The organism is Anaerolineales bacterium (assembly GCA_037382465.1).
Lineage (GTDB): Bacteria > Chloroflexota > Anaerolineae > Anaerolineales > E44-bin32 > WVZH01.
This window is the reverse complement of record JARRPX010000044.1, coordinates 1-52794: the sequence shown is the minus strand read 5'-3', so window position 1 is coordinate 52794 and position 52794 is coordinate 1. Positions and strand designations below refer to the sequence as shown.

The window sequence follows — 52794 nt, the reverse complement described above, 5'->3', positions numbered from 1 at the left end:
ACGAGAGCAGCAACATTATGTCAAAAACCGATGTTAAAAGATTTTTCTACGCAACGGAGCACTGGGTGGAATTGGCCACGGATTCCGAGATCACCGGTGAAGAATTCCGCGTGCTGCCGACCGAGACGCCCACGGAAGGCGTCGGTGAGGTCGAAGCGCCGCGCGGCACACTCACGCATCACTACTGGACCGATGAGCGGGGCGTGCTCACTAAGGTCAACCTGATCGTCGGAACGACCAACAACAACGCCGCCATCAACATGTCGGTCAAGAAAGCCGCCCAGGGGTTGATCACCAAAGGAGTTGAGATCAAGGAAGGCTTGTTGAACACGATCGAGATGGCTTACCGGGCCTACGATCCGTGCATGGCCTGCGCCACGCACACGCTTCCCGGCCAGATGCCGCTCGAAGTCGTCATTCGGGACAAAGACGGCGAGGTCATCGAACGCTTGACCCAAAATCTTTGATCCGTATAGAATTCCAAACGGGGATCAGGGCCGCTTTCGCTCCTGATCCCCCGATTTTTCCCGGTATAATAAAAAAGTGAAAACGCTTGTACTTGGACTCGGAAATCCGCTTCTCAAAGACGACAGTGTCGGATTGCGCGTCGCCAAAATGCTGCGCGAGATTCTTCCGCAGAACGAACAAATCGAAATCGACGAGGATTACTGGGGCGGCCTACGCCTGATGGAACGCATGATCGGTTTCGATCGCGCCGTGATCATCGACGCCATCCAGACCGGAGCTGCGCCCGGTACGATTCACGTTCTCTCACCGGACGACGTGCCCACGCAGCGCAGTGCCTCGGCACACGATATGAATCTACCCACTGCGCTTGCGCTCGGACGTCAGGCTGGTGCGTATCTTCCCGATTCGAAGGACATCCTGCTCATAGGCATCGAAGCGGCCGACGTGCAAACCTTTGACGAAAGTCTATCCCCCGAAGTCGAAGCTGCGCTTCCACACGCAGTGGACGCAGCCTTATTCGCTCTCGAAATGGAAAGGGAAATCCAATGATCTCACCTGAAATCCTACGACGTTATCCCCATTTTGCCGGCATCAGTGAAAGCTGCATCAAAGCCGTCGCCATGATCAGTGAAGAAAGGTCCTTCAAAGCCGGCGAGGAAATTTTCCACGAAAGTTCGGCCTTCAAAGCTACTGCGAGGATTTATGAAAAAGGCGAGGAAGCCACCCATCTGTATCTAGTAATCGAAGGTGAAGTCGATATCGCTTTCACGCTTGGCAGTGGGAAGAAAGTCGTCGTCGGCAGGGTCGTCGCCGGCGATCTGATGGCCTTGTCTGCGCTGCTGCCGCCCTATCAACTCAACGCCTCGGGAATCGCCCGCAGCGATGGTAAGCTGATTCAGATCGAGGCGGCTGGACTCCGCAAACTGTGCGAGGAAAACACGGATTTGGGCTACAGGCTGATGCTGGGCGTCGCTAAAGCGCTGCATAACCGCTTGCTGGACACGCGCGTCGAACTCGCCGGCCAGATCAGCCAATAACGCTTATACTATGGAAGGACAAACCCGAAAGGTTTATAGACCTTTCGGGTTTCTTTATTTGCCGCGCGGCGCGCTGACACTTAATGCGGGTCACCGTGCGCGTGTTCGACGCTTTCCCGGCAGGGTGCGGCTTCCTGAAGCTCACCACGCAGGTAGCTGTCCAACGTCGATTGCACCGTGCCGTGCGCCCCCGTCGCCGGCGAAATGCCATACTCCTGAAAAAAACCGATAGCCCGGCGGCCCATGCCGCCGCTGATCATCACCTGCACCCCCTGCTCGTTGATGAAACCTGGCACCATGCCCGGCTCGTGTCGGGCGAAAAACGGGTTTTCGATCACGTCGACTTTTTCCACTTTCTTATCCTCAAGATCGACGATCACGAAATAGGGGCAGCGTCCAAAATGGTGGCTTACCCTGCTCTCGAGACCTTTGTTCTCTTCCGTCGAAATTGCAATACGCATTGCTCAAACCTCCTGATTGGAATTCTCATGCATTACTCCGGACCCCACAATACCGCTTCGATTCGCCGCCACATTTCCCGGATTGCCAGGCTTGCCGGGCCATCCGGCCGGTAGGCAATCACGGTCTGCCCCTGGGCCATGGCACAAGGCACATCGATGTCGAACGGAATCGCGCCCACATGCTTCACGCCTTTGTCCCGGCAGTAGTCTTCTATCTCTCTCGAACCCTCGACCGACAAATCCGTTTTATTGACACAGACCACACAAGGCAGACCAAAATGATCGGCAGTGTCTACGATCCTGTGCATGTCGTGCACGCCGGCTTTGGATGGCTCAGCGACGATCAGGGCCACGTCTGCACCTGAGAGGGCTGAAATTACGGGACAACCGATTCCGGGCGGACCGTCGACGATCAATAGATCGCATTTTTCATCGAGTGCACGCTGTTTCGCGCGCTGCTTGAGCAACGTGACGAGTTTCCCGGAATTTTCCTGCGCCGGACGCAGCGCAGCATGATAGAGCAACCCATAGCGGCTGTCCGAGCGGAACCAGGCGCCGGCAAGCTGATCTTTCATCGTGACCGCTTCGGACGGACAGACGTAAAAACAAGCAGCGCATCCCTCACACGCAAACGGGTCGACAGAATAGCCATCACTCGCTTCGTTTATTGCATCGAAGCGGCACACTTGCACACATTCCCCGCACGACTCGCACAGTTCCTGGTCGATCGCGGCGATTTTGCCACTCCAGAAGTCCTCGCGCTGCGTGTACCTGGGTGACAGGATCAATTCCAGGTTCGCGGCGTCCACATCGGCGTCGGCAATCACGATCGACTTGCTTCCACCATTTTCGTTGGCCAGATGAGACAAGGCGCCAGCGATGCTGGTCTTGCCCGTGCCGCCCTTGCCGCTGAGGATCACGAGCTGCTTCATCTCATCCCTTCTCGTTCGATCAACCGGCTGCGGATGTCCACGTACAAGCCACGGAATAGCGGGAGATACTCGGGGAACGCTTCAACCAGGTTCTCGCCGCGCGCCAGGGCTCTACCGATTCGTTCGCTAAAGGGAATGCGCAGTAAAACAGGGATGTCCACCGACCGGCAATATTCATCCACACGCCCGTCGCCGATCCCCTCGCGATTCACTGCCACACCCACGGGCAGACCGAGCTCGCCTGCGAGCTGTACGGCAAGATGTAAATCGTGCAGTCCGAACGGCGTCGGCTCTGTGACCAGCAGAACGAAATCCGCACCCGACATCGTTTCGACCACCGGACACGAAACCCCCGGAGGCGCGTCGCGTATGACCGTATCTATGTCCCCGAACGGTCCCCAACGTTTGAGCGCCCGAATAATGGGCACGGCCATGGGCTGACCGATCTCCAATACGCCGCGAGCGAAACGAATTCCCTCCCGTGCAGTTCCGGCTTCCAGCAATCCCAGCACATTGGGAACCTCCTCGATTGCCCGCTGTGGACACTGCAGCGTGCAGCTTCCGCAGCCGTGACACAGTTCGGGAAAGACGAGCACCTTGTCTCCGAGCACGACGATGGCGTGATACTGGCACACTTCGGCGCAGCGTCCGCAGCCATCACAGCGGGTTTCGTCGATCGATGGGACGAGTTGATTCACCCTCTGGGTCTGAGTGAATTCCGGACTGAGAAAAATATGCGCGTTCGGCGCTTCTACATCGCAGTCCAGATAGAGTGGAAATTCATCGGCAATTGCCACCGCCAGGCTCGCAGCGATGGTCGTTTTCCCGGTGCCTCCCTTTCCACTGGCGACGGTGAGAATCATCGCCGCCTGCCGCGACCCCGTCCACCACGCGGCGTGGCACGCCGGAGGTTCCCGTCTTGAAAATCCGACAACAGGTTTTCTACCGGCTTCTCTGTCGCCGAATACATGCGCACGCCGGCCGCATCCAACACCGAATAAGCATTCGGACCAAAATCCCCGCTGATCACGGCTTCGACGCCTTCTTCGACGAGAAATTGCGCCGCCTGTGTACCGGCACCGTGCTGTGATTGCAGCGCCGGGTTTTCCATAATTCCCCGCTTGCCCGAATCTGTGTCGACGATCAGAAAGTACGGGCAGCGCCCAAAACGACGCTCGAGACTCGAATTATCCGCCCTTGTCTTCAATGTAAATGCCAATTTCATTTTATACGCCCCGCTTTCCAATTATTCTCATCACGTGTTTCCGGCACGGCGATGCGCATCATGAACAAAATCCAGCCGGTAACGTTACCCGGGAATCCGTCCGCTGATCGTCATCAGATGTTGTTGGCCGGAGAGCCCGGCATCTTGATCGTTGGACGCAAGGACCAACAGGACGACCGCCTTCTGCGATCCTGAATTGCGGCACATGTGCGCCTGATTCGCCAGGAAGAGAAGACTGTCGCCCGCTGTCAGACGGAGCCATTGCTCCCCGACTTGATACTCGATCTCCCCCTCGAGACAGTGCACGAATTCCTCGCCTTCGTGCTCACAGGGCTGTTCGACACCCAGCGCCCCAGGTTCGATGGTCATCAAGAACGGCTCCAGAATCTGGCCGGGTAAACCAGCGCCCAGACTCTCCATCCGCGCACCGTCGCCGAGCGAGCGAAGGCGTTTGTCCTTGCGAACGACGATCGTAGACTGCTCCGGACCCGTCTCGAAGAAATCCTTGATGTGAATCTTGAGTCCTGTTGCCAGTTGGAGCAGCGATGACACCGTCGGAGAACTCTCCCCGCGCTCGATGCGGCTGATGGCGTTGACCGACAATCCGCATCGTTCTGCCAGCGCCCGCAGCGACATTCGCCGTTCCTCACGGATCTCCCGGACACGAGTGCCTACGTCCAACGTCTCTTGATCATTCATGGTTGATTCCTTCTCCCAAGTCCGGCGATCAGACCAATGAATATACCTTATATCAGGTCAACCGGTCCCATAACGTGACATTTTCCTATTTTAGTTGTACGTTCGTCACATTTTAGTTGACGCTCACCCGATTCTTTGATACCGTTCAGCTGGATGCAGATACCTGTTGATCCGTCGTCTGCGTCGACGCGGAAGCTGACTTGAACCACATTTTTGGTCCTGTACCCTCGCGAAGATTAGGCCGGTCGCTCGGCATCGATCCGATTCCGTTGAAAACCTGCAACTGGAATTGTGTCTACTGCCAGCTCGGACGCAGCCGGCCGGTCGTCAATCTGCGAAAAGAATACATCGCTCCGGATTTGATTCTGGAGCAGGTAATGCGTTTTCTGGACGAACACGATCATACCGACATCGACTGGGTGACTTTCGTTGGTTCCGGCGAACCACTGTTGAACGCCGGACTGGGCTGGATGATCCGGGGATTGAAGGCACGCTGCGACATTCCCGTTGCCGTGATCACCAACGGTGCACTGCTGCACATTCCGGACGTACGACAGGAGATACTCGCGGCCGATGCGGTGCTTCCCAGCCTGGATGCGGGTACAGCGGAACTCTATCGCAAAATCAACCGTCCGCACGCACGAATTCCCTTCGAGCTCCATTTGCAGGGCCTGATCGATTTTAGCCTCGAATATCGAGGGAATTTGTGGCCCGAAGTCATGCTGATTCGCGGTATGAACGACTCCGAAGAAGCCTTATCTGATCTCGCCGCAGCATTCCGAAAAATCAAACCCGATTGCATCCACCTCAACCTCCCTTCGAGACCGCCTGCAGAAACCTGGGTGCGTCCTGCGGACGGAGAAGGCATCCTGCGCGCCATGGCTTTTCTGGGGGACGTCGGACAAGTGGTCCATCCGGCTGAAGGCAATTACGAGCGCGGCAGCGAGAGCGGACCGCTGAGTTCCATACTCGCCATCATCCAACGGCATCCAATGCGCGAGGACGAAGTCAAGCACACCCTGGCATATTGGCAGCCAGAAAGCGCTTCACAGACGTTCGAGCACATCGCGGCGAGCGGACGCGTTCAGATCGTCGAACGCAACGGTGTGCGATTCTGGTGCGACAAAGAGGCCTACTTCCCAGAAGACAGGAACTGCAAAACGGACAAACGACATTAAATCGAGGGCATCGAAGCACATCGACCATTTTCTAAACCACCCACCCTCTTTCAGCAAACACAAGGGAAAATGAAACGTTGGCAAGAAAAGAAATATTGAAATACCCAAAAAACGAAGCCGCATTACGCCGTAAGTGTGAACCTGTCGAAGTGATGGGCCGGAAAGCGAAACGGCTGATCCGGGATCTCAAGGACACACTGGCCGCGCACTCCAACGGCGTTGGACTGGCCGCACCCCAGATCGGCGCGCATCTTCGCGTCGTGATCGTCCAACTGGGATCCGCGGAACAATCCGTGGAGACTCAAAGAAGATTCACCGCCCTGTCAATCCGGTGATCCTGGAAGCGGATCAGGAAAGACGCGATTTCGACGGCTGCCTCAGCTTCCCGGGCTTGTTTGGGGAAACGATTCGCCCGCACTACTTACGCCTTTCGGGGCTGGACGAGCAAGGCAAACCGTTCGAACGGACTTTCGAAGGCTTCGACGCCGTCGTCGTCCACCACGAAATCGACCACCTGGATGGCGTGCTGTTCATCGATCGAATCGAACGCATGCAGGACTTGTATCGCCTCGAAAAAGATCCATCGGGAAAATCCATCCGCGTCCCGGTCTCTTCAATTTTGTCGAGGGAAATTCAACCGGGCCACACCGGAAAGCCGGGATTGGTGCGAAGCAGCGGGTCGAAAGATTTCAGCCGGGATGCAGCATCTTCGACTCCAATCAATCCTAATCGGGAGTGACAGTCTCATCTCGATGAAAACGGGACAGCTGGATCTAAAAATGAGAAGGCGTAATGCATGGTTGAATGGCTTCCTGATCCTGCTTCTCAGTAGCTGTAGCCGGGGCGCAGGAACGGCGCCTGATCATTCCTCGCCCGACGCGACCAAGCCATCCGTTGAAAGCGGAGTCAACCTGCCGGACGCAAATCAGGAACCAGAATCACAAGCCGGCACGATGGAAGGGTTTGCAATGGAAACGACCGGTGCTGCAACTTCCGATCGACTGACCATCACGATCGTATTCGACAACAGGCCCTTTAACCCGGATTTACAAACTGCATGGGGATTTGCTGCGCTTGTGGAATATCGCGGCAGCACTTCGCTGTTCGACACGGGCGGCGACGCGCCAATCCTGCTCGCCAACATGCGCAGTCTGGAAATCGATCCTACTCGGATCAAGCGGGTGATCCTGTCACACAATCACAACGACCATACAGGCGGTCTGCAGGGATTACTGGCCCTGAGCACACATCCGTTGGTGTATCTATTACCTTCGTTCCCGGAAAGCACGAAAGGACGGATTGCTCAAACCGCAGACGTACTCGAGGTCTCCCCCGGCCAACCACTTGCCGCCGGTGTCTTCACGACGGGTGAGATCGGCGGCAGTATTCCCGAGCAAGCCCTGGTCGTTCGCTCGACGAAAGGGTTGGTGATGATCACCGGCTGTGCGCACCCCGGCGTGGTGCAGGTGATCGAGCGCGCCAAGAACTTGTTCGGGGAAGATGTCTATTTGGTTATGGGAGGCTTTCACCTCGGCGACAAGAGCGCGGCAGAGATCGAGAAGATCCTGGCCGACTTTCGACGGTTGGGTGTAACCAAAGTGGCGCCGAGTCATTGCACGGGAGATCGAGCGATCGAAATGTTCGAAAAGGAATATAAGCAGGATTTCATTCGGGCTGGAGCCGGATGTGTGATTGAGGTCGAAAAAGACTAGAATTAGGGTTGCGCGACGCAATCTTACCTTTTCAACACACTTGGAATGAAGATGACAGTATCGAACCGTCAACCCAGGATAACAAGGAGCGTATCGCCACGATGATCGATCTTTCCCGGCTGCAAATGTTCCTACACGCAGCGGAAACGCTGAGTTTCTCCGAAGCCGCGCAGCGACTGCACCTCAGCCAGCCCACGGTCAGCCACCACATCAAGAAGCTGGAGGAAGAGTTCGGAAGCCCACTCTTCAAGCGATCCGGCAACGAAATCATGTTGACGGAAGCCGGGCGACTGCTCGTCCCGCAGGCCAGAAAACTGCTGCGCGATGCGATGGGGGTGCAGCAAATGATGCAGTCGATGGAAGATCGCGTGATCGGCACTCTGCGCATCACCTGCAGTACGACGACCGGGAAATACATCCTGCCGCAGTTCGCCGGCCGCTTCATCAAGCGCCACCCCGGCGTACGCGTGTTCATCCACCGCTGCGTGCGTACGAACGTCGTGCCGACGCTGCTCGAACACGAAGCCGACCTGGGCGTGGTCAGCTTCGATGCCTGCGGCGACGATCTTGATTGCCAGGAATTCTTCTCCGATCACATCATTCTCATCAGCCCCGCCGAACAACCATGGACGGCGATGGATTCCATCGACCCCTCCGATTTCCTCGGCGTGCCGTTCATCATGCGCGAGCCAGACTCTGGAACCCGCCGGGAATTGCTGACCGAACTCGGCCGGCACGACATCGATCCTGGAGAATTGAACGTCATTCTCGAAGTGGGCAACGACGAAGCTATCGTGAAGACGGTTGAAAATGGGTTTGGCCTGGCTTTCGTTTCTCACACAGCCGCACAGTGGGCGCTCGAACTCGGCACCGTGGTGCGAATTCCGGTTCGCGGCTTCGATCTGCATCGCAGAGTGTACATGATCCGCAGCAAGCTCCATCCGCCGAATCGCGCCATGGAAGCGTTTTGGGCCTTCGTTCACGATCCGTCCAACCGGGATTTACTGCAGATTGCCGAGACGTGACCAGCGCAATAAAAACCTGGCTTGATTGGATCAAGCCAGGTACATCGATTATTGACATCGTGTCCTACAAACAAAGCTCCGGGGGTGTTCGAGCAGATGACCGCAGGAATAAATCGATGTCAAGAATCAGTAGAACTTCTGATCCTAGAAAGTGAGTGTAATGTTTGCTCCTTCTGCATCCAACAGGAAAGATGGCGCGTTTTTAATTTCGATTCGCTCGTCGCGCAAATCCTTGGGATCAATGCCCTTGTTCTCGAGCGCCAGTTCGCACAGGATGATCTCGCCCCCCTGATCGAGAATCGTGTTGAACAGGTCGACGGGATTTGGCAAACCTTTGGGCGTACCGATCTTCTCCAACTCACCCGCGAGCAGCGCTTGAGCACCGCCGGGGCAGAAGAACAAGATCACCTCGTTGTCCAGCGCCACGCCGGACGACCCCATGATGAGGGTCGGCATGACGTGTGGTGGGTCGGCGTGGTTACAAACGACCACCATCTTTTCACTCATTGAAAACCTCCTGATCGATAGAATGGATTCTGAACATTGCGCATCCGTTTCAAGCTGCGGGTGCCGTCGCCGGACTTGGCATTTCGGCTGCCCGCGCTTTTACTGCTTCGAGATACATGGCGAGCGGCCGGTAGATCAAGTGCGTCCATTTCCCGATGCCCACCTCCGTATCGAGCATTGCCACCATCGCCATGACGTGAATGGTGTAGATGATGTAGGTCGGCCACGGCCAGGACAGATAGCGGAAGATATGGACCAAAATGCCGGTCACGGCGCCCACGAAGATAAAGCTCGGAAAAAGCCAGTCCGTCGGATGGGAAAAGCGGTGAATCTCCTCACGCCTGCGCATCCGCCCGATCAGGGCTTCTCCCGAAGCGAAGAGCAGGAATATCGTCGCCAGGTAGCCGATCCAGCGCTGTGGATGGTAGATCGGGTACAACTCGTCGGTCTGGAACCACCATAACAATCCAACGACCAGGACCAGCATCGTGGCGTATCCGCTGATCAAGATCAAGTGCTTCAGCCAGCGGCTGCGATCTTCACCACATTCGAGCCAGCGTTTCTGGGTCAGGCCGTGGACGATGAAATTCTTTAATTCCTGGAGGTAAATACCGATGGGGATCTTCGGCTGGTCCTCATCGTCCAGGTGCATGACGTGCCGGAACATGTTGCTTGCGTTGCGGAAAAGCCGCAGCCCCAACTGGCCGAAGTGCAGCAGCACGATCGCCCAGACCCACATCACGGGAGCAAACGCGTTCAGCGCCACCCGATCGGTGATGACGTTGGAAAAGCCCGTGACGAGGTGATAAATTAGCAGTATGGCGAGCGGCAGCAGCGCCGTGCGCACGATGGCTTTCCCTACCTCCCGCTCGGAGGTGTACATTTTTTCCGCGTGCCCGGATCGATCGTATTTCGCCGTCTGCCAGCGGCGCATGGCCATCATCGTCTCGGCAGGCTCCGCCTCTTTCGGGCAGGTGCGCGTACAGTCGCCGCAGTAATAACACAGCCACGGGTCGGTGCTCTGCAGCAGACGATCTTTCAACCCCAGTTGCGCGTAGCGGATCATATCCCGCGGGAACAGATGATCGTCGCTCGTCAGGGGACATATGGCCGTGCAGTTGCCGCAGTTGAAGCATTTTTCGATTCCCACGGCACCGTACTGCTTGATCTCTTTCAGAAGCGTTGCATCGACGCGCTGACTCATGCTCACGACTCCTTCGCCATTTGATACGTGTAGTAATCGCCCTGCATGTCGCTTTCCTCGACCAGCCCGTATTTCCTCATCGCCATCACGTGCCAGAGCACCTCATGCGCCGGCAGGCCAATCTCCTCGGCGGTTTGAGGAACGGTCTTGGGCTCAGCAGCAAGCGCCTTTTGAATATCACGCCGCACATTTTGTTGATTTTTCAGTATCTCGCGCGTCGCTTCTACGTTCGCTTCGTGTTTCTCGCGCAGCGCTTTCAACATCTGCGTGCGTGCTTTCTTGTCTTCCTTGTCGCTCATGCGTCCACCTCCGCCGGCGTTCTGTATTCCGCGCCGAGTGCCTGCACCATCGATAGGTACTGCTTCAATGTCCACCCCTGGACGTCGATGGCGCCTTCCGGACAGGCGCTCACGCAGGCGCCGCATCCGGCGCAGTTCGCCGGCGTCACAACGGCGACTTTTCGCTCACGCCCGTTATCGGAGAACGCTTCCAGGGTGATGGCATCTTCGTAGGCACAGATCTCGACGCAATGACCGCTGCCCGTGCATCGCGCCGCGTCGACACGGGCGACGAAAGGTTCGAGTTCGACGCTGCCCTTGCCCAGCAGAACCACGACTTTCGCAGCCGCAGCCTTTGCGGCTGCGCAGCTTTCCTGGATGTTCATCGGGCTCTGCGCCGTACCAGCCAAAACCACACCCGGCACCGCCGTTTCGACCGGCCGCAGCTTGGGGTGCACTTCCAGCAGGAAGCGGTCCGTGCCCCTGGAAATCTTCAACATCTGCACCAGATCGTCGACGTCCCGCGGCATCATGCCCACCGCCAGGACGACGAGGTCGACCGGGATTTCGAGCGCCTCACCCCATGTCAACGTATCGACGGTCTCCACCAGCACAGGATGGCCGTCGCCTTCCGCAGCCGCTTTCACGACGGGAATTTCATCCCCGCGATAGCGGATGAAGCGCACCAGATTCTCGAGGGTTTTGCGGTAATAGACTTCGTGGCCGCGTCCGTAGGTGCGGATGTCCTGGTAAAGGTCGTAGACGTTGACGTCCGGATAACGATCGTGAATCTCATCCAACGTATGCAGCGAGGCGGTACAACAATAGCGCGAGCAGTAGTTGTTGACGCTGCCGTCCGCCTGCGGCTCGTGTACACCTTCGATTTGACGGCTGCCGACGCAGTGGATCAATGCGAGATCGCGCACCGCATGCCCATTCCAGACAAACGGCTGCCCATCCTCGAGCAAAGCCAGGTGGCGGATCAACTGCGGTAAAGTGACGACTTCAGGGATTTCACCGTACCCGTATTCGCCCTGGCGAGGCACGTACAGGTCAAAACCGGTGGCCACGACGATGGCGCCAACGTTGAGTTCGATCGTGCGTGGTTCGTTCTTCAAGGTCAACCTTTGTCCATCGAGATTCAGGTCGAGTCGGCCGTTCGGGCAGTTCTCCCAATCCACGGCCGGCATCGACGGGTAGCAACCGGGATACGCTCGATAGACCAATTTGCGCTCGGTCAGGCCGTAATTATATGGATCGGGAACCATCTGCTCGCAGGCGCGCATGGCGACGTCCGCATTTTTCTCGGTGACACCGCGGGAATCCTGTTCGACTTGGATCTGAAAATCGCCTACGTAACCGCTGGCTGAAACCAATCTGGCCTGGGTGAGAATGCTGATGTTCTTGTGACTCGCCGCCTCGCGGATAAGTTGATCCAACAATTCACGTGCGCGCTCGCCGGTGGGGAACACGTTTTCGAGCTGCGCCGCATGTCCACCCAGGAACGGGGTCTTTTCGATCAACGTGACCTGAATGCCGTTTCGAGCGATGTCCAGCGCGCAGCGCAATCCCGCCACACCGCCGCCGATGACGAGGGCGTGCTGTCTGGCTTCCAACTGGAAGGGCTGCAGCGGATCGAGCAAACGCGCTTTGGCGATCCCTGAAGCCATCAGTCGGATGGACTTCTCCGTGGCGTTCTCGGGATCGTCGTGATGCACCCAACTGGATTGTTCCCGCAGCCCGACGTGATAATACAGGTAGGGATTCAAGCCGGCGCGCTCGAGCGTGCCCCGGAAGGTCAGTTCGTGCAGCGACGGCGCGCAGGCGCCGATGACCACACGGTTGACGCCCTTCTCGCGGATGTCCTCTTCGATCAGCGCCTGGCCCGCATCGGAGCACATGGACATGTTCGTGCGCGATACCACGACGTTGGGCAAAGCGGAGAGCGTTCTGGCCACGCGTTCGCAGTCGACGACGTCGCTGATGTTGCCGCCGCAGTAACAGGTGTACACACCGATGCGGATTTCCTCTCTGACTTCTGACGTGCGCTTGTGTCCCGTTTCTGTTTTCTCAGGCATGGAGCTTTTCCTTTTGCGAAGTGCGTTGCTCGAAGGCGGACGTATTTTCGTGTCCATTGCCCCGCAGATAGGCGGAAGTTTCCGCCGCGCAGGCGCTGGCCATCATGATGCTGTCGACGATGTCCATCGGGCCAGTCGCCGCTCCGGTGGCGAAGATTCCGGGCTGGTTGGTCAGCATGGGAGCCATGTTGGCGAACGGAGAATCGACGAAACCGTCCTCCGCCGTCGCGACTCCGTAGATCGAGGCGGGATCGTATCTGGGCAGCATGCCCACTGAAAGCACAACCAGGTCGTGGGTATTCTGGAGCAAGCGCGGAGTCAGATCCACCATTTCCACGTGCACGATCGGATTCTGCTCTTCGTCCTGTGTAATCTTGGAGACCTTGCCTTTGATGAATTCGATGCCCATCGCCTGGGCGTTTTTGTAGAACTGCTCGTATCCCTTGCCGAAAGTGCGGATGTCCATGTAGTAGATGGTGATGTCCGCCAGCGGCAGCGCGCCGGAAAGCAACTGAGCCTGCTTGATGGCATACATACAGCAGATCCGGGAACAGTATTCCACGCCCAGGGTGCAGTCGCGCGAACCCGCGCACTGCACGTAACCGATCGACATCGGCTCCTTGCCGTCGCCAGGCCGCAGCACGTGCCCGTAGGGTCCCGTCGGGGCGAGCAGCCGTTCCATGAACAGGGCGTCGATCACGTTGGGGAATGTTCCCCCGCCGTACTCCGCCTTGGCGTCGCGGGGTGTGGTCTCGAAACCGGTGGCGAGCACGACCGCACCGGCCTCCACTTGAATCGATTGTTCGCTCTGGCTGAAGTCGATCGCCGACACGGGACAGACCTTCTCGCATTTCCCGCAAAGCAGACAGTGCTCGATGTCCAGTACGGCGTACTGCGGGACTGCGGTGGAAAATGGAACCCGGATGGCGCGGTGCGCACCGTAGCCCAGATCGAATGCCGCCGGCAGATCGATCGGGCAGGCATATTCACACTGGCGGCATCCGGTGCAGAGTGCCTCATCCACGTAACGCGGATGCTTGAGCAGCTGCGCCTGGAAGCGTCCCGATTCTCTGGCTACGGACTGCACTTCGGTATAGGTCATCAAGCGGATGTTCTCGTGATGCGCCACCGCGGACATTTTCGGGGTGGTGATACAGCTGCAGCAGTCCAACGTCGGAAAGACCTTGCTCAAGGCGATCATCTTCCCGCCGATGCTGGGCTCTTGCTCCACGAGCGCCACTTGAAAGCCCTGGTCAGCGAGATCCAGCGCCGTCTGCATACCTGCGATCCCCCCGCCGACGACCATGACGTCCACGTTGATTTTTTCTCGGGCCATACGCACACCCTTTCCGCACCTTGCAGCAATTGAACCGGATTAAAGGACCGGCTGTTTCGAGACCTCGTTCGCCACGGGGCCGATCTCGGCGAGCACGTCGTTCATGCGTTGAATTTCGCGCATGAAGGAATCCGTGCACACCGTGCAGATCGCCACGAGCTTCAAGCGCCGCGTGTCGATGCCGCGCTCCTTCATCAAGGGGTAGGTTTCGTTGAGGCGCTGCGCCGTGACGTCCGCCGCCCCCTCGTAAGGGCAATCGGTGCCGCTGTACATTACCAGGATGGCGTCGATTCCCTCCGAAAAGGCCTGTAGGTAAAAATCCGGAGAAAACATCGCCGGGGATCGCACGGGCAGAATATACGTGTTCGCGGCGTAATCCCGATGCGCCTGTCCAACCGAATCCGCTCCGGCATAGCCGCCCGATAAAGATGCCAAGATCAATATCTTGGGCTTCGTCGATGTCTCCATGGCGGACACCTTTACTTCAATCGCTTGACGAAAATTCGCTCGTACCCCTCGGCTGGTGCAACGCCCAGAAATTCGTGTCCGACTTTCGTAGCCCAGCGAGGGATATCCTCTTTGGTGCGCGGATCTCCGGACCAGATCTCCAACACTTCGTCGACCTTGACGGCGCCGATGGCTTTCTTGGCCTCGAGCAACGGGCCCGGGCAAGCGCTGCTGCGCGCATCGACAACCTTGGCGACTTCCACGTTATCCAAATTCCAGTCCGACATTGTGACCTCCTATGAGCGGCGCGCTTTTGGCTGCGGCGCTGCCGTCTCGTTTGAACCAGTGGGCACGGTTCTCGTGCCTGCGCTGTACGCGGATAGCCTTCCAGGCACAGTCTATATGGCGCTCGTAAGGCCTGTTAGTGAATTCTGTCACAATGAGCTTTCAAGTTTTCAATTCGAGGGTATAGAAAATTTCTATCGAGGATGTGGGTCGATAACTTGTAATCCCCCGACACCTATTGGGATGCGGTCGAATTTTGGCTCCGTTCACTCAGAAACCGGAGGAACCTGGCGTGAATTTTATTGCCGTAACTGCAGGTTTTCAATTGTATTTGGCGCGACGTCAATTGGTCTCGGCCATTTCACGTGTATTCGGCCGATAAGTCCCTGTTATTTCGTCTTGTTTTTACCCCTCAAACACTAACACGCCTCACCAAGCAATTACCGTCATACGGTTCAGGTTAATCCGATCTTGCCCTGTCGATGCGGTATCCCGCAGTGTGAAGAAACTGCGGGAATGCATTCACCGCTCGCCGGTTTTTCTCACGTTCAGCTTCGGGAAGTCGATCCCAATCGACCAGATCCGGATGAGTCCTCGCTTGCTCGTCCTTCCGTCCTACGGCGAATCTCCAACCCTGCCGGATTTTCTCTACGCACCAGCGCTGGTGCTCCAGGCATGCCAGCTCCTCTATCTCTGCCGCGCTTAATTCGATAGGAGAATCCCCCCAATCCCGGAGCACTGAGAGTGAGAACCCAGATTCGTGAAGCAGATGAACCATCTGGTCTGCTTGTCGCCGATTGGCTTCACGCAGGCGCTCGGGCAGCTCAGCCCATATCCGGAAAGCTGGATCATTTGTTTCGTCTTGCGGCCGCGAGCAAAGATACGATTCGTGCAACGCCTGGGCGAGCCGTTCATGCGTGCCGAGCCTGAAGATATCCCTGGCGCAGGTCTCCTCGACGAGCATGAACGCGCTCAGATGGGGAAAGTTCGTTGAAGTTCCGCTAGCCTGCAGGGCGAGCTGAGCCAACCCGGCTTGGGTTCCAGCGCGCAGGATGATTTCGGTTTCCATCCCGCGCAGTTGGCGGCGTACGTTCAAGGCGGATGGTATCGATCGAGCGTCGTCATCGAGGCAAATAAAGACCGTTTCGAATGGCGCTGGATCGCGCTGCAGGTTCAGGTAGGCGCCGGAAAGAAAGTCGGCCGATTCGAGCTCGATATCCACACTTTGGATCGAAAGCGACTGCTCCAGCTGCGGGAAGCGGGCCGCCAGTGCGGCGACAGTGCAGGATGCGTGTCTGTCCACGGCTATGAGCCGTATCCGCTCCTGTGGGTCCGTACGCTGCCGGAACCAGCGTTCGGCGCAGGTTACGATCAGGTTGCGTCCCAATTGACCGAGACCGATGAGCAGATATTTCCCCGCACGGGTGCTTTCTGCAGTCCGTCCGACGATCGGGTATCGGGCCAGCAAGATCTCGGCACCCCGCTGATAGATATTGAACAATTCGATGCGGAGCGCGGGGTTCTGCACCATGGACAGCTGCCACTCGTGGAGCAAGTCCCATAGATCGAGATCGACAATATGGATCAGGCAGTGCAGGGGCGTAGAACGGCCGTCGAGTACTCGGGCAACCTGAACGGCGACCTCGGCGTTCGATCTATCGTTCCCGGTTACGGCGATCAACCCATACGCTCGCCGAATCCCGGCGCGCAGCAGGGTTTGCGGATCGGTGGTGTCCTTGGAGAGGACGATGGCTCCCATCCATCGAATCTTGTCGATGAGTGGATGATCCTGGTTCTGTTCGATGACGACCACCTTCCACCCAGCATTCAGGAAGTCGCATGCCAATAAGAAACCCTTTTGTCCTAACCCACAGATGACGACGTGATTCTTCCTGAAACGAAGCGCGAGGAAGGCTACTTGCTCGCGGAACAACGTCATTACCGCACGTACAGCGGTCCATGCCGCCATGAGCGGCAAACCGAAACGAGCGACGTCTAGCTGCCAGGGTATTGGCCGGGGGATGCTCCCCGACTCAAGTGTTATCAGTTGCAGCAGGCGGTAGACGATGTCAAGTCGGGACCAATTTTCGCCGTTCAAGGCGGCGTAGATGGAAAATCCTGAATAACCCAGCGCAATGCCTGTCAGCCAAAGCAGCGCCAGCCAAATCCAAGGATTGATTCGCGCGATGCGAGTAGGTTGTTTCTCGGTTTTCGTTTGATCGCCGGTGTCAATCATCGATCATTTCCGTCTATATTTGGGCCTTCTTGCGGTGTATGCATCTGCGGCGGGAAGCGCTCGAATATCGGACCGTCCGTTTCGGGCAATCCACCGTTCAGCCGAATCAGGGCAAGCGGCAGCCCGCGCTTGCGGGCAAATCCGACGATCTCCGCCGTGCCGCCCGGTCCGCGTGCTGGCAGCCCATCCCAGACAGCCAGGAGCACGTGACAATGGTCGACGAGATAAATGCCCAGTTTGCGATAGGCTTCAATCCGATCGACGGGAGGGCGAAGCAAGAGCGTTTTTTGCGTCTTCTTCAACAGCACATCGAACTCGCTCCGGGAGGCAGTTGAGGAGAAGCTGCGCTGATAGTCTTCGACCGGCAGCGGCAGGATGGCCCACAGTTTCCAAAGCGGCCGCAGCAGCACCACCGCTGCGGCGAGTCGGTCGGCTCCTTCAGCCAGGGGCGAGAGTAAGCGGTACGTCTGCCTGGGGAAGGCTTGCTCGATCGCTGAGATTGCTTCCTCGAGCGCGACGATAACTGATTCCCGATCGGCGAGCTCTCGATGGCCGCTGACTGCCACGACCAGCTCGGTTTCCGTTTGCCCGCTCATCCGCCGTTCTGAACGTGCACGACGGCGTATCCGGCCCTGGAGAGGATGAGCGGGATCGAGCGCACCATCTGGCGATCTTTTTCACGCTCGTCCTCGTTCAATTCCTCCCAATCGACGATCGCCGGATGCGTCCTGGCTTGTTCATCGAGGGTTTGGCCATGCACCCAACCGGCCTGCCGCATCGATTCCACCCAGCGCGCATGTTCCATGCGTGCGAGCGTTTCCAGGTCGGTCCCGGGGAAGTTGAAGGGCGGTTCATTGCTGCGGGCGGGCAGCATGACGTAACCTGCCCGAGCCAATTTATTGGGAATATCGCGCACGTTCGCCCGGTTGGATTCCTTCAACGTCTCGTTCAGCTCGTCGTAAGCCACCAGCGCCCGATGGGTCTTCTTCTCGCGGTCCGTCACCGGAGCGTAGGAATATCCCTGTTCGGTGAGGTTTTCGCAGAAGACTTCGTGCGCGGCGTGCGCCAGGCGTTCCAATGTCTCGCCCTTGAGATCCAATTGCTGTACCCGGGCGAGGAAATCGGTTCCATCCACGTGTATGTTGAGCTGGTCCTCCGGGGGCAGGCAGGAGCGGTCGAAGGATGCGGCCTCGGCCAGCGTGCTCATGGTGAGCAGCGTTTCCATCGAGCGTACACCGTGCTTGTAGTGCTTGGTCTCGAGGAAGGCGCGCAGGATCCCCGGATCGATGCGCACCCGTTTCTCTCCGTTTGCATCTTCGAGAATCTGCGGGACGTGCATCTCGAACAAGACACGAAGCACGATAGCCCGCCGCAGGATGAAGTAGGGATCGTCCAGGCCTGCGATCGGATTCGGGCCGAGAATATCCAGGAAACCCTTCAAGCGGCTGATGAAATCGGGCAGTTTGGCCGCCCTGCGCTCGGGCTCCTCCAGGTCGACACCGAAATCTCCCATACGGTGGCTCGTTCCACCGGCGAAAACGAAAACAGATTTTCCGATCGGATGTGTGATCTGCCCCTCCTGGAAGGCGCCGTCCTGCATCGGGGCGAGAAAATAGCGCAGCCAACCGAGCGCTTTTCCTTCATACGGAGTATCGAATTCATCCCAGAACACGAGCGGCGTCGCCGCGGAGAGGCTGATATCGCGCACCTGGTGCAGTGCATCGATCAGGTCCGAGGGTTGATCGAACTGCGAGATATTGAAGGTAATGGCCTGCACGGAACCCGCGGATGAAGATTTGGCAATTTGTTTGACGGCGAAGGACTTGCCCGATCCGGGAGGACCAAATACGGCGATCGAAAGCGGCCTGGCCTGCGGGCGGGAGAGATATTCGCCGATCAAGGTACGTACGCTGTGCAGGGCTTCGATCTCCCGCCTGTCTACGGTTTTTAACGCACCGAATTGGCCGACCGGTACGTCCTGCAGCGCGGTGTCGACGCCGCCCAACACGATCTGCTGCGCCACCTGATTCAAGTCGCGTGTGTAGCGGTCCTCGAGCAGCGTCCAGTAGCCTGCCCTGACCCGGGGAGTGCCCGTCGGTTCCGCACCGACCAGATTTTTCACGGGGTTCTGAACCGGAGCAACGGAGAGGATGTCACTCGGTTGGTTGAACGCCTTCACGATGGTTTCGAAGGGAAAGTGAAACTCATCTCTGCCGTTTTCAAGATCATCCCGTTCAAAACCGGAAATCAACAGGCTGCGCAGGCCCCGCACCCCGGACTGAATCGCGGCGATGAGATCTGGGTTTTGAGGATTTTCGATAATTGCTGCACTGATGGCGGCAGCCAGGCAGCTGGTGTTCCCATACATCGTTCCGGGATACTTGTTTTCGAAATCGCATTCCATATTGTGCGGATCGAAAAGCAGCCTCGCTTCCACGATCTCATCGGGCTTGTGCGAAAGCAGGATCGCGCCAGCAGCGTTAAGTGAGATGATGCAGCACGCAGCGCGTGTCAGTGAGTTCACGTCTGGATTGTGCGTCAGTTCCCAGAAGACGTCCTGAGCGGTGCGTTCCCAACCCAGGATTCATTACCTGCGCTATCCAACAGCGGCAGCCATGCTTCGCTTTCCTGACGGAAACCCAGATTGGCATCGTCCAGCACCAGCAAGCTGCTGCCGGAGGATGCCTTGCCGGGTACGAAGACTGACTCTGGATTGGATTTCCGCTCGAATCCCAGGAAGCGGGATACTCGCCATGTCTCGCCCGCTTTCGTCGGGTAGGGCTTCAGCAGATTGTAGGCGTGATGGTGGCGCATATCTCCAGGGACGATCTGCTCCAGGTCGATCTCTACGGCATCGATCTTCGCTGAACACAGAGAAGCTGCTTTCTCAACCCGAATCCAAGCCTGGAGTAGGTCGGCCAGCAGCAGGGCACCGCCCCGGGCGCGAGAGATCGAGGCATGTTTGTCCTGCGACCATGAGTCGGATCGCACGGAAGGGTTTTCGGCTATGTTCCAATCGATAACGACGTCGCCCCGGATAACCATCTTGTGTTGATTGGTTCTGGCATTCATTAACGTGGATCCTTTTTATTCATGTTGGAAGGAAGAAATATTTTCTTTTTAAGTATAGGCCGAAAGTGAAGTCGGGAAAATCTTGCGCGTCCCGATTGCTTATGGCTTCATCTCGCCGGCGAACGCGCCGCCGGCAGCGATTGCATCGCACCGCTCGCTTACGATGGTTTAGATTCCTTCGAAGAATCCCGAGGAGTCTATTTCCGGCATCCAATTTTCAAATAGACCTCATTCACCTTCCGGCCATATTGCGCAAGTCTTGCGATAAGGTTCACCCGGAAAATAGTACGACCATTCTTCCTGGGTGAAATTACGGCCAACTTTTTCACAAACTCGTTCGATCCAGGATTTCGGGTCGACATCCCAGATATATGCGCTGCCATCAAAGCTCGTAGAAATCATCTTTTCCCCGTCCGAACTGAAAGCGATATTCTGGATCCTTGCGCTGTGCGCCTGCAGGACGGGACCCATTGGCATACCGCTGGCAATGTCCCAAAAAATGATGGTGCCATCGGTTAAACCGGAAGCTAAAATATCCCCAGTAGGGTTAAATGCTACAATCGCGATCCCTTCTGAATTGCTTCCACGCAGTGGCTCGTTGATGCGTCGGCCGCTGGCAGTATCCCAGAGTATGACGGTGCCATCCCAACCTCCGGAAGCCAGGATTTTTCCATCCGGACTGAAGGCAGCACTTAAAACCCAATCCGTGTGACCTTGCAGGGGTTCATAGAGGCGTTGTCGAGTATCAACATCCCACAGCAACACGCCGCCCTCGTAGACGGCAGCCAGGGTTTTTCCATCCGGGCTGAATGTGATGCTCAAGACGTAGAATAAGTTGGATTCAAGGGGATCGCCGATGGGCTGCCCGGAAGCTGCATCCCGCAAAATAATCTCGCTGTCTTCATTTCCCGCAGTAGAAGCCAGCAATCTCCCATCCGGGCTGAAAGCTAAATCAGAATAGCACCAAACCCTCGCAGGGGGCCGGCAATGCGCATCCCGGTGGATGCGATCCACAGGCTGATCGAGTTCTCTTCCTCCATAGAAGCTATGGTGCTCATGTCGGGACTGAATGCGACCCTGGATACGCTCCCTTCCTCTTGCCGTTCCAGCGGTTCCCCGAAGGGTTGTCCGCTTTCGATGTCCATCAGATGGATGGCGCCATCGTCGTCTACTGAAGCGAGGATTTTCCCGTCGGCGCTCAATCCGTCGCGGGTCACCCCACTGTTTTCCAAGGGCACGATTTCCTTTGAATACGCCGCACCTTCTACATTCCAAAGGATGATCGTGTCGTCCTCACTCGCAGAAGCCAGAGTCGTTCCATCCGGGCCGAAAGCGATTTCGCTGATTCGCGCGATGTGCGCCGACAGCGGCTCGCCGATTGCCTGCCCGCTGGCAGCATTCCACAAAACAATCGTCCTGTCCCGACTTCCAGAAGCCAGTGTATCTCCGTCCGGGCTGAAAGCGAGTGAGATGATTTCACTTGAATGCCCTTCCAACGGCTCTCCGATGAGCTGCTTACTCTCCACGTCCCATAGAAGAATGAGTGAATCAACATCTTCTCCCGCAGTAGCCAGGATTTTCCCATCCGGGTTGAAGGCGATCGTCATTACCTGTTCCGGATTTCCCTGTAAAGGCTCCGCGATGGGCTGCTCGCCGGAAAGGTCCCAGATCATCACGTTTCCAAATCCGCATGCCAATTTTTCCCCATCCGGACTGAAGGCTACCTCACCTGTCCCACCCCAGAATTCCCCCAGCGGTTCTCCGACGGCTTGCATGCTGTCGACGTCCCAAAGGACGACATGACCTCCTTGATCCGAAGCATCAATAGAAGCGATCGTCCTTCCATCTGGGCTGAAAGCGACGTTTCTGATATCCATGGACGTATTTATTCGTTCAATCTCTTGCCCGCTGTCCACGTCCCACAGGATGATCATTTGGTCTTCACTGCCAGAAACGAGCCACTTTCCGTCCGGACTGAAATCCAACGTCCAGACCGTGGAATCGTGCCCTCGCAGGAGATCGCTGAGAGGTTGAACGCTGGCCATGTCCCACAGCATGATGGAACCGTCTGCCGATCCGGAAGCCAGGATCTTCCCATCCGGGCTGATCGCGACGCTTCGTACGCCTTCATGCATGATGATCCGGGACACTTTCGGATACTGAAGGTTCAATTTAAACAAGTTGTTCGAGGTCTGAAAGTTCTCTATCTCGTTAAAACTTTCTGCACCCAACAGCATCGCGACGTCAAAACGGATTCCGCTCTGTTGACTGATCGCGGTTAATTCTCGAATGTGGGCGAGATGTGCGTTTTCCTCCGCAATCCCTTTCTGTTCTTCCGCAATCCCTTTCTGTTCTTCCGCAATCCCTCTCTGTTCTTCCGCAATCGCCACCTGGGTCGCCAGGCTGAGCGCGTTTTGTTGGGCGCGCTGTCCATTGATCACGGCAATAATTCCCAAAACGAGAGTGATGATTAACGCCGCGCCGATAGATATCAACGATCGACGCTGCCTTTTCATCGCCTCCTGGCGGCTGAACTGAATGTAGCGGGTTTGGGTGAGCGTCGGTTCCGGCGCTTTCGCGACGGATTCCGCCAGCCAGTCTTCTGCTTGATGCAGGTCGGTGCCGTGAAGTAAATAGCTCCTGTCCTGGCGTTCGCGTTCCCATTCCAACGCTCTCACCTGCAATCGGGTGTGCGCCTTGACCCAATCGTAGTCCGTTTGGATCGCTTCGATCAGACTATCTATGGCCGGCTGCAGCTCGTCCTGTGTACGGGAAAAGATCCAATTGATCGCCGCTAACGCTGGATGAACCTTACTGGGATCGACATCGTCGATGACGACGGGGATGATGCGCTTGTTGTTTTCCCTGGCATGCTCGATCTCTTCATTGCACACCTCGGAAAGGATGGATGAGGCGCTGAGAATGAAAACGACGGTATTCGCCTCTTCGATTGCGGTGTAAATTTCCTGCATCCACTCTGTACTGGGGGGGATATCCTGCCAATCTATCCAGGTTTCCAGGTCTTGCGCTTGAAGTCCTTCATGGAGGATGCGTGCGTAGGCGATGTCTTTTCGCGAATAAGAAATGAATATATCTGACATTTTTTTCTTTCATCCAATCGAATATTGCCGTAAACCGATATCCCAACACCAATCAAAACACGGATTCAACCGGGCTGCATACGTGCAGTATAGGAAATATTTCGTCATATGGCGATTCGATCCATATGGGCAGATGGTCCCATACTGCGCGAAATAAAGGAGCTGTGGGAGATGTCCTTTGGTAAATAAAATAAAACAATGTCCACAGGTTTCGAAAGGAATCCCGTCAAGTGGGGGATCCAGCAGCAATCCTGGGCATTGGTTTTGTGTGGTAATGAAGAGGCGATATTGCGGTTTACCGTTTCAGCGTCGTTGAGACGAAAATATGGCAATATTCGATTCGAAATTAGTTCTCAAAATCCAAGTGAACGAACGGCCGGATATCGAGCGGCTTGGTTTAATAGCAATGCACTCCAACAACCACCGCATCGGTCATCCGGGCGAGACGTGAACGTGGACTTTGCGAGTACGAGGGCCGTCGAACTCGCAGAAGAAGATCCCCTGCCAGGTACCCAGCACCAGCCGGCCACCCTGCAGGAGCACGCGCACCGAGGCCCCCATCAGGCTGGCCTTGAAGTGTGCGGCGCTGTTGCCTTCCATGTGGCGGTAGTAGCTCTGCCGCCAGGGAATCAGACGATCGAGGTCGGCGAGGATGTCGGCTTCGGTCGTGGGATCGGCGTTTTCGTTGATCGTGACGCCCGCCGTGGTGTGCGGCACGTAGACCTCGACCACCCCGTCGGAAATCCCCGAGTCGCGCACGCAGGCGCGCACTTCGTCGGTGATCTCCAACAATTCGTCGCGCGAGCGGGTGCGCACCTGTATCGTTTCCATGCATCTCACCTCATCTGTTTGCTCTATATATTGGCTACACGCAATTAAACGCCGGGCCTCATGGCGCGTAGAAAGTGAACGACGTGCGGATATTCTCCCACAATTCGAGCGTCTCTGTGGCGCGGCCGCCTTCGATCGGCATGACGACGATTTCGAATCCGACTCCGTCCTGCATGAGGTAGACGTGCAGCGCCGGGCTCGGTCCCGGTAAATCGTCCGTGGCATAGGCGGTGATGGCGCCGAGCCGGATGCGCTCCACATCCGCCGGATGAGTGGGATCTTGTGCAGCCTTGATCTGCTGCCCGGCCCAGGCATCGAGATCGAGTCCGCCGGTGCTGCCCATATTGTAGATGCCGACAGCGGGAAGCGGTTCTTCCGTCGAACCTTGGGACACCGGGAGACCGACGCGGAGCGCACCGTCCTGGCGCAGACTCGCTTCGCCCGTCTGCAGGTACAGGAAGCAGTAGCGATCCTGCAGGTGGATGTAGATGCGCAAATCGTCTGTCTCCGGCGGACAGCGGCCGCTGCCGTTCACGGCGTACACCTGCGCGTCAAGATTCGATCCAAAGTATTCGCCGGCGGGGCTGCGCAGTTGGAAACGGGCGACCTGCGCGCGGCCCAATTCCGCATTTTCATCCAGGACCAACACGACGCTGACGTCGACGGTTCCACCGGGCGGGACTTCGCCGTCGAGCGGCGTTACCGGCTCCAGTGCAAGCAGGCGGTTGCCCGCGGCGTCGATCTGCTCCCAGGTGTATTCCCGAGTCCAGGCGCAGGTGCCGCTGTTGCGCATGCGCCATGTCTTGGTGAAGTCGTCGCCCGGACGAATCAGGGTCCCGTCCGGGACGCCGAGATCGGCCGCGAATTCGGAATCATTCGTGCAGTCTTCAGGCGCGGACTGCGCCGGCCCAAAGATGGGAGATTCGATCGTGGGCGTGAGCGTCGAGAGCGGCGTCTCGCCGGGAAACGGGGTGTAGGCGATCGGCGTGTCGATGGCGGATCGAGCGGGGGCGTACGGGGTGGACGAAAAACCACACGCCGCGAGCAGTAAGTTCACGACTGTATTGAACATCCACACATGAATGGAATTCCGCACGACTGCCCTTCCCAAGCGCTGCATCGACCTGGATTGTTTCGAGAACGGGATCAATGCCCATGTTCGTTCGATGATATCATGCACGCGGCGATCCGAAATTAGGTAATTCGGGACATGGGAACAAAATCAGGGCGACGAACGCCGCCCTGGTTTGCTGGCGCCCCCGGAGAGACTCGAACTCCCAACCTACTGATTCGAAGTCAGGCGCTCTATCCATTGAGCTACGGGGGCGGATCGGGGGGATTATAACATCATCTGGCCTATCGCTGCGGTATTGCCTATCCTTCGACTTCGCTGCACACCGCTGAGGATGAATGGAATGTGGGGCTCGCTCCGGATGATTGGGATGTAGGTTCCACTTGAGAGGATCAGAAGAAGCTTCCTCTCTCCTAAGGGGAGAGGATGGAGGTGAGGGGCTGGAAAATCACCCTCATCCTACCCTCTCCCTCACAGGGAGAAGGAAAAAACCTCTCGCTTTCTCCCCTCGTCCAAATGCTGTAGGATTCGTCCATCCCGAATCGAGGTACGGCGATGAAGAGAGTCCTGCCCCTGCTGATCGTGCTCTGCATCCTGTCCGGCTGCTCCTTCCCCGGAGTCGAAAGTGCGCTGACCGCGGAACCTCCCGCTCCGGATCTCCCCGAGCGGCCGGCGCCGCAATCCGCAGCGGACAAACGCTGCGGCGACGGCGCCTGCGACGGGCCGGAGACCGCAGCCAACTGCCCGCAGGACTGCGGGGACGAAGCCAGGCCGCCCGTGCAGGAAGGCCTGCTCTGGGTCGAGAACCCCAGCAGCGGCTCGCAGCTCGCCGTCTACATCCTCACCCCGGCGGATTATGACGGCGCAGCGCTGCCGACGCTGATCCTCGTCCCCGGCGGGATCGGGGACAGCTCGGATTTCACGGGCGCAGGCCGTTCGGCGCAGGACATGGCCGAGCGGGGATTCACGGTCGTGATCTTCGATCCGGAAGGACGCGGCGCCAGCGGCGGCGAAGAGGATCTGAACGGCTTCGTGGGACAGGACGGGCTGGCCGAGATCGTACGCACCGTCGCCGCACGGCCCGAAGTCGATCCCGATCGCATCGGCCTGGTTTCCTATTCCTTCGGCGTCACGTTGGCCTCCGGGACGCTCGCCCGCTACCCGGACCTGCCCATCGTCTTCTTCATCGACTGGGAAGGCCCGGCCAATCGCGTCTACACGACGCACGATTGCTCTCCCGACGCGCCCGGCATCGGTTCGACCACGTACATGGCGTCGTGCGAGGACGACGATTTCTGGCGCGAGCGCGAGGCCGAGACGTTCATCGCCAGCGTCCAGGTGCCCTACCAGCGCATTCAATTCGAGGACGATCATTCCCAGGACACGCCCGAGCACGGCGTGGTGATGGTCAACGCCGCCCTGAACGGTGATCCGCCCTGGGTGCGGCTAAACGACGATCCCCCCAACACGATCTACGCGCTAAGCCCCTTGCCGCCGGTGTTCCCCGGCAGTGCGGGCAGCAGGCTCAACGGTCTGGTCGCCGATTTCGCAGAGGAGTTGTTTGCGCTGTTCGCGCCGTGATCGTCCTTCGACTGCAGACGCCGCTGCGCTGCGCCTTCCGCTCAGTATGATTGAGAGCTAAGTGGGTAACACCACCTTTACCCTCTCCCGTAAGGGAAATGAAATTAATGTAGGGGCGGGTTTGAAACCCGTCTCTACAACCACATAGACGCCTCACCGAGGCGTCTCTACGCGTGATTTTATGGCATTGTAGGGGCAACCCCGTGGTTGCCCGAAAAAGAATGCCTCATCAGGGAAAGATTCAGGCGCCGTAAATCAGCGCTCCCGCACTGAGGAAGTGCCGCTGGTGTGGATCGACCCCAGATCTGCGCCGCTCACGTACGTTATACGCGAATCGCCGCTGGCGTTGACGTCCAGCGTCCCATCGGTCCACAACACAGCCTCGCTGGCGCCGCTGGCGTTCACGTTCACGTCTTCGGCGTAGAAATCCGCCAGATCGGCCGTGCTGCCGCCGGAGATATCCAAATCGAGGCTGGCGCACGAACCGTGCAGATCGACCTCGCTCGAGCCAGACAGAGAGAAACGCGCCACACCGACCACAGCCTCGCCGTCGACACGGCTGCTTCCGGAGAGATCCAGCCGCAGCGGCTGCGGCGATTCGAAACCGTGGAGATAGGCGCTGCTCGCCCCGCTCAACGCCACTTCGGCCAGATCGGGCAGGCGCACTTCGGCCTTCAACGTCAGCCCGCTGAAGTTGTAGTTGTATCCCGGCTTGAGGCTCAGCCGCAGGCTGCCGCCTACGGCGGAAACGTCCAAATATTCGACGACAGTTTCATCCGCAGTCACGACGACGAGGTAATCATCCCCCTGTTCGATATCAACGTCGAACACATGGCTGGCATCTACGCCGTCGAAACCGGTGAAATCGTAATCAATGACTTCGACTTTGCCGGAGTCGCGCAGGCGCACCGTCTCGTTGTTGAAGGTAAAACCACCGGGATAGCAGGCGCTCGATCCCAACAATATCGCCGCGATGATTGAAATCCGCAGAAGCTTGCGCATGTCCTCTCTCCTCATCGACTATTAATTTGTGAAAGGATCCCATTTCACTATACGCACTTCCGGCCCGAAAAGTCTCGTGACCATAGAACGATTGGCAAAAATCCATCGGACGATGTATGCTAACACAGCAATTGTAAAACAAGGAGACGACAGATGACCAAGAAACGCCTCGGTTACGTGGAATTGGAATGGACCTGCCCGCGCTGCGAAACGCGCAACCCGGGCACGCACGAGTTCTGCAACGGCTGCGGCGGGCCGATGCCCGAGGACGTCGAATTCGAACAGCCGCTGGAAGAGAAATTCCTCACGGATGCCGATAAAATCGCCCGCGCCAAGGCCGGACCGGACCGGCATTGTCCCTACTGCCAGGCGCGCAACCGCGCCGACGCAAAGTTCTGCGGCGGCTGCGGCGGAGACCTTTCGGAGGCGGCCGTTCGCAAGGCCGGCAAAGTCCTCGGCGCCCATCGCAGCGGACCGGCGGGCACCGTCCGCTGTCCGTCGTGCAACGCGGAGAATCCCGCCAGCGCACGCAGTTGTAAATCTTGCGGCGCTAGCCTGGCGGCCACGCGCGCGAAGAAAGAAGACAAACCCAAAGCGCCGGGCAAGCCCATGTCGCGCGGCCTGGTCATCGGATTGGCCCTCGTCGCCGTAGTCGTCTGCGTCGGTTTGATCATGCTCTTTACGCACACGGAATCCCTGGAAGGACGGGTGCAGAGCGTGTCCTGGACGCGCAGCGTTCCCATTCTGGCCCTGGGCGAAGTCGAAGCCGAGGCTTTTTACAGCGACATTCCCGCCGATGCCGAGATCGGCAACTGCCGTCCCGAACTTTATGATACGAGCGACGATCCCGTGCCGGGGGCCGAGGAAGTATGTGGTGAACCGTATACGGTGGACACCGGCAGCGGCGTGGGTGAAGTTATGCAGGATTGTGTCTACGAAATTTACGAGGATTACTGCAGCTACACGGTGTTGGACTGGATCACGATCGACACGATCAGCGCCAGCGGCGCGAATCTGGATCCCTACTGGCCGGCCGTCTCACTGCTCGCCGGTCAGCAGGAAGGCGAGGGAAGCGAGGCGTACGAGATCGTTTTCATCGCCGATGACGAGCGCTACACCTACACGACCGAGAGCGAGGCCGAATTCGAACGTTTCGAAGTCGGCAGCACATGGACGTTGAATGTCAACGCCCTGGGTGCGGTCGTCTCCGTCGAAGACTGATCCCGGAATGGATTTCAATTCATCCAGAAATAACAGGATGCGCCGATGAAATCGCGGCGCATCTTGTTTGTATCTCAACAATCCTGCTCAGTTTGAAGGTTGAAATGCATTAGTACGGACAAGGACCTGCGGCTGCGCCACCAGAGCCAGGTCACCTGGGCCGTCATGCCCAGGCTGAACGCCAGCCACCCGACGTAAAGACCCACCGCCTGCCCCCAGACCACACCGCTCACCAGCACGCTCGAGATTACGATCAAACCGAAGATCACGGACTCGGTCACGGCGTGAGTCCGCCGGGCATTGAGCAGCACGCCTTGAAACCAGCTGACCAACACGCTGATCGCCGGCAGCGGAAGCGTGAACCACAGGGCGTTGGCCGCCATTCGCGCCAGATCCGCGTCGAGGGAAGTCAATTTCTCGAACCAGAACATCGAAATCGGTGTGAGGACGATCAGCAGCAGCAATACGCTCATCACGCCCATCAAGCGCAGCGCAAATCGCACCAGGTACGGGCCGGAATCGGGCTCGTCCAGCAGCGCCACGGCCACCTCGTTGAAAGCCACGCCCGGGCTGCGCAGCAGGAACACGAGTCCCGACACCACGGGCCAGGCGGCGAGTGACTCCAAAGCCTGCGGCATGCGGCTCAACGCGGCGCTTCCTAGCGGTTGAATCAGCAGGAAGAGTAAGGAAGTCATCGCCAGCGGGACGTAGAACGAGAGAAACGAACGCAGGCTCAACGCTTCGGCAGCCGGCGGTGCGTGGCGGAGTTGATCGCGCAGCACCGGGCGCACCCGCAGGCCATTGAAGAGCGCCTCGCTCATCACGCCCGAAGACATCGCCAACCCGGCCAGGGCAATTCCCGAAACGCGCTTCGTGATCAGCCCCAGGGCGATCACGGAAACGTCGGCGGCCAGGCGGACGATCGTGCCCGTGCCCACGGCGCCGGAATGTCCGCAGCGGATGAGCACGCCTTGTTGAAAACGCCGGTAGGCGATCGCCCCCGTCCAGGGCAGCAACAAACGCAGGCCCAGGCGCGCCGGTTCCACGATTTCGGCCGGCGCATCGATCCAGCGCACCACCACCAGGTCGTAGAGCGGCGTGAAGGCGACCAGCACGTGAAGCAGGGTCAGGCCTCCCGCCATCCAGAGCATGTACTTACGTATACGCAGGTACGAGTCCCAATCCTTGCTCAATGCGGTCGAGGCGGAAAGCAGCATGATGATCGGCGCTTCGACGATCAACGCAAGTGGATAGACGATGCCGCCCCAGGCTGCCAGATTGATCTGTGGATCCGGCAGGCGAGCGATAGCGGCCCCAATGACCGGCAGTTCCAAGGCCATGAGCATCCAGCTCAACGCCAGAGGCCACCAGGTGCGAAACACCAAACGCATGGACATCGTCGAACGCCGAGCGCTGTGCCGGCCGGTCATCTTCACGGGGTGGGAGTGGGCGTTGCGGTTGGAGCAGGCGCAGACGTCGATGTCGACGTGGAGGTTGCCGTCGGAGTGGATGTGCCCGTCGGCGAGGCGCCGGAGGTCCCCGTCGCTGTCGGCGAGCCGGTTGCGGTTGCGGTCGAAGTCGGAGTGGTCGTACCGCCACCTCCGCCGAGGGTTGCGGTCGGCGTCGGCGAAACGTAGGGAACGGTCGCAGTGGCGCTGCCGGTCGGCGTCGGCGTGCTCGTTGGCGGGGTGACGGTGGCGGTCTGGCAGACGTGGTTGACTTTGGTCGCCGTCGGTGCCAGGGCAGCATCTTCACGGATCGCCAGGGACTCGTGGAGATAGTAGCTTGCGCTGCAGAAATCGCCGTCTTCGATCAATTGCAGGGCATATTCTCTGGCTGCATCGGCATACTTGTAGCAGGCGCCCCAGATCTGCGCCACGCAGATCTGGCCCAGGTATTCCGTGGCAAGCGCCCAATCCAATCCGTAATAGCTGTTGGCGAACATGAAAAAGGCGGCGGAGTTGCGCCAGCTGACCGCTTGATTGTCGAGCGGGCCGAATCGTTCGGCCAGGTTGAGATCGTAGATGCCTTGTTCCAGATCGCCGCGATACAATTTTGCCATACCCCGGTTTCGCAGCGCCACGGCCATGATCTGGTTGACTTCGGCCAGGCGATATTCGGGGTCCTCCGCCCGTAAGAGGAGCAGGTACTTCAAAGCGCTGTCATAATCCTCGCGGCTGAAAGCCTCCTGTGCGCTGCCGAAAATACCTTCGAGGGAATCCAGATCGGGCGTGATGGAGGGCGTCGGTGAATTCAGCGGTTTTACCGTGGGTGTCGGCTGGTTCAGGGCCGTCATGATCATGCCCAGCATTTCACTCGCCCCCTCGTAATCCGGATCGAGTTCGAGTACATACTCGATGCGCTGACGGGCGAGTTCGTACCGGCCGGCGACGTAATCATCCACACCGGTGTCGAACTGCTCTTTGCTGACCTTCTCCACGTTGGCGAGGCCGGACGCTTCGCGCTGCTTCATTCCTGCGCTGTACCCGGCGATCCCCGCTAACCCCAAGACGACGATCATGAAGACCGGAACGGCGACGATCCAGGGCCTGTATTTCCTCACGACCGTAGTCGACCGACGCGGCGTGACGGGCTGCGTTTCACCGAGCGACGCCCGGTGCGCCTGCGTATCCTGGGAATTTGTATTGTGCGGACGGGTCTGATCAGTCATGTCGTTTCTCAATGAGTTTCACGGCACCGGACCAAATGCGCTCGTTTCGACGAAGAGCTCGTCACGCAGCTCCCGAATCGCATCGGGAACCGCCCGCAGCACCTGGGCGCCGTCCGGCCGGGTGAAAAAGCCGACCATCTTCGGCGGTCCGATCACCCCGCGATGGATGTCGTCAGATTTCAATCGTATGGAAGACCAGGCCAATTGAACCATCTGCTCCAGCGAAAGATTGGTACGCACACCTTCGGAGAGTTCCTGGTAAAGGCGTGGCGCTTTTTGAATCAAACTGGGCAGCATATCCAGGCTGACCAGCCGGTTGAGCACCGCCACGACCACCTGCTGCTGGCGGTCGGCGCGTCCGAAGTCACCGCCGGCGTTCTTGCGCACGCGAGCGTACCCCAGCGCATCCGGCCCATCCAGATGCTGCGGGCCGGGCTCGAGCCAACGCTGGTGGCGGTCGATGGGCGAGATCTTGATCCGCTCCTCGACGACGATGTCGATGCCGCCGATCTCGTCGATCATCTTCTCGAAGGTATGAAAGTCGATGACGGCGTAGAAGCCGATGGGGACGCCGATCCATTTCTCGACGGTTTTCATCGCCAGGGCCGGTCCGCCACCGGGAACTTTATAGCTCTCGCCGAAACGATAAGCCGTGTTGATACGGTTGTAGCCGAAGCCGGGAATCTCGACCCACAAGTCGCGCGGGATAGAGAGCAGACTGGCCTGTTTGGTGATCGGGTCGAGAGAGACGAGCATCATCGTGTCGCTGCGCGGCGCGCCCTGACCTTCGAGCCAGTCACGATAATCCACCCCCATGATCAAAATAGTAACGCGCTCGTTCCCGTCCCACGGATTGGGCTGCACCGGGATGGAGATCAACGTCGGCGTGCTGCCCGGTTCGGGCGTGTACAGCTCATCTCCGCCGACGGCCTCGAACGGATCAAGACCCATTCCCGTGTAGCCCGCGGTCATATCGCGCACCACTTGATACAGGACGCCTGCCGCGACGAGCGTGCTGAGGACAAACCCAACCGCCAGGAAGCGCACAGCCAGATTGTAGTACGGAACGCGCGCTGTCCGGCTTGAATTCTTCCGTGTCTCTGAATTGTTCGTTTGCACTTGCGCTTGTCTCCGAACGAAACCAGCAGGTTTCAGGCTTTAAGATCAGCCCATATTATACCTGCGGACCGGCTTTTACGATGTCCGGAGGGCAATCGGGTTCGAACTGCTTGAAATTGTCCACGAAACGCATGGCGAGCTGCGTGTATTTCTTCATATAGTCCTTTTTGCTCGGCCAGGAAGAAGCCGGATCCAACACGTCCGAAGGCACGTCCGGACACGACTTTGGCACCTCGAAACCGAAGATGGGATCCTTGGTGTACTCCACCTTCTGCAGTGAACCCTCCAACGCTGCGGTGAGCATGGCGCGCGTGTATCTGATACTGATACGTTTGCCCACGCCGTACGGCCCGCCTACCCAGCCGGTGTTCAGCAGCCAACAATTCACGCCGTAGTGCTCGATCTTCCGCCGCAGTATTTCTGCGTAATACGAGGGATGGTGAACCATGAAGGGTGCGCCGAAACAGGTGCTGAACGTGATCTGCGGCTCTTCTCCCAGGCCGACTTCCGTGCCGCCGACTTTTGCGGTGTAGCCGGAAATGAATTGATACAGCGCCTGGTTGGTCGTGAGACGAGCGATCGGCGGCATCACCCCGGAGGCGTCACAAGTAAGGAGAATGATATTGTTCGGATGGCCCGCCAATTTTTCCGGCACGGCGTTGTCGATGTATTCGAGCGGATAGGAAGCCCGCGTGTTTTCCGTGATTTCATCGTCATCGAGATCGATGAGGCGCGTCACCGGATCGACGATCACGTTTTCGAGGATCGTCCCGAAACGTGAAGTGCAGGCATAGATCTCGGGTTCTGCGGTCGCAGAGAGGCGGATCACCTTGGCATAACAGCCGCCTTCGAAGTTGAAGATGCCGTTGTCATTCCAACCATGCTCGTCGTCTCCGATCAAGCGTCGATTCGGATCGGCCGACAAGGTGGTTTTTCCCGTTCCGGAAAGACCGAAGAACAAGGCCACGTCGTCATCGTCTTCATCATCCACGTTGGCGGAGCAGTGCATCGTCATGACCCCCTTCAACGGAAGCAGATAATTCATCAGCGTGAAGACGGATTTCTTGATCTCGCCGCCGTACCCCGATCCACCGATGATGCACAGTTTCTGTTCGAAGTTGAGCGTGATGAACGTATCGGTCCGCGTGCTGTCGATCGGCCGATTGGCCTTGAACGAGGGCATGGCGACCACCGTGAATTGAGGCACGTGCTGGCGGTAGGCTTCCGCGCTCTCCGGCAAGATGAACATGTTGCGGGCGAAGACGCTGTGCCAGGCCCACTCGGTGATGATGCGAATCGGCAGGCGGTATTCCTCATCGGCGCCGACGTAACAATCCTGTACGAACACGTCCCGGCCTTGTAAGAATCCCTGCAAGCGCGAGAACAGCTCGTCGAACTTTTCCGGACTGTACGGCCGGTTGTATTCCCCCCACCAGATGTTGTCTTCCGTCGTTCCTTCCCGCACGACGTATTTATCGTTGGCCGCGCGCGCGGTGTGCTTTCCGGATCTGACCAGCAAGGGCCCGGCGTGTGAGATATGGCCTTCACCGCGGAAGGTAAATTCCTCGTACAGCGCTGCGGTCGGAAGATTCCAATACACGTTGTTCAAATTGGTCAGGCCGTGATTTTCGAGCCCATAATCCGAGCGCAGGACTTGCGCTTCCTTTTGTGCAGGTGATTTGATGTTCAGTATGTTGTTCATAGCCAATCCCTCACGAGTTTACGATCACCGATGTAGATCTCGTTGGGCGCTTTCGGATCCAAAGCCCACTTCAACCGCTCGATCCCCCCGGTGACGTCTTTGACGGATCCCGCGTAGCTCAAACGCAGATGGCCTTCCATTCCAAAATCCACACCGGGAACAGTGACGACCAACGCCTTCTCCAGCAGGAAATTCGACAGCTTCAGCGAATCCTTCTCGTACGCGCGAAAATCAGGCAGGCAGTAAAACGTCCCTTGCGGCCGGATCAAACGCACGCCGTTGAAGGCTTCCAACTCCCGGATCATCACGGTCCGGTTGTTCTGAATTTCCAGGCGTAAATTTTCAACAACGCTTTGAACGCCCTGCAGCGCACCTTCCGCCGCGGCTTGGGAAACCACGGAGGGGTTGGACGTGATCTGGCTCTGGATTTTCGCCATTGCCTCGACCAGCTTGCGCGGACCGACGACCCAACCGATGCGGAATCCGGTCATGCCGTACAGCTTCGAGACACCGTTGACCACGATCAGCCTGCTGTTTTCCAGATCTTTTTTGGTGTAATCGTATGCAATCGCCGGCCGCACCCCGTTTTCCACCAACTTCTGATAGATATCGTCGAGGATGAGATAAATGCCCTTCTTCTCGCAAAAGTCGACGATCTCACCGATGAATTCATCCGAGAATACGGCGCCCGAAGGGTTACACGGACTGTTGACGATGATCGCTTTGGTATAACTGGTTACCGTCTGTTCGATGTCATCCATACGTGGCGTGAATGTGCCGTCCTCGGGAGTCACAACGACGGGCACACCGTGGACCATCTTGACCATTTCAGGATAGCTGACCCAGTACGGTGCGAGCAGGATGACTTCATCCTGCGGGTCGATGATCGTGAACAGCGTGTTGTAGAGGCTCTGTTTCGCTCCCGTTGAGGCGATGATGTTCTCCGGAGCGACGGCCTTGTTGTAATTTTCTTCCATGTAACGCACGATCGCCTTTTTCAACGAAGGCAGGCCGTCTGTCGGTGTGTATTTGATCTCACCGGTGTTGAGGCGCGCCGCAGAACTCAAAAGCGCCGTGATGGGCGCCGGGTTTTTCGGCTCTCCGACGCCGAGGTGGATCACCGGCTCGCCTTTCGCTCGCAGCACACGTGCCTTTTCATTCAAAGCCAGAGTGGAAGATTCACGGATCGATGCGGCAAGTTGGCTGATACTCATACTCTCAACTCCTCTCCTGCTTCGGGGAATTTCGCGGCTAAATTAACATCCTCTGATCGAGCGCGGGATAATAACCGCTTATTATATCGCTCTTATTTTGCATGTGAAGGGTTAATTCCGGCGTCGATCCCTCATATGAATAACCCCGGAATCAAAAAAGGGTACGACTGTCCATCCATTTCTTTTCCGGCCGTCGTGCAGGGCGACCAACAACCTCCCGGATTACCTTCCGAGGCGAGACATAAAGCACTTGATGTTCGGAGAGAACACGGGTATATATCCTGATGAGAGACATGAAACAAATCACTCGCACGAGCTTTCCTCGTTTACGATACGTTGAAACCCTTCCGGTGGTGCATCACGACCAGCCATTTCTGTTGCTGCGCGATCCCCTTCAACTGAGCGATCGCGTCGTGCTCGTCCCCGCCGACCTCGCGCCGGCGTTGGGCCTCTTTGACGGCACGAACGAATTCAAAGACATGCAGGATATCCTTGCGGACGGATACAACTATCACGTCGCACAGCCGGACCTCGACGAACTGATGGACACCCTGGATGCGGCTTATTTAATCGAAAACGACAGATCAAAGGCGGCGATGACTGAAAAGCTAGAAGACTTCCGCCGCGCGTCCTGCCGTCCGGCAAACCTCGCCGGCAGTTCCTATCCCCAGCAGTCGGATGAGCTGAGTCGGTTGCTGGATGGCTATATCGATCGAGCAGGCAGTACAGATCCTGTGAATGCGAGCATACGCGGATTGATCAGCCCACACATCGATTACCAGCGCGGTTGGCGCGTCTATGCACAAGGTTGCGAATTAGCCGCCGTCTGGCTGCATCACGTCCGCCGGGGAGAAAGCTGTGAGATGCTGCCGATCCTCTGCGGTTCTTTTCTGCCCTACTGGAACGGCGCAGAGAACATCGAAGACGACGAATTCCTCGCGGACGCCATCGAAGTCCTGCGAGAAATCGTGAACCAAAGAAAGACCCTGATCGTCGCAGCCGCCGACCTGTCACACGTCGGACCGACCTTCGGTGGCAAGGCCCTCGAACTGCCGGATCATGCGCGCTTGAAGCTCGAAGACGAGCAGTTAATCGACAGCATTTGCCACGGTGATGCCGAAACGTTCCTGGACATCATCATGCAGAGCAACGATCGCAACAACGTTTGCGGCGTCGCGCCGATCTACCTGGCGTTGAAAATCCTCGCACCCCTCCAGGGATCCCTCCTCGCCTACGAACACTGCCCTGCGGATGACGAACACCACTCGACAGTATCCGTTTGCAGTCTTTTGCTGCATTGATCGCAGGGAAGAAACGATGAAGTGCCAGGCAGGTCTCGCTTCGATCGTACATCCGAGTTGGAACATGGTAGCAAAGACTCATTGCGCGAATCCGGCAGCCGACTACAATAGGCAAACAACGGTAGAACAAGGCGATCACCTATGACGCGTAAATGCCCTCATTGCGGCGAGGAAATTCGTGAAGAAGCGATCTTCTGCCGATTCTGCCGCCGGGATATCGAACAACCGATTTGGATGTCCACACTGCAAAAATGCCCTTTCTGCGCAGAGTGGATTGAAATCGGCCTGGACGATTGTCCCCTTTGCGGCAAACGTCTCGAGGAAAAGAAAGAAGCGGAAGTATTCACGACCTCCGAGCCCATCTTTCCGCAGCCGAAGGATCCGGATTCGTTGATTGCCTCCCTTCGTCGCGAAGCCCATCCCGAGGACGTGCCGGCGGAGGAACCCGAGCCGGACATCGTGCTTCCGCCGGAAATGCCGGAGATCCCGGGAATCTCTCCATCCGAATCGATGGACGACGAGTGGGCGCGGTCGGTGGAATCTTCGCCCATCCATTCCGTCCTGGAGTCATCGAGCAGCCGCATGCCCGGCCTTCGAAAGCGGCGGCTCGATCCAGATGTCAGCGGTCTCCGTCCTATATCGGAGTTGATCCCGGATGATGAAGCTGCCGCGTCAGACTCGCCCATTCAGGGGCTGCCCACGATCGTACGCCGGATCATTTCGTTGCTGCTCGTCATCGGGTTGGGTGTGGGATTGATCGCCCTCATCGTTGGGCCCGGAAAGAAGTTCGTCGGCGCGCTGCTGACGCCCGAACCCACGGCCACGAACACCATAACCCCGACTACGGCCCCAATGCACGCCGCAACGCTTCCTCCACTCGCATCCGAGACACCCACGTATGAAGTCGTGGTCGGTCCCGGGGATTGCGTCCTTTGGGATCAGGTTAGCCTATCCGATGCCAACGAAACGATGTGCGTCTATGGGCCAATCCGGCGCTGGTTCGCTTCCGGCGACATCCCCTTCGTGGCCATATTCAGCGAGACTTACGGTTCTTTTGCTTTCGTGGATTACGAAACGGGGCACCCTGAGATTCGTCCGGGCGATTGCATCATCGGCACCGGCACGATCGAAATCATGCGCGGCACGCGTCCGTTTATCGACATCACCGGCGCCGTCGAGAAATGCCCGGAAGAGCCGCAGTAGACCCGCGTGCTTCCGACATCGAGGGGGCGAAATTTATTCTACTCACTTCTCGATCAACGACCTGTAAACATCGATAATTTGATCGACGACGACAGACCAGGCGTAAGCCTGCGCATATTTCGCCGCGTTCTGTCCGAGTTTGTGGCGTAGATCATCGTCTTGAAGCACAAGTTGGAGTTTTTCCGCTAAAGCTTTGGGTTCCGCAGTCGGCACGTGGAAACCCGTCTCGCCATCTTGAACCAGATAAGCCAGGCCACCGGTTTCCGAAGCCACGACGGGTGTGGCGCAAGCCATCGCTTCCAATGCAACCAACCCGAAGGACTCGTAGTGTGACGGGACGACGACGACCTCCGCCGCCGAGTAATAATACTGCAGTGTGTCCTGGTCGCGTTTTCCCAGAAACAGGACCAGATCGTTCAGCCCCTTCGCCTCACTCAGCGCTTGAAGGCGTTCCATTTCGGCCGTCATGTCTGCACGGCTGACGTCCGGATCTCCGCCGATGACGGCAAGGCAGAACGGGTTCTTGTCAAACGCCGCCTCTTCGCGCAGCAGCGCCACGGCTTCGATCAGCGTATCGAGTCCCTTCAGCGGCTCGATTCTTCCAACGAAAAGCACCATGCGGTGCTCGCAAGGTACACCAATGAATTCCCGCGCCTCATCCTGGTCGATGGGATAAAATCGGCTCGTGTCCACACCTGGCGGGATCACCACCACCTTCGAGGTTTCGGCCTGATACAGCCACTGGATCTGCGCCAGCTCCGCAGGCGTTGAAGCGACGACGCAATCGGCTTCATCGAGTAGTCGTCGCTCCGCTTCTATTCTCTCGTTCGACGAAATCTCCTCGGGGGAACGCGCTACGCGATCTTTCATCACGGCGAGTGTATGGAACATCTGGATGAACGGGATGTGCCATTTCTTCCGTAATTGAATCGCCGCCAATCCCGACAGCCAGTAATGGCTGTGGATCAGTTGATATTCGATCTGCTTGAGCCTGGCAAAGCCCACGATTCCGTCTACGAATTCATCCACGTGATGGATGAGCTGGGTTTTATCCACCATGCGCTCGGGACCGGCTGGCATGTGAACGATGCGGTTGCCGTATCCCAGATCATGCAGCACGTGGGGAACATGCTCGTCCTGGGAACGAGTGAATACATCGACGCCGATCCCACATTTGCCCAACTCGCGCGTCAGATCACGAACGTAGACGTTCATGCCGCCGGTGTCCTTGCCGCCCAGCGTCGCCAAGGGGCAGGTGTGGTAAGAAAGCATCGCGATGCGCATTAGAAACATTATGCCTTACTGGGGACGCCTTGCCAAGCGATGATGCAAATTGGTATAATCGCCCGCGTCGCCAGCGTAGCTCAGATGGCAGAGCAATCGCTTCGTAAGCGATGGGTCGAGGGTTCGAGTCCCTCCGCTGGCTCCAAGTCTTCTTTTCCGAATTGGTGGCTTTTACCCGAGTTTCTTCCACTTCAGACTTCCCAATCTGCATCTCTGTTTCCTTATTAATAATTGAAACCATTCACCAGCACCCCCCAGGAAGCCGTGAGAAGCCCGCAGAGCGGACTTCTGTTCATTTAGGTCTAAAGGACACGCCGGTCGACATTTCTTCGTCCCAGCGCGTGCCGCCGAAAAGCATGACTTACTTGAATCGCTCGCCGAGAATTGCTACGATGGCAGTGCTTATGCTCGCTCGCGCGCTATGACCGAAAAGGAGGCCACGAAATGAGCAGCAGTGTATACAAAGTGATCGAATTGGTGGGTACGAGCACAGATTCCTGGGAAAAGGCTGCCGAGACCGCCATTTCGACGGCTTCGCAGAGTCTGCGTGACCTGCGCATCGCCGAGGTGGTCACTCTCGACATGCAAATCGACGACGATAAGATCATTGCCTATCGGGCGAAAATGAAGCTTTCCTTCAAATTCCAGCCTGAAGTCTGATCGCCCAGCGGCGTCGATTTCAAACACGGCGCGTCCGGCTTCGATGCGGCTGCAACGAGGATAAACTCGGCCGGGATCACTTTCCGCGTCAACCCTCGACGCGTATAATCAAGCCATGAGCGATCGATCCTCTCCCATCGTAATCGGCATCGCCGGCGGTACCGGATCCGGAAAGACGACCGTGGCCAACGTGATCCTGCGGCGGCTCGGAACCGACAAGATCACCTTTCTCCCCCACGATTCATACTACAGGGATTTGGGCGACATTCCGCTCGAAGAACGCATTGCCATTAACTTCGACCATCCGGACGCTTTGGAAACGGAGTTGTTGATCGAACACATCCTTGCTTTGAAACGCGGGGAGGCGGTCGATGTGCCCATCTACGATTTCACAACCCACCGGCGCACCGAACAAACCATGCACGTCGAAGCGCAGCGCGTGATCCTCGTCGAGGGGATCCTGATCTTTGCCGATGAAGCGCTGCTCGAACTGTTCGACGCGAAAATCTTCGTCGATACGCCGGACGACATTCGTTTCATACGGCGCCTGCAGCGCGATCTGCTCGAACGCGGCCGCACGGTGGATTCGGTCATCCAGCAATACATGACCACCGTTCGGCCGATGCATCTGGAGTTCGTCGAACCTTCCAAACGGCAGGCGGACGTCATCATTCCCGAAGGCGGCCTCAACACCGTCGCCATGGACATGGTCGTCGCGCGCATCGGCGAGATGCTGGCCAATCAGTAAGTGCGCATCACATCGGCCGGCGGTTTTGTTATTCTATTTGGGAAGGACTGCATCACCAACAAATCGTTTTCACAAGGAGCGAACAATGCCGGAAAAACAATACGCCTCTCCACCCAAAATGGTGATCGACACCACAAAGAACTACACGGCGACGATCAAAACGGATATCGGGGATATCGTCATCGATTTGTACGCCGACAAAGCCCCCACGACGGTCAACAACTTCGTCTTCCTGGCCAGGGACGGATTTTACGACGGGGTCATCTTCCACCGCGTGATCAAAGGTTTCATGGCCCAGGGCGGCGATCCGACGGGGACCGGAATGGGCGGCCCCGGGTATCGGTTCGAAGACGAATTCGATCCCAGCCTGCGCCATGACGGACCGGGTGTGCTTTCGATGGCAAACGCCGGCCCGGGGACCAACGGCTCCCAGTTCTTCATCACCCACGTGGCCACGCCCCACCTGGATGACCGCCACAGTGTGTTTGGCAAAGTGAGCAGCGGTCTCGACGTTTTGCTCTCGATCCCCGAGAGGGATCCGCGCAACACCCAGGCACCCGCGGTCACGATCCAAACGATCGAAATCGACGAGTCGTGAAAGAGCGGAAACAACTCAGCGGATGGCGTCTCACGCTCGTCCGCATCCTGGCATTTCTGCTGGTCATCGCCATCACGATATGGATCATCTCTCTGCGTGACCAACTCGAACAACTGAAAGCCTACGGTTATCCAGGCATTTTCTTGCTTTCCATCCTGGCGAACGCCACCGTTATCCTGCCCGCTCCGGGGATCGCCTTTACCTTCGCCCTGGGTGCGGTTTTCAACCCGATCGGCGTGGCGATTGCCGCCGGTATCGGCGCGGCGATCGGTGAACTCACGGGATATCTGGCGGGGTTCAGCGGCCGGGGAATCGTCGAGGACAACCCGGCATATAAACGCATCGAGAAATGGACAGAACGCTACGGCGGGTGGGCGATCCTGCTTCTGGCCTTCATCCCGAATCCGCTGTTCGATCTGGGAGGCGCGGCTGCGGGAGCGCTTCGCATGCCGGTTCGATCCTTCCTCTTCTGGGCCAGTATCGGGAAAACGCTGAAGATGCTGATCATCGCCTACTCCGGCGCCGCGTCCATCGACTGGCTTACTCATTTCTTCGGCAGCAAGTAATTAATATACCCCCACACGAAGATTTCCTTCCGTTTTCCTTCAGAGGAAGTGACTCGCGATCCGCTTACGGATACGACTGACTCCGCAGCGTAAATCGCTGCAGCGCACCCATGTCGACCTTCACGCCAAGACCTTCGCCCCGCGGCACGTCGATGGTGCTGTCCGGATTCAACGTGAATCTCGGCGTCGCGATGTCGTCGACGTAATAACGATCGCTGGCGGAGATATCCCCGGGGAGCGTGAAACCGGGCAGCGAAGCAAGGGCTAGATTCGCGGCACGCCCGATCCCCGTTTCCAACATTCCACCGCACCACAGCGGCACGTTCTTCCCGGAACAGTAGGCATGGATCGCAAGCGCTTCCTGCAGCCCGCCCATTCGCGCTTGTTTGATGTTAAAAATCCGGCAGGCATCGATTTCGAGTGCCTGGCGAACCTGCCGCAGTCCGCGAATGCTTTCATCCAGGCAAACCGGAGTCTCGATACGGGCTTGCAGCTTGCTGTGGTCGAGCAGATCGTCCGCTGCGAAGGGCTGCTCGATCATCAGCAAATGATACGCGTCCAAGGCTTCGAAGATATCGACATCTTCGATTTCGTAGGCCGTGTTGGCATCCACCTGCAGCGGCAGCGCCGGATATTCCCTACGCACCGCCTGCACGCTGCCGATATCGCTGCCGGGCTCGATCTTCAACTTGACCCGCCGGTAGCCCGCTTCGACGTATTCCGCCACGACCTGCAGCAACGCCGACGTGTCCGGTTGGATCCCGACGGAAACCCCGACCGGAACGCGGTCCTTCTCTCCGCCGAAGAGGTCGGCGAGAGACGTGTTCCGCCGCTTCGCTTCGAGATCCCACAATCCCATCTCCACCGCGGCGCGCGCCAGCGGATGCCCGCGAATGCTCTCCGCCGCTCGGCGAAACGACGGCACGTCCATCGAATTGGCATTCAATAACAACGGGAAGAAGAATTCGGAAAGCACGTGCCAGGCTGTGTCTGCAGTCTCGTACGAATATCCCGGGAAACTTCCGGCGACGCATTCCCCCCAACTCTGCAGACCTTCGCTGAAGAGGCGCAAGATGAGGCAATCCCGATCGTGCTCGACCCCAACGGACGTTCGGAAAGGCGAAACCAGGCGCATGCGCACGTGGCGCATTTCGATGCGATCGATGTGCATGGTCAACCCAGGCGGCTTTCACCGTGAGAAAGGACGTAGTACGATCGCGGCACTTGCTCGCCTTTCAAATACACAAAATCGGTGACGATGTACCCGTCTGAGAAAACACGCTCGAAGATCTCGCGCGTATGCAGTCGCCAGGCGCGTGCCAATTCGATGTCTTTCTGTTTCATGAGCAGATAATCCGGCGGAATCTCAACCAGCAGCAGATTCCCATCCGGCGTAAACCACTCGTCGGAAGGGATGAGCAGGTCCTGCTCGTTCAGCGTACTCGGGTTGAGCTTCAATGCACCGGCGCTCAGATAATTCGCCAGATCCAGCGGCGGACGCTGGTTGTCGACGCGGGAATCGACCCGCGAGGAAGTGATCCACCACTCGACCTGGAAACGATCGGTGGCGATGCCGAGGTTCAATTCGTCTCGCAGCATGCCGTACACGTCACGCAGGTAAGCCTGGCAAATCGAAGCCAGCAGGCGGATGTTGAGATGCGCATTGGTACTCATCAACGGATCGTAGGTCCAGGTAATCAGCCTGATCCCATCCTTCATCACCGCCTGGCGCTGGGCAAGCTTGAGCCGGTACCCTATGCCACGGTTGCGGTACCGGGGATGCACGCCCAACAAATGCGAGCAGTGTTTGAGGCGCGCCATCGCCACCCGTCCGGGACTCATCGGATCGGTACCCAAAAAGCCCATCACGATTCCGACGAGGGTATCCCCGTCGAATGCCCCCAAGACGACACCTCCGTTATGGGCGATGGCGAGCAGCAGGTGACTGGGTGTGATCTCTATTTCGCTGCCCGGCCAGACGAGAAGCTGCAGTTCTTCCGCCCGTTCCATGTCTTCCACGGAGCGCAGCGGCCGGATCGTGACCTCACCGTCGTTCATTGACCACGACCTCTCGAAAATTGTTGCGCGAGCAGTTCCCATCCCCAATTGCGTTCGTGCAGGTAATCGAGATTGCCTTCCATACGGGAAGGCTGCAATCCGAAAACGCTGGGAAGCGTATTGAGATCCGCCGTGCGGTTGACGGCCAGGTAATCCACCCACAGCGGAGTCACCGGCGATTTCGGCAGCAGCCATTCGAAGAAGCGCGCGGCGATGCGCAGGTATGGCGGGCGCGTCGAAAAAACTATCCGCGGGCTGCTCGCTGCTCGCATGATCAACTCCAGTATCTGCCGGAAAGAGAGAAACTCGGGACCGCCGATTTCGAACGTCGCGCCGATCGTTTCGCGTTCGTCCAAAATCCAGGTGATGCACGTGGCCAGGTCCTCGATCCAGAGCGGCTGGAGCAGAACCGATCCATCGCCCGGCATGGGGAAAAAGAGAGGCGCAACGGACAACATTTCCGCCATCGGTACGGTGAAAAAGTCATCCCGGCCGAACAAGATCGCCGTTCGCAGAATCGTGTATGGAACGCCGCTCGCGCGCAGGTGCTCCTCGGCAATCGCTTTCGCCCGCATTGCCGGGTACGCCGCTGAACGGTCAGCGCCGAGGTAGCTGAGGTAAATCATCCGCTCGACGCCCGCATCCGCACAGGCCTCCGCCAGGTTCCGCGTTCCCTCCACTTCTGTGTCGAGGTGACGGGAAGTGTGTGTCGGACCGACGTGATCGCTCAAGTGGATGACGGTATCGATGTCGACCATCGCGGCGCGCACACCGCGCCGGTCGGTGAGAGCGGCCAGCGTTACGTCCACCGAAACGCCCGGCGGCAAGCTGGGAGATTTCTGCGATGGGCGCAGCAGACTACGTACCGTGTAGCCATACGCCGTCAGTTGACGGATGACGCTGCGGCCAATGAAATTGGGACCACCCGTAACGAGAATCATGCCGAAATTCCCACTTAACGCCGGACGTACCGGCGTGCCTGCATCCGATTCTAGCACAGCCGTACGCGAACGTCGCCGCACCTTCTCAACAAGCGTGGTGTTATACCCGTGCGAGATAACTGATTCGTAGATCTAAGGAGTACATCGTGGCACGAAATCGCGTAGTGGTAACGGGTCTCGGCTGTATCAGTCCCCTTGGAAACGACACCGATTCAACGTGGGAAGGTATCGTTGCCGGCCGTTCCGGCGTAGGACCCATCACCTTGTTCGACCCCGTTGACCTGAAGACACAAATCGCCGCAGAGGTGAAAGATTTCGACCCTGAGGAACAACTCGGTAGGCGCCTGGCGCGTCACACGGACCGCTTTACCCAATTCGCACTCGTCGCAACCGACGAAGCGCTCAAACATGCGGGCCTCGAGTACGACGAAAAACAGAGCGAGCGTATCGGCGTCGTCATGGGCTGCGGGATCGGCGGTTTAAGCACCCTCATCGCGGAATACGATAAATTCAAGGAACAAGGCCCGAGACGCATCAGCCCCTTCCTGGTGCCCATGATGCTGCCGGACAGCGCAGTGGGTCAGATCGCGATTTCGTACGGCCTGCGCGGACCGAACATGGCGATCGTCACCGCATGCGCATCGGCGACGAACGCGATCGGAGAAGCCACGGAAATGATCCGCCGCGGCGCAGCGGACGTGATCGTATCGGGCGGCAGTGAATCGCCCATCATCAACATCGCCATGGCTGGCTTCAACGTGATCGATGCCATCTCGTCGCGCAACGATGATCCGACCGCCGCTTCCCGCCCCTTCGACCTCGACCGTGATGGGTTTGTCGTCGGTGAAGGCGCAGGCATCCTGATTCTCGAGTCGCTCGAACATGCCGCGGCTCGCAGCGCGCCCGTATTGGCGGAGGTCACGGGATACGCCGCGACCAACGATGCGTTCCACGTTTCCGCGCCCGCTGTAGGAGGCGCCGGAGCCGCCGCTTGTATGCGCCTGGCGCTGGAAGACGCGGGCTTGAAACCCGAGGACATCGATTACATCAACGCACATGGCACGAGCACGAAACTCAACGATGCCAGTGAGACGGCGGCGATAAAAACGACGTTCGGCAAAACGGCGTACGAAGTGCCGATCTCTTCCACCAAGTCGATGACCGGCCATCTCACCGGCGCAGCCGGCGGCGTAGAAGCCATCTTCTGCGTCAAAGCCATTCAGGATTCAGTGATCCCGCCGACGATCAACTACACCACGCCCGATCCGGAATGCGATTTGGACTACGTCCCCAACGAAGCGCGAAAATCCGAATTGACCCACGCCATGAGCAATTCCTTCGGATTTGGGGGGCACAACGCATGCCTGATTCTGAGTAAGCCATCGGGGGTTGAATAAGCATCATGTCGCGTTACGCACACATTACAGCTTGGGGTATGTACGCGCCCGAGCACGTAATGACAAACGATGATTTGGCACAAATGGTGGACACGAACGACGAATGGATCGTGAGCCGAACGGGCATCCGCGAACGCCGTATTGCCGCAGATTACGAATCGACGTCCACCATGGCGACGGAGGCGGCACTCAACGCTCTAAAAAGAAGCCGTCTGGACCCACATGACTTGGATCTGATCATCGTCGCCACTTCATCACCGGATTACCTGTTCCCTGCCACGGCCTGCCTCGTTCAAGACAATCTGGGCGCCTCACGCGCCGGCGCTTTCGATTTGCTGGCCGCCTGCACGGGCTTCATTTTTGCCCTCAACATGGCGGCCGATGCGATCCGGTCCGGGTCGATCGAGAACGCTCTCGTGATCGGCGCCGAAACACTCAGTCGGCTTGTGAATTGGCAGGATCGAAGGACGTGCATCCTCTTCGCCGATGGCGCCGGGGCGTTCGTCCTCGAAGGGCGGGATTCTCCCGGTGGCATACTCTCCGGCGTGATGCGCTCGGACGGATCGGGACGAGAATTGCTGATCCTTCCCGGCGGCGGCAGCCGCCATCCCGCAAACGCAGAGACCGTTGAACAGGGCTTGCACACCGTCCAGATGAAAGGCCGGGACGTCTTTCGCTTCGCCACGCGAGCCATGGCGTCCGCGACGAGAGAATCCGTCGCAAAGGCCGGCATATCCCTGGACGACGTCCAGCTCATCGTTCCCCATCAAGCCAATCGGCGTATCATCGAGACAGCGGCTCGCATTCTGCGCGTACCGATGGATCGCTTCATGATCAATCTCGACCGTTATGGAAACACATCGACCGCCTCGATTCCCATGGCGGTCTGCGAAGCGGTCGACGGCGGCCGCATCAAGGCTGGCGACAACATCGTACTCGTCGGCTTTGGAGGCGGTCTGACCTGGGGCGCAATGACGATTCGCTGGGTTTCGCGAGAGCGCAGGGTGACTCGAACCCAGCGCATGCGCCGCAACATCTTGTTCTCCCTGGCGAAGCTGCGCTCCCTCATGCGCCGCATCATTCGGCGCGTCGAAGGCCTGATCTGGGGTGCAGTCTCGAGGAGGAAATAAAGAGCAATCCTGCAGGCGAAAAAACCAAAACCGGAGACGATTGAAAAATATCATCTCCGGTTTTTATTCATACATCAGCGCCAGATTCGAAGTCCGTTCACCTCGAACGGGATCGAGTACTGGCATGATGTCGGTATCTGAGGGGGTTATTTCACGATCTCAGGACTTCACGCTCTCGTTCACCGTACTCAGGAAGGTGTCGATGATGTCGCGTAGATAGGGTTCCGGGACGGCACCGACCTGATGATGCACCACTTTTCCGCCTGCGATGAACAGCATCGTCGGTATACCCTGCACACCGTAATCCATGGCCCATTTCGGGTTTTCATCCGTATTGACCTTCGCTACCAGTAACTTATCCTGATATTCTTTGGCGATCTTCTCCAGAATCGGTGCCACCATCTTGCACGGTCCACACCACGGCGCCCAGAAATCCACAACGACGGGAAGTTCGGACTTCATGACCACCTTTTCAAAGTTATCGTCAGTGACGTTGATCGGCTCGCCTTTCATGTTTTACTCCATTTTGATTAATTCAACTGCCGTTTCTGCTTGCCATGATACCATGAGCGAATCGTTACGGCACAATCTACTTATATAGATGCATAATGTCGTGTTTGGTCGCGTCTTTCCCCGGGTACTCGAAATGTAAACAAAGATTTGGAAGGCATCCTGGCAAGCATCTCTCGACGGCGATGGTATAATCGTGAAATCTTATTCAGGCGATCTTCTGTGGGTTTGGGATTGACATGAACTGTCCGGTATGCGACGCGCCCGACGTGAAAATCATTGAAGATCATTTCGAGTGCTCCTACTGCGGCAGTACGCTGCCCCACAATATGTCGATTTGCCCCTCCTGTCAGAGCCCGAATCCGCTCGAGGCGGAAGCCTGCGAAGTGTGTGGCGAGCCGTTGACACTGTTCAGCCAGGTGATCATCCGGCATGCGAACGCAGATTCTGGTCCCTACCGCCTGCGCCAGGCTCGCGAACAAGCTGCGCGTATCAAAGAGAGTGAAGAACGCGCCTCTCAGCAACGCCTCCACGATCTCGAAGAGACCGACCGCAGACGCATCCAGGCTGCGCTCGAAGCGGAAAGGGCACGCAGAAAAGAACAATCCCAGTTGATGAAGATCTCCGCAGCGATCGTGATCCTGTTTTTACTCCTGATCCTCTTTCTAGCGCTTCGATCCGCCCTCGGCCTATGACGAACGAAACAGACGCCTACATCATCCACCTTCCCGTCTACGAAGGTCCGCTGGACTTGCTCCTGGAATTAATCGAACAAGCCGAGCTGGACATCACCAAAGTCGCTCTGGCACAGGTTGCCGATCAATATCTTTCCTACCTACAGCGCTTGCAAGAATATCAATTGGAGGATCTGGCTTCCTTCCTGGTCATCGCCGCACGCTTGATTCAGATCAAATCCGAAGCGCTTCTTCCTCGGCCTCCGCAGCGCGAACCGGGGGAAGAAGATCCGGGCGACGCCCTGGCGCGGCAACTCATCGAATACAAGAAATACAAGGAAGTCGCCAATATCCTGGCGCAGCGCATGGAGGAAGGTTATCGTTCGTACATCCGCATCGTCGCACCGCCTGCCATTGAACCCAAATTGGACATGCTGGAAGTGAGTATCGAAGATCTTCGTGCGGCGTTCATGGATGCACTGGCGTCGATCGAAGAAAGCCCGGAAGCCAACATCATCATCCCCCACCACGTACGCATACGGGACAAGATCCACCGCATCATCGACGACCTGACAAACGCCAACCGGACGACGTTCCGTGCGATCATCGAAGATGCGCGATCGCGCCTGGAGATCGTGGTTTCGTTTATCGCCATCCTCGAACTCATCAAACAGCGGCGCATATCCGTTGAACAAGATTCGCTCTTCGGCGAGATCAGCTTGTCCCGGGGTGAAAATTGGAGCGAGGATCAAGAGGTAGATTTCGAACTCGAATTCGAAGAATAGCCCAATCCGAAAGTCAGCATAATCACGGCCCCCGAAGTATCGATCAACACGTCCGTCAACCGCGAGTGTCTGCCGTTCACAAAGGATTGATGGAACTCATCGCTCAAGGCAAACAGCACGACCATCAGCAGACTCAACAGCCAGCGCTGCTTGCGCGGGAGCCGCGCCGGCAGTGCGTACGCATAAGCCAATCCAAGCATGCCAAACCCCAGCGCATGCCCGCCTTTCTTGATCAGCAAATCCCAGTGCCCGAAATACGGCAGGACACCATTGGGCATCGAGGAAAACATGAAGATCAATCCCATCATGATGACCGCCGGGATCCAACGCAAACCCATTCCAGCCTTCTGTGTAGACATGGCGAAAATTCTACCACCATATCCGACGGACCGGTCACCAATGCGAAACAAAACGGCGCACATCCAACGTAAAGCCTGGAATCATCCGTACGAACGGCGTACGCGGTATGATGATTTCAACGCCTGGCGCAACGGATTGCAGCGGCGTTGGGAGAGATCGACGTGGCCAATCACCTGAAAAACGAGACTTCCCCGTATCTTCTGCAGCATGCCGAAAATCCGGTCGACTGGCGGCCCTGGGGCGAAGAGGCGCTGCGCGCCGCCCAGGAAGCGGACAAGCCCATTTTCCTCAGCGTCGGCTACGCCGCGTGTCACTGGTGTCACGTCATGGCACACGAGTCTTTCGAAGACCCTAAAATCGCTGCGATCATGAACGAAAATTTCATCAACATCAAAGTAGACCGCGAGGAAAGACCGGACATCGATGCGATCTACATGGACGCCGTCGTCGCCATGAATGGTCAGGGTGGTTGGCCGTTATCCGTCTTCCTCACACCGCAGGCAGAACCTTTTTTCGGGGGCACGTATTTCCCGCCTGCCCCGCGCTACGACATGCCTTCCTTCCCGGAAGTTCTTCTTCACGTGGCCCATCTGTGGCAGGAAAACCGCGAGCAAATCGAACAGACGGGCGCACGTTTGAAGGAACACGTCGCTTCGCATTTTTCATTCCACGCCACTGCAGAAACGCTCAATCCTGAGAGTCTCGAGCGGGCAAGCGGAATATTGTTCAAGTCCTACGATTGGACAAACGGCGGCTGGGGCGGAGCACCGAAGTTTCCCCAAGCCGGTGTGATCGAATTCTTGCTGCGAAAGCATCACCGCGATGGGGACAACCTGGCTTTGGAGATGGCCGTTCACGCGCTCGACCGTATGGCGCAAGGCGGTATTTTCGATCAACTGGCCGGCGGCTTCCATCGCTATTCGGTCGACGCCCAATGGCGCGTTCCGCACTTCGAAAAAATGCTCTACGATAATGCGCTGCTCGTTCAGGTTTATCTTCATGCCTGGCTGATATGTAGGAAACCGCTGTTCCGCACGGTTGTCGAAATGACGCTAGATTTTCTGCATCAGGAAATGCGCCACGCAGAAGGTGGATTCTACGCCTCACTCGACGCCGATTCAGAGGGCGAAGAGGGGAAATACTATCTCTGGGGCGAGGCAGACATCGACGCCGTCTTGACGGATGAAGAAAAAACGCTGGTTTCGGCCGCCTACGGGATTTCAGAAGAGGGCAACTTCGAAGGGAAAAACGTTTTACGCCGTGCACAAACGCTGGATGAAATTTCCAACCGCTTCGGAATGACCGACGAAGACGTGTCTCGGATACTTGACGCCGCCCGTGAAAAGCTGTTGGGAATACGCACCGAACGGATACCACCGGCTGCGGACGATAAAGTGGTGACGGCCTGGAACGGCCTCCTCCTAACGTCGTATGCCGAAGCGGCTCGCGCCCTTTCTCGCCCGGACTATCTGGAAACCGCCCGGTCGCTGGCAGAATTTCTGGTTGGCAACATGTTGAAGGAGGGACGATTATTGCGCACGTGGCGCGGCGGTCTCGCACGCCACGGCGCCTACCTAGAGGATCACGCAGCCTTTGCAGAAGGAATGCTGGCGCTGTATCAAGCCGACTTCGATCCACGCTGGTACAGGGCAGCCGTCGCGCAGGCGGAGGAAATTCTGGCAAATTTTAGCGATCCGGCTGGAGGCTTCTTCGACACACGCCAGGATCATGAGATCTTGATCGCCCGCCCGAAATCGCTTCAAGACAGCCCGATCCCCAGCGGCAACACGATGGCCGTTTCGCTCCTATTGAAATTAGCTTCCTTCAGCGGCCAGAATCGTTACAGGGCTGCCGCAGAAACAGCCCTGCAAGCGATGCAGGATCTCGCCCAACGATATCCGACGAGTCTTTCCGGATGGCTGAGCAACCTCGATTACGCCATCGGGCCGCAAATGCAAGTCGCTGTCGTCGGAACGACTTCCTCTGAACGTTTCCGGAAATTAACCGGAGTCGTGGACCTGCGCTTCCTGCCGAAATTGGTCATCGCCGGAGGAGCAGCCGGCGAAAAAGGTGCACCCAGGCTGCTCGAAGGACACTCGATGCTGGATGATCTTCCCGCAGCCTATCTATGCCGGCAGTTCACTTGCAAACGCCCTACCTCGTCGCCCGAGGAATTCGAGAAATTAATCGAAGAGACGCTTGCGTACGAAGCCCATCGATCTTCACAATGATTGACATGTAACATCTCGGCCGTGTAAGCGCTTGATCCGATCTCTGCAACTGTTTTCAAGACTCGGCGTGTGCGTTAACGGCCTCATTTCGCAATCGCAGGGAATTCACCACGACAAACAAGCTGCTGGTCACCATGGCTGTCGCGGCGATGACGGGACTGACCACCCCGAACGCCGCCAGCGGCACCGCCAGTAGATTGTAGGCAAATGCCCATCCCAGGTTTTCCTGAATGATGCGTCGTGTGCGCGTCGAAATGCGGATCAGCCATGGTATGAGATTCAAATCCGGTCGTGTGAGGATAATGTCCGAAGTCTCTCCAGCCACGCCCGTTCCGGCGGCGACGGTAATGCTCAAGTCGGCCTGTGCCAGCGCAGGAGCGTCATTTATGCCGTCGCCGATCATTGCCATTTTCCATCCGATTTTCTGCCATTGGCGTATGTATTCGACTTTCTCGATAGAATCTAGATTTCCGATGTATACCTCAATCCCCAATTTTTCGGCGATGGCCTTAACGGTTCGTGCTTGATCTCCGGAGAGTATCGCCGTGCGAATTCCTTTCTTATTCAGTCGTCTCACCGCTTCTATCGAGGTCGGCATTGGTTCATCCCGAAGTGTTACGAATCCGATGACCTCGCCGTCCCTGGCCACCCAGA

General features: G+C 57.7%; 55 protein-coding genes and 2 tRNA genes. 23 read left to right on the top strand and 34 right to left on the bottom strand.

The features are described from left to right. The 3 genes from P8Z34_11900 to P8Z34_11890 form a co-directional block, all read left to right on the top strand. Positions 1–467, top strand: a 467-nt coding sequence (locus P8Z34_11900; protein MEJ2551376.1) for a nickel-dependent hydrogenase large subunit, incomplete at its 5' end; no start/stop codon positions are given. 76 nt (positions 468–543) lie between these two features. Further along, positions 544–1017 carry a hydrogenase maturation protease gene (locus P8Z34_11895; protein MEJ2551375.1) on the top strand — a complete coding sequence of 158 codons (474 nt, stop codon included), beginning with the start codon at positions 544–546 and terminating at the stop codon, positions 1015–1017. Continuing rightward, positions 1014–1505: a cyclic nucleotide-binding domain-containing protein gene (locus P8Z34_11890; GenBank protein MEJ2551374.1), complete on the top strand. Its 492-nt coding sequence runs from the start codon at positions 1014–1016 to the stop codon at positions 1503–1505. Before P8Z34_11895 ends, P8Z34_11890 begins: the two co-directional genes overlap by 4 nt. Before the next feature lie 80 nt (positions 1506–1585). Here P8Z34_11890 and P8Z34_11885 read toward each other — a convergent pair whose 3' ends face one another. The 5 genes from P8Z34_11885 to P8Z34_11865 all read right to left on the bottom strand — a co-directional run bounded on the left by P8Z34_11885 (position 1586) and on the right by P8Z34_11865 (position 4822). Then, positions 1586–1966, bottom strand: coding sequence for a NifB/NifX family molybdenum-iron cluster-binding protein (locus P8Z34_11885; protein ID MEJ2551373.1), 381 nt, complete (start codon positions 1964–1966; stop codon positions 1586–1588). 32 nt (positions 1967–1998) lie between these two features. Beyond that, a complete protein-coding gene (locus P8Z34_11880; GenBank protein ID MEJ2551372.1) occupies positions 1999–2898 on the bottom strand; it encodes an ATP-binding protein in 900 nt (299 codons plus the stop codon). Beyond that, positions 2895–3761, bottom strand: a complete 867-nt coding sequence (locus tag P8Z34_11875) for an ATP-binding protein (GenBank protein MEJ2551371.1) — start codon at positions 3759–3761, stop codon at positions 2895–2897. Before P8Z34_11875 ends, P8Z34_11880 begins: the two co-directional genes overlap by 4 nt. Continuing rightward, the gene (locus P8Z34_11870) at positions 3758–4123 is read right to left on the bottom strand and encodes a NifB/NifX family molybdenum-iron cluster-binding protein (protein ID MEJ2551370.1); all 366 of its coding nucleotides are present in this window, start codon (positions 4121–4123) and stop codon (positions 3758–3760) included. The genes P8Z34_11875 and P8Z34_11870 overlap by 4 nt, the downstream gene beginning before the upstream one ends. Positions 4124–4207: 84 nt before the next feature. Further along, positions 4208–4822 carry an XRE family transcriptional regulator gene (locus tag P8Z34_11865; protein ID MEJ2551369.1) on the bottom strand — a complete coding sequence of 205 codons (615 nt, stop codon included), beginning with the start codon at positions 4820–4822 and terminating at the stop codon, positions 4208–4210. A 200-nt stretch (positions 4823–5022) separates the two neighbouring features. On the opposite strand from P8Z34_11865, the gene P8Z34_11860 reads away from it, so the two are divergent. From P8Z34_11860 to P8Z34_11840, 5 genes are all read left to right on the top strand, one after another. Further along, on the top strand, positions 5023–6000 hold the full coding sequence (locus P8Z34_11860; GenBank protein ID MEJ2551368.1) for a radical SAM protein: 978 nt from the start codon (positions 5023–5025) through the stop codon (positions 5998–6000). Between the two features lie 77 nt (positions 6001–6077). After that, positions 6078–6335 (top strand): peptide deformylase, encoded by a 258-nt coding sequence (locus P8Z34_11855; GenBank protein MEJ2551367.1) that lies wholly within the window; start codon positions 6078–6080, stop codon positions 6333–6335. Continuing rightward, complete coding sequence (locus P8Z34_11850; GenBank protein MEJ2551366.1) at positions 6332–6739, top strand: peptide deformylase; 408 nt, start codon at positions 6332–6334, stop codon at positions 6737–6739. Before P8Z34_11855 ends, P8Z34_11850 begins: the two co-directional genes overlap by 4 nt. Positions 6740–6779: 40 nt before the next feature. Then, positions 6780–7712, top strand: coding sequence for an MBL fold metallo-hydrolase (locus tag P8Z34_11845; GenBank protein MEJ2551365.1), 933 nt, complete (start codon positions 6780–6782; stop codon positions 7710–7712). Between the two features lie 101 nt (positions 7713–7813). After that, positions 7814–8737 carry a LysR family transcriptional regulator gene (locus tag P8Z34_11840; GenBank protein MEJ2551364.1) on the top strand — a complete coding sequence of 308 codons (924 nt, stop codon included), beginning with the start codon at positions 7814–7816 and terminating at the stop codon, positions 8735–8737. A 144-nt stretch (positions 8738–8881) separates the two neighbouring features. Here the strand turns inward: P8Z34_11840 and P8Z34_11835 are convergent, their stop codons facing one another. The 16 genes from P8Z34_11835 to P8Z34_11760 form a co-directional block, all read right to left on the bottom strand. Beyond that, positions 8882–9244 carry a DsrE family protein gene (locus tag P8Z34_11835; protein MEJ2551363.1) on the bottom strand — a complete coding sequence of 121 codons (363 nt, stop codon included), beginning with the start codon at positions 9242–9244 and terminating at the stop codon, positions 8882–8884. Between the two features lie 49 nt (positions 9245–9293). Then, on the bottom strand, positions 9294–10448 hold the full coding sequence (locus P8Z34_11830) for a 4Fe-4S dicluster domain-containing protein (protein MEJ2551362.1): 1155 nt from the start codon (positions 10446–10448) through the stop codon (positions 9294–9296). A 2-nt stretch (positions 10449–10450) separates the two neighbouring features. After that, on the bottom strand, positions 10451–10747 hold the full coding sequence (locus tag P8Z34_11825; GenBank protein ID MEJ2551361.1) for a hypothetical protein: 297 nt from the start codon (positions 10745–10747) through the stop codon (positions 10451–10453). Further along, positions 10744–12804, bottom strand: a complete 2061-nt coding sequence (locus tag P8Z34_11820) for a CoB--CoM heterodisulfide reductase iron-sulfur subunit A family protein (GenBank protein ID MEJ2551360.1) — start codon at positions 12802–12804, stop codon at positions 10744–10746. Before P8Z34_11820 ends, P8Z34_11825 begins: the two co-directional genes overlap by 4 nt. Next, entirely contained in the window at positions 12797–14140 is a 1344-nt protein-coding gene (locus P8Z34_11815) for a CoB--CoM heterodisulfide reductase iron-sulfur subunit A family protein (protein MEJ2551359.1), read from the bottom strand. The genes P8Z34_11820 and P8Z34_11815 overlap by 8 nt, the downstream gene beginning before the upstream one ends. A 39-nt stretch (positions 14141–14179) precedes the next feature. Beyond that, positions 14180–14608 carry a hydrogenase iron-sulfur subunit gene (locus P8Z34_11810; protein ID MEJ2551358.1) on the bottom strand — a complete coding sequence of 143 codons (429 nt, stop codon included), beginning with the start codon at positions 14606–14608 and terminating at the stop codon, positions 14180–14182. A gap of 11 nt (positions 14609–14619) precedes the next feature. Beyond that, on the bottom strand, positions 14620–14874 hold the full coding sequence (locus P8Z34_11805) for a sulfurtransferase TusA family protein (protein MEJ2551357.1): 255 nt from the start codon (positions 14872–14874) through the stop codon (positions 14620–14622). 458 nt (positions 14875–15332) lie between these two features. Further along, positions 15333–17108, bottom strand: coding sequence for an NAD-binding protein (locus P8Z34_11800; protein MEJ2551356.1), 1776 nt, complete (start codon positions 17106–17108; stop codon positions 15333–15335). Continuing rightward, on the bottom strand, positions 17105–17704 hold the full coding sequence (locus P8Z34_11795; protein ID MEJ2551355.1) for a hypothetical protein: 600 nt from the start codon (positions 17702–17704) through the stop codon (positions 17105–17107). Before P8Z34_11795 ends, P8Z34_11800 begins: the two co-directional genes overlap by 4 nt. Continuing rightward, entirely contained in the window at positions 17701–19632 is a 1932-nt protein-coding gene (locus P8Z34_11790) for a RyR domain-containing protein (GenBank protein ID MEJ2551354.1), read from the bottom strand. Before P8Z34_11790 ends, P8Z34_11795 begins: the two co-directional genes overlap by 4 nt. A 14-nt stretch (positions 19633–19646) precedes the next feature. After that, entirely contained in the window at positions 19647–20180 is a 534-nt protein-coding gene (locus P8Z34_11785) for a hypothetical protein (GenBank protein MEJ2551353.1), read from the bottom strand. Between the two features lie 228 nt (positions 20181–20408). Then, the gene (locus P8Z34_11780) at positions 20409–21107 is read right to left on the bottom strand and encodes a hypothetical protein (protein ID MEJ2551352.1); all 699 of its coding nucleotides are present in this window, start codon (positions 21105–21107) and stop codon (positions 20409–20411) included. A 20-nt stretch (positions 21108–21127) separates the two neighbouring features. Then, entirely contained in the window at positions 21128–23281 is a 2154-nt protein-coding gene (locus P8Z34_11775) for a TIR domain-containing protein (GenBank protein MEJ2551351.1), read from the bottom strand. 432 nt (positions 23282–23713) lie between these two features. Beyond that, positions 23714–24112: a secondary thiamine-phosphate synthase enzyme YjbQ gene (locus P8Z34_11770; protein ID MEJ2551350.1), complete on the bottom strand. Its 399-nt coding sequence runs from the start codon at positions 24110–24112 to the stop codon at positions 23714–23716. A 58-nt stretch (positions 24113–24170) separates the two neighbouring features. Continuing rightward, positions 24171–25169 carry an NBR1-Ig-like domain-containing protein gene (locus P8Z34_11765; protein MEJ2551349.1) on the bottom strand — a complete coding sequence of 333 codons (999 nt, stop codon included), beginning with the start codon at positions 25167–25169 and terminating at the stop codon, positions 24171–24173. A gap of 194 nt (positions 25170–25363) precedes the next feature. Further along, a tRNA-Arg gene (locus P8Z34_11760) sits at positions 25364–25439 on the bottom strand. Positions 25440–25739: 300 nt separating this feature from the next. Between P8Z34_11760 and P8Z34_11755 the strand changes: the two genes are divergently transcribed. Then, entirely contained in the window at positions 25740–26765 is a 1026-nt protein-coding gene (locus P8Z34_11755; GenBank protein ID MEJ2551348.1) for an alpha/beta fold hydrolase, read from the top strand. Positions 26766–27020: 255 nt separating this feature from the next. Here P8Z34_11755 and P8Z34_11750 read toward each other — a convergent pair whose 3' ends face one another. After that, positions 27021–27767 carry a DUF2807 domain-containing protein gene (locus tag P8Z34_11750; GenBank protein MEJ2551347.1) on the bottom strand — a complete coding sequence of 249 codons (747 nt, stop codon included), beginning with the start codon at positions 27765–27767 and terminating at the stop codon, positions 27021–27023. A gap of 153 nt (positions 27768–27920) precedes the next feature. Here P8Z34_11750 and P8Z34_11745 point away from each other — a divergent pair, with 153 nt between their 5' ends. Beyond that, a complete protein-coding gene (locus P8Z34_11745) occupies positions 27921–28988 on the top strand; it encodes a zinc ribbon domain-containing protein (protein ID MEJ2551346.1) in 1068 nt (355 codons plus the stop codon). Positions 28989–29062: 74 nt separating this feature from the next. On the opposite strand, the gene P8Z34_11740 is transcribed toward P8Z34_11745, so the two are convergent. From P8Z34_11740 to P8Z34_11720, 5 genes are read right to left on the bottom strand one after another with little or no spacing between them, the layout of a single operon-like run. Then, entirely contained in the window at positions 29063–30385 is a 1323-nt protein-coding gene (locus tag P8Z34_11740; protein MEJ2551345.1) for a hypothetical protein, read from the bottom strand. Positions 30386–30420: 35 nt separating this feature from the next. Next, complete coding sequence (locus P8Z34_11735; protein MEJ2551344.1) at positions 30421–31659, bottom strand: hypothetical protein; 1239 nt, start codon at positions 31657–31659, stop codon at positions 30421–30423. Positions 31660–31677: 18 nt separating this feature from the next. After that, on the bottom strand, positions 31678–32778 hold the full coding sequence (locus tag P8Z34_11730) for an LCP family protein (GenBank protein MEJ2551343.1): 1101 nt from the start codon (positions 32776–32778) through the stop codon (positions 31678–31680). 55 nt (positions 32779–32833) lie between these two features. After that, positions 32834–34480 (bottom strand): phosphoenolpyruvate carboxykinase (ATP), encoded by a 1647-nt coding sequence (gene pckA, locus P8Z34_11725; protein MEJ2551342.1) that lies wholly within the window; start codon positions 34478–34480, stop codon positions 32834–32836. Beyond that, the gene (locus P8Z34_11720; GenBank protein ID MEJ2551341.1) at positions 34477–35694 is read right to left on the bottom strand and encodes a pyridoxal phosphate-dependent aminotransferase; all 1218 of its coding nucleotides are present in this window, start codon (positions 35692–35694) and stop codon (positions 34477–34479) included. The genes pckA and P8Z34_11720 overlap by 4 nt, the downstream gene beginning before the upstream one ends. A gap of 293 nt (positions 35695–35987) precedes the next feature. Between P8Z34_11720 and amrB the strand changes: the two genes are divergently transcribed. After that, complete coding sequence (gene amrB, locus P8Z34_11715; protein ID MEJ2551340.1) at positions 35988–36995, top strand: AmmeMemoRadiSam system protein B; 1008 nt, start codon at positions 35988–35990, stop codon at positions 36993–36995. 141 nt (positions 36996–37136) lie between these two features. After that, positions 37137–38198, top strand: coding sequence for a zinc ribbon domain-containing protein (locus tag P8Z34_11710; protein MEJ2551339.1), 1062 nt, complete (start codon positions 37137–37139; stop codon positions 38196–38198). 42 nt (positions 38199–38240) lie between these two features. Here the strand turns inward: P8Z34_11710 and P8Z34_11705 are convergent, their stop codons facing one another. Next, complete coding sequence (locus tag P8Z34_11705; protein MEJ2551338.1) at positions 38241–39482, bottom strand: glycosyltransferase; 1242 nt, start codon at positions 39480–39482, stop codon at positions 38241–38243. Positions 39483–39551: 69 nt separating this feature from the next. Here P8Z34_11705 and P8Z34_11700 point away from each other — a divergent pair. From P8Z34_11700 to P8Z34_11680, 5 genes are all read left to right on the top strand, one after another. Continuing rightward, positions 39552–39627 (top strand) — tRNA-Thr (locus P8Z34_11700). A 299-nt stretch (positions 39628–39926) separates the two neighbouring features. After that, positions 39927–40142: a dodecin family protein gene (locus tag P8Z34_11695; protein ID MEJ2551337.1), complete on the top strand. Its 216-nt coding sequence runs from the start codon at positions 39927–39929 to the stop codon at positions 40140–40142. A gap of 115 nt (positions 40143–40257) precedes the next feature. Further along, positions 40258–40890: a uridine kinase gene (gene udk, locus P8Z34_11690; GenBank protein ID MEJ2551336.1), complete on the top strand. Its 633-nt coding sequence runs from the start codon at positions 40258–40260 to the stop codon at positions 40888–40890. A gap of 85 nt (positions 40891–40975) precedes the next feature. After that, complete coding sequence (locus P8Z34_11685; GenBank protein MEJ2551335.1) at positions 40976–41488, top strand: peptidylprolyl isomerase; 513 nt, start codon at positions 40976–40978, stop codon at positions 41486–41488. Next, positions 41485–42054, top strand: coding sequence for a VTT domain-containing protein (locus P8Z34_11680; protein MEJ2551334.1), 570 nt, complete (start codon positions 41485–41487; stop codon positions 42052–42054). Before P8Z34_11685 ends, P8Z34_11680 begins: the two co-directional genes overlap by 4 nt. A gap of 64 nt (positions 42055–42118) precedes the next feature. Here P8Z34_11680 and menC read toward each other — a convergent pair whose 3' ends face one another. Genes menC through P8Z34_11665 form a run of 3 tightly spaced genes read right to left on the bottom strand, consistent with a single transcriptional unit; the run spans position 42119 to position 45053 of the window. After that, positions 42119–43225: an o-succinylbenzoate synthase gene (menC, locus tag P8Z34_11675; GenBank protein MEJ2551333.1), complete on the bottom strand. Its 1107-nt coding sequence runs from the start codon at positions 43223–43225 to the stop codon at positions 42119–42121. 2 nt (positions 43226–43227) lie between these two features. Beyond that, positions 43228–44112 (bottom strand): GNAT family N-acetyltransferase, encoded by an 885-nt coding sequence (locus tag P8Z34_11670; GenBank protein MEJ2551332.1) that lies wholly within the window; start codon positions 44110–44112, stop codon positions 43228–43230. Beyond that, positions 44109–45053: an NAD(P)H-binding protein gene (locus P8Z34_11665; GenBank protein ID MEJ2551331.1), complete on the bottom strand. Its 945-nt coding sequence runs from the start codon at positions 45051–45053 to the stop codon at positions 44109–44111. Before P8Z34_11665 ends, P8Z34_11670 begins: the two co-directional genes overlap by 4 nt. Before the next feature lie 146 nt (positions 45054–45199). On the opposite strand from P8Z34_11665, the gene fabF reads away from it, so the two are divergent. Together fabF and P8Z34_11655 are read left to right on the top strand one after the other, a co-directional pair. Beyond that, on the top strand, positions 45200–46450 hold the full coding sequence (gene fabF / locus P8Z34_11660; GenBank protein ID MEJ2551330.1) for a beta-ketoacyl-ACP synthase II: 1251 nt from the start codon (positions 45200–45202) through the stop codon (positions 46448–46450). A 5-nt stretch (positions 46451–46455) separates the two neighbouring features. After that, on the top strand, positions 46456–47580 hold the full coding sequence (locus P8Z34_11655; GenBank protein MEJ2551329.1) for a ketoacyl-ACP synthase III: 1125 nt from the start codon (positions 46456–46458) through the stop codon (positions 47578–47580). Positions 47581–47739: 159 nt separating this feature from the next. On the opposite strand, the gene trxA is transcribed toward P8Z34_11655, so the two are convergent. Next, the gene (gene trxA / locus P8Z34_11650; protein ID MEJ2551328.1) at positions 47740–48093 is read right to left on the bottom strand and encodes a thioredoxin; all 354 of its coding nucleotides are present in this window, start codon (positions 48091–48093) and stop codon (positions 47740–47742) included. Positions 48094–48329: 236 nt separating this feature from the next. Between trxA and P8Z34_11645 the strand changes: the two genes are divergently transcribed. Together P8Z34_11645 and P8Z34_11640 are read left to right on the top strand one after the other, a co-directional pair. Then, complete coding sequence (locus P8Z34_11645) at positions 48330–48785, top strand: zinc ribbon domain-containing protein (protein ID MEJ2551327.1); 456 nt, start codon at positions 48330–48332, stop codon at positions 48783–48785. Next, positions 48782–49549 (top strand): segregation/condensation protein A, encoded by a 768-nt coding sequence (locus tag P8Z34_11640; GenBank protein MEJ2551326.1) that lies wholly within the window; start codon positions 48782–48784, stop codon positions 49547–49549. Before P8Z34_11645 ends, P8Z34_11640 begins: the two co-directional genes overlap by 4 nt. Here P8Z34_11640 and P8Z34_11635 read toward each other — a convergent pair. Next, positions 49513–49908, bottom strand: coding sequence for a VanZ family protein (locus P8Z34_11635; protein MEJ2551325.1), 396 nt, complete (start codon positions 49906–49908; stop codon positions 49513–49515). The genes P8Z34_11640 and P8Z34_11635 overlap by 37 nt on opposite strands. A gap of 40 nt (positions 49909–49948) precedes the next feature. Here P8Z34_11635 and P8Z34_11630 point away from each other — a divergent pair, with 40 nt between their 5' ends. Both P8Z34_11630 and P8Z34_11625 read left to right on the top strand, forming a co-directional pair. Continuing rightward, entirely contained in the window at positions 49949–50086 is a 138-nt protein-coding gene (locus P8Z34_11630; protein ID MEJ2551324.1) for a hypothetical protein, read from the top strand. Next, complete coding sequence (locus P8Z34_11625) at positions 50071–52140, top strand: thioredoxin domain-containing protein (GenBank protein MEJ2551323.1); 2070 nt, start codon at positions 50071–50073, stop codon at positions 52138–52140. The genes P8Z34_11630 and P8Z34_11625 overlap by 16 nt, the downstream gene beginning before the upstream one ends. Before the next feature lie 55 nt (positions 52141–52195). Here the strand turns inward: P8Z34_11625 and P8Z34_11620 are convergent. Further along, positions 52196–52794 (bottom strand): HAD-IC family P-type ATPase (locus tag P8Z34_11620; GenBank protein ID MEJ2551322.1); only part of this gene is annotated, 599 nt, incomplete at its 5' end.

Excerpts from the sequence above, each read along its gene's own strand:
- P8Z34_11890 (MEJ2551374.1), top strand. The coding sequence starts at position 1,014 with ATGATCTCACCTGAAATCCTACGACGTTATCCCCATTTTGCCGGCATC.
- P8Z34_11885 (MEJ2551373.1), bottom strand. The coding sequence starts at position 1,966 with ATGCGTATTGCAATTTCGACGGAAGAGAACAAAGGTCTCGAGAGCAGG.
- P8Z34_11880 (MEJ2551372.1), bottom strand. The coding sequence starts at position 2,898 with ATGAAGCAGCTCGTGATCCTCAGCGGCAAGGGCGGCACGGGCAAGACC.
- P8Z34_11875 (MEJ2551371.1), bottom strand. The coding sequence starts at position 3,761 with ATGATTCTCACCGTCGCCAGTGGAAAGGGAGGCACCGGGAAAACGACC.
- P8Z34_11870 (MEJ2551370.1), bottom strand. The coding sequence starts at position 4,123 with ATGAAATTGGCATTTACATTGAAGACAAGGGCGGATAATTCGAGTCTC.
- P8Z34_11865 (MEJ2551369.1), bottom strand. The coding sequence starts at position 4,822 with ATGAATGATCAAGAGACGTTGGACGTAGGCACTCGTGTCCGGGAGATC.
- P8Z34_11845 (MEJ2551365.1), top strand. The coding sequence starts at position 6,780 with ATGAGAAGGCGTAATGCATGGTTGAATGGCTTCCTGATCCTGCTTCTC.
- P8Z34_11840 (MEJ2551364.1), top strand. The coding sequence starts at position 7,814 with ATGATCGATCTTTCCCGGCTGCAAATGTTCCTACACGCAGCGGAAACG.
- P8Z34_11835 (MEJ2551363.1), bottom strand. The coding sequence starts at position 9,244 with ATGAGTGAAAAGATGGTGGTCGTTTGTAACCACGCCGACCCACCACAC.
- P8Z34_11830 (MEJ2551362.1), bottom strand. The coding sequence starts at position 10,448 with ATGAGTCAGCGCGTCGATGCAACGCTTCTGAAAGAGATCAAGCAGTAC.
- P8Z34_11825 (MEJ2551361.1), bottom strand. The coding sequence starts at position 10,747 with ATGAGCGACAAGGAAGACAAGAAAGCACGCACGCAGATGTTGAAAGCG.
- P8Z34_11820 (MEJ2551360.1), bottom strand. The coding sequence starts at position 12,804 with ATGCCTGAGAAAACAGAAACGGGACACAAGCGCACGTCAGAAGTCAGA.
- P8Z34_11815 (MEJ2551359.1), bottom strand. The coding sequence starts at position 14,140 with ATGGCCCGAGAAAAAATCAACGTGGACGTCATGGTCGTCGGCGGGGGG.
- P8Z34_11810 (MEJ2551358.1), bottom strand. The coding sequence starts at position 14,608 with ATGGAGACATCGACGAAGCCCAAGATATTGATCTTGGCATCTTTATCG.
- P8Z34_11805 (MEJ2551357.1), bottom strand. The coding sequence starts at position 14,874 with ATGTCGGACTGGAATTTGGATAACGTGGAAGTCGCCAAGGTTGTCGAT.
- P8Z34_11800 (MEJ2551356.1), bottom strand. The coding sequence starts at position 17,108 with ATGATTGACACCGGCGATCAAACGAAAACCGAGAAACAACCTACTCGC.
- P8Z34_11795 (MEJ2551355.1), bottom strand. The coding sequence starts at position 17,704 with ATGAGCGGGCAAACGGAAACCGAGCTGGTCGTGGCAGTCAGCGGCCAT.
- P8Z34_11785 (MEJ2551353.1), bottom strand. The coding sequence starts at position 20,180 with ATGAATGCCAGAACCAATCAACACAAGATGGTTATCCGGGGCGACGTC.
- P8Z34_11775 (MEJ2551351.1), bottom strand. The coding sequence starts at position 23,281 with ATGTCAGATATATTCATTTCTTATTCGCGAAAAGACATCGCCTACGCA.
- P8Z34_11770 (MEJ2551350.1), bottom strand. The coding sequence starts at position 24,112 with ATGGAAACGATACAGGTGCGCACCCGCTCGCGCGACGAATTGTTGGAG.
- P8Z34_11755 (MEJ2551348.1), top strand. The coding sequence starts at position 25,740 with ATGAAGAGAGTCCTGCCCCTGCTGATCGTGCTCTGCATCCTGTCCGGC.
- P8Z34_11750 (MEJ2551347.1), bottom strand. The coding sequence starts at position 27,767 with ATGCGCAAGCTTCTGCGGATTTCAATCATCGCGGCGATATTGTTGGGA.
- P8Z34_11745 (MEJ2551346.1), top strand. The coding sequence starts at position 27,921 with ATGACCAAGAAACGCCTCGGTTACGTGGAATTGGAATGGACCTGCCCG.
- P8Z34_11740 (MEJ2551345.1), bottom strand. The coding sequence starts at position 30,385 with ATGTCCATGCGTTTGGTGTTTCGCACCTGGTGGCCTCTGGCGTTGAGC.
- P8Z34_11735 (MEJ2551344.1), bottom strand. The coding sequence starts at position 31,659 with ATGACTGATCAGACCCGTCCGCACAATACAAATTCCCAGGATACGCAG.
- pckA (MEJ2551342.1), bottom strand. The coding sequence starts at position 34,480 with ATGAACAACATACTGAACATCAAATCACCTGCACAAAAGGAAGCGCAA.
- P8Z34_11720 (MEJ2551341.1), bottom strand. The coding sequence starts at position 35,694 with ATGAGTATCAGCCAACTTGCCGCATCGATCCGTGAATCTTCCACTCTG.
- amrB (MEJ2551340.1), top strand. The coding sequence starts at position 35,988 with ATGAAACAAATCACTCGCACGAGCTTTCCTCGTTTACGATACGTTGAA.
- P8Z34_11710 (MEJ2551339.1), top strand. The coding sequence starts at position 37,137 with ATGACGCGTAAATGCCCTCATTGCGGCGAGGAAATTCGTGAAGAAGCG.
- P8Z34_11705 (MEJ2551338.1), bottom strand. The coding sequence starts at position 39,482 with ATGCGCATCGCGATGCTTTCTTACCACACCTGCCCCTTGGCGACGCTG.
- P8Z34_11695 (MEJ2551337.1), top strand. The coding sequence starts at position 39,927 with ATGAGCAGCAGTGTATACAAAGTGATCGAATTGGTGGGTACGAGCACA.
- udk (MEJ2551336.1), top strand. The coding sequence starts at position 40,258 with ATGAGCGATCGATCCTCTCCCATCGTAATCGGCATCGCCGGCGGTACC.
- P8Z34_11685 (MEJ2551335.1), top strand. The coding sequence starts at position 40,976 with ATGCCGGAAAAACAATACGCCTCTCCACCCAAAATGGTGATCGACACC.
- menC (MEJ2551333.1), bottom strand. The coding sequence starts at position 43,225 with ATGCACATCGATCGCATCGAAATGCGCCACGTGCGCATGCGCCTGGTT.
- P8Z34_11670 (MEJ2551332.1), bottom strand. The coding sequence starts at position 44,112 with ATGAACGACGGTGAGGTCACGATCCGGCCGCTGCGCTCCGTGGAAGAC.
- P8Z34_11665 (MEJ2551331.1), bottom strand. The coding sequence starts at position 45,053 with ATGATTCTCGTTACGGGTGGTCCCAATTTCATTGGCCGCAGCGTCATC.
- P8Z34_11655 (MEJ2551329.1), top strand. The coding sequence starts at position 46,456 with ATGTCGCGTTACGCACACATTACAGCTTGGGGTATGTACGCGCCCGAG.
- trxA (MEJ2551328.1), bottom strand. The coding sequence starts at position 48,093 with ATGAAAGGCGAGCCGATCAACGTCACTGACGATAACTTTGAAAAGGTG.
- P8Z34_11645 (MEJ2551327.1), top strand. The coding sequence starts at position 48,330 with ATGAACTGTCCGGTATGCGACGCGCCCGACGTGAAAATCATTGAAGAT.
- P8Z34_11640 (MEJ2551326.1), top strand. The coding sequence starts at position 48,782 with ATGACGAACGAAACAGACGCCTACATCATCCACCTTCCCGTCTACGAA.
- P8Z34_11635 (MEJ2551325.1), bottom strand. The coding sequence starts at position 49,908 with ATGTCTACACAGAAGGCTGGAATGGGTTTGCGTTGGATCCCGGCGGTC.
- P8Z34_11630 (MEJ2551324.1), top strand. The coding sequence starts at position 49,949 with ATGCGAAACAAAACGGCGCACATCCAACGTAAAGCCTGGAATCATCCG.